The following is a 57,671-nucleotide window of genomic DNA, read 5'->3' as shown; positions in this document are numbered from 1 at the left end:
AGCTGTATTGAAAAACTATGATGCACTCGGAATCAAGAGATTATCTCAAAAGAAATCTCAGGTACTTATCCAAGCTAAAATGCAACATTTTTCCGATTCAGAGCTCCCTTGCCCTTTAACCTATTAAATCCTACATCTAGGTCGATCTAACACTTGAGGAAATAATTTTCCGGTTCGATCTATTCATATATTTCACATAAGCAGGCATTCACCTGCTTATTTTATTGATCGCAACACCAGTCAGATTTGTTTTCAATACTGACTCAATCAAGCGATGTTGAACAATCGTGTGTATAATTCTTTCATCTTGAAATTAAAGTGCTGCCATGTTGCAAATTCTCCAAAAAAATGCTGATGAAAGTAGTTTCTGTCCACTTTGTCAGGCCAGTATGTACTTTATTGAAGCAGAAGAATTTGATAAAGAAATCCTATTCCATCAATGCTCTCACTGCCACCATCAAGTCTTTCAAGATGAAAACCGCAACTGTCATTGTGAGCGATGCACAGCAAAACGAAAGAAAATGATGCAGGAAACTCGCATTCAAGAACAACGTAAAATTGCATCAAAGAATAAGGACATACAAGAACTCGATTTGCATCAACTGAGCTTTATGCACAAGTTGTTTTTACTCTCAATATTAGATCAACAAGTCCATGAGCATACCCAACATCAAGAATTCATTGATTGGGAAAATATTAAATATCACACCATTACCCCAAGTTATTTATTTCAGAATTATTTGATGAAACAACTTTTGAAAGACAATATTCTTGTCCCGCGTGACTTTTCGAGCGAACTCAATCAATACTATATTAATGTCCGTCTTGACGGCTATTCAGAGCCGAGCTTGTTTAGTATTACTCAAGCGTTACGTCAGCTCTTTTATGAAAATCTGAGCCAAGGTGTACCATTTAAAAATAGTGATGAAGTGAAAAGTACACTCTACACTCTGTTGTACCAAGAAATTATTCAATTTGCGCAATACTACTGTCGTACTTGGGGCGTTCAAATTGCTGGAAATCAGAGTTTTCAAACCTTTTGTTTTAGATTATTAGACTCTCTCGCTGTGGGTCAAATCTATTATTTAGTTCAAACTGCGCTTGAATATTTGCACCATCAGAAAGCACTCCAAGCCCGTAATGAAAATTTTATCAATACCAACCTTTTAAAGAAGACTTTACAGCAATATCGTGAACGTTCTTTAGCTGAAAAATGGGAAACCTCAACACTGCCAAGGCTACCTAACTTGCCTTTAAGTAAAATGAGCGAAATCTTATTTTTTCATTTTCTAGGCTATGATGAATCAATCTTTTTTCAACCTGTTTGGCGATCGTGGAGTAAAATCGAGCCACGTTTAAATTTCTACTCACAAAAACGTTGTATGAATTGTGGCTCGAATGAACTTTCTGTGGATTATGACGCAGATGACTATGTCAGTTTAATTTGTCGTAATTGTAATCACCAAGACCACTATTTTACACGCTAGCGAACGACTATGAATCATCCAGAAAACTTTATAGCAAATGCTCCAAAAGATATTGAGGTTCAAACCCTAGAGATTCTTAAACAGGTCATTGAAGCATGGCATCTGTTAAAAACCACTCAACCTTTAGTGCATTGTATGACCAATCAGGTTGCTGCCAATTATGTCGCAAATGTACTGTTAGCTGCTGGTGCCTCACCTGCCATGATTGATAATCCTTTTGAAGCTGAAAGTTTCGTGAGTATTAGTCAAGCTTTAAGTATCAATTTAGGGACTCCTCATACAGAACAAGTTGCCGCAATGAAAATTGCCACAGAAACTGCTCACAAAAAAAATATACCTTGGGTATTAGATCCTGTTGGCTATAGTGCTGTTTTGCCATGGCGCAGTGAAATTACAAATGATTTATTACGGTTTAAACCCACCATTATCCGAGGTAATGCTTCAGAAATTGGGAGCTTAGCAGGACAACAAAATCAATCTAAGGGTGTAGACAGTACCCTCGATAGCGCTGCCGTAGTAGAACAGGCAAAAACTTTATTAGATTACTCTGAATGTATCGCAATTTCTGGCGAATCTGATTTTATTCTTTCTAAGTCTTATGGATGTATGGTTAAGATTAATGGAGGTTCACATTTACAGCCAAAAGTTACCGCTACAGGATGCGCCTTAGGTGCATTAATTGCTGCTTATGCTGGCGTAACAAACCCAACCATTGCCTGTATTGCTGCCCATGTACACTTTGCCATCGCAGGTAAGCTCGCTTATACGCAGGCTCAAACTGTCGGAAGTTTTAATGTCGCTTTTATCGATGAACTCTATAGCTATTCGGCTGAAAAAATTCAAAATAGTGCAGATATCGAAATACTGACTTTTGCTGCATAACAAAAGGCTGAAGATCACTTCAGCCTTTTTTGTCTTACTTCTGAACTCTACCTTTACGATAATGCTCTTTTGGCATTTCCGCCAACTCAATGATCAATTGAACCGTTAAGCCTTGAGCATGATAACCATTAAAGCTATGAAGATACTCATTTAAGCGATCTGAAATAAGATTCTTTTGCTCTTCATTACGCCCCGTCATGATCCCTAAACGAACATGAATATAGGCTTGAGGCTCTTCGCCAAAACCAATCAGGAAATCACTATTAGCACGAATACGTGATTTGATATCAGAAGGATGCCCCACTAGACCTGTATCAAATAAAGCGTGGTTTAAGCCTAAAAGCAACGCTTTCGCATCTAAATTTTGAATATTATCCGAATACTCAACGATCATCTGTGGCATCTTAATTCCCTTTGCTTGTGTGTTAAAAAATCAATTTCAAACGCGTAACTCATTATTCAATGAATAATAAGGCTAATCTCACTTGGTCATAGCCCATACGCGGATTGGTATTTTCCACGATCGGACGCAACTTGATTGCACCATCTTCACCGAAATGTTCAGGACTCTGTCTTTTAAGTAATTTTTTATAGATTTTACGTACTTGTTCAACGACTTCATCCCCAGGATGAGCAACCGAGATATCTAAGCCCTGCTCACGATGAAGTTTGCCTAAGTGGTTAATAATGGTTGCTGGCGTTAAACCACGCTCAACCGCAATATCCTGAATTTCATAACCATTTTCAAAGAGCTCGCGAGTTTCATCGAGAGTCGCGGTGGCATAATTGGCTTTGCCTGCATTTTTGGCAATTTTTTTCTCATTACGACTAATCTCAAGCTCATTGAGTGTGCCACCACAGTGCCGAATAAATGCCTTATGTTGCGCTTCTAAATCAGCATCACCAAAATGCGCTTCTGCTTCATCAGAGAGTTCTTGAAATCTTCGGTCGGCTTTAATTGCTAAACTGTCTAATTCTAATGCTTGCTCATTGAAGCCGAGCAACCTCAGACCATCAATAGATTTCAAACGAGATAAGGCGACATAGCCCTGACCCTTTTCAAAGGTATTCGCCAAATTGATTTCTGCCGCCGATAAAGTCATCCCTTGAGACTTATGAATAGTAATCGCCCAAGCTAACCGCAAAGGAACTTGGGAAAAACTCGCGATTGTCTTTCCTGCATCATTATCAACAGACCAGGTTTCAGGTTCGACCACCAGAACAGTGCCGTCTGTTAATTTAACTTTAGGTAATACCCCGTGATCATCTACTTCTTCAAAGCCAATGACTTCACCAAGGCTGCCATTGATATAACCCACATCAAAATTGTTTTTTACAAACATAACTTTGGCATGTTTCTTTAAGGTCAATTCTTCTGGTGCACGAACGGAAGATTTTAATGTCTCAATTAATTTTTCATTACCATCCATTTGTGCACAAAATTGATGACCATCCCCATCAATCTCATTTAAATGACGGTAATTAATGGCATCAACATCCATATTATGGGTATACAAACGTGTAAATGTTTCACCAATATCTTGCTCACGCGTTTGTTGTAAAGCTTGAATATGCTCGGCTTGAATATTTTGTGCACGAATTGCATTCAAAATATCATTCAAGGCTGAGTCATCTTGTCGATGTTGTTCAGTTAAATAACAAACACGAAATTTCGCTTCTACCCAAGCCTGGGACATAAAACAGAATTTATCTCGATTTTTTTCGTCATTGCGTCCGACTGGTGGTAACTGGAAGAAATCTCCAGCGGCAATCACCTGTATGCCACCAAATGCTTCATCAGACTCTTTAAAAAACTTGAGCACTTGATTAACTAAATTAAGCTGCTTCGCATGTAGCATCGAAATTTCATCAATGATCAATACCTGCGCATTTTCTAAATGCTCTTTGAGATATTTACGCTCTTTCATGCGTTTTAGATCATCATCTGATAAAAAATCTTTGATCCCGATCCCCGCCCACGTATGAATGGTCATCCCATTCATGTGTGTGGCTGCAATGCCTGTAGATGCGGTAATGGCGACTGAAACTTTTCGTGCCTTAAGATAATTAATATATTGATTAAGCGTATACGTTTTTCCTGCACCCGCAGAACCTGTCAAAAAGACATTTTCTCCTGCTTTCATTAACTTCAGTGCAGTTTCTTGTTTCATATGTGCTTAACCTAATTTAAACGCTCATAGCCTAACGACATTTCATCAAAAAGTTAAGCCAAAAATCAGTCTTATGATCATGGTAACGCGTGAATACGTCAATTTAAGGCGCATCAGTTGTTGATTTGTTCAGGATCTCCAAAATTCCAAATCAACATTTCATTGACTTGATGTACAAACTCTTTGGCTGCCCTCACAACCTTTAGATCAGCAACTTCATTATTGGGCAAACGCAGTTGGTCAAAATGAAGCTGATCGAATTTAAAAAAACAACCGAGTGTCAAATGCTGTGAGGGATCATGCAAATTTGACATATGGAACGCCACATATTCACCATCAATAATTCTTTGGGTATAAGATAAAGCCAAACAATGTTTATAATTTACAGATTCTTGAATAATTTGCTCTAATTCATTCAACTCCTCAAATTTCCAATTCTCTGTATACATAACTGCTTGCGGTGATACTCGTTTCCAATGACTCTCAGCATGTCGCAATTTCAAAGTCGTCAATGTATCAACATAATGTAAATGTTGATGCCAACGTATTGCTTGCTGATACCATGCAGACCAAGTCATGTTTTTCGCAATGGTTCGATCTTGTTGAAAAAAATCAATGAGATAATCTGCGATATAAGAGTCAAAAATACTATTGCTGCGGTTATATTGAGAATTTGGATGCTTAAAGCGCTGCCTAAACTCATCTAGATTGATATGATACTGCTGCATTAAGAAATGAAAATGCGTTTGATGTTGTGTTGAGGGCTCAATAAATTTGATGATTTCATCAGGCAGATCTTTAACTAAGTCATTTAAAAACAACATATAAGACTGCATCACTTGAGAAATACGTTTAAAGACATATTTCACTGAACTCAATCCTTGCTGATCCAATGACCATAACAAGTCCAACCATTCCTTGAGATATAAAATAGAAGCCGTGAGTGGCTGTGATTTTTTAAAATCTTGAGCATTTTGTGCCTCATTCAATGCATATGAATGATGCTCAGCAGATAGTTCAAACCATGCTTGTTGCTGTGAAATACGTAAACACTCAGAAATAAATAAACGACCGATAACCTGTTCAAAATATTGAATCGAGAGTTGTATGACATGCGGATGTACTTTAGAGCAATCCACAAAACTTAAAGCGGTGACGGCCAATCGAATATTCGGATCTTTTAAATTTTCACTTACCCAGTCGATGACAAGATAATCTTGTTTAAATAACCAATTCACTGCTCTTTTGTGTATAAACAGTGGCGACTGTTGCGCTATATCTTCTACCCAATACTGCACATCTTTATTTAAAAAATTTTGTTTATTGAAAATATCTTGATACTGCCAATACCCTCGTTTGATCCAACGTGTAAAACCTAATAAATGCGGTGTTTGCTCGTTATGCTGTTTGAGTAAATTGAAATCAGGCTCTAAGTCTACCAATTGAGATAAGCTAAATTGTTCTTCGAAAGAAATTTGTGCCATACGATATAACCGTTTTGGCAACATTAATTCTGCTGAAGTGCTTAACCGATCGTATACTGGGATCAATTTTTGCACTGCAAGAAAATTATCTCCCATGACTGAATTGACCAAGCACAGATGTTTAAAATTCAGTTCAACTTCCAAAGGTATTTCAGCACCAAATCGACTGAAATTCAGCAAATGAGGTTCATCATAATACTCACTTTGCATCATGATTCGATCTAACTGCATCGCTTGCTGATCGGTCAAATTATAAAGGCATTGTTCAACACGATTTTCTCCATCGACCCATTTAAAGACTTCTTCTACCAACATTTGACGAAATAACTGCACTTTCGTTTTTAAATATAGAGAATGATGTGAGGCCTTATGATTAAAGATAAAACAAAAATCATTGAACATAAAATCCGCAATTTTTTGAATCTCGACATTTGCGTGGGATGTATAAAATTGAATTTTATAATCATAGATACACTCAACTGTGAGCAGTCCATCTGCGATAACTAAGCTATTATTTTCCTGATCAATTACGAATAAATTTTCAGGCGTAATCGTCCATAGATATAACCACTGATCCTGAAATACGGCTTTGAGTGTATCGCAATGATCAATTAATGCCTGTGCAGTATATTGATGACGTTGCTTTGGATTTTGCGGAGGACACGCCAGCATACAGTTTGCCTAAATATGAAAGACTGGAAGATTTTTAAAAATAACAACGATATAACCACATTATTCTATCTTAAAATGAGTTGTGCTATTCAGATTCTGTAACTTTTGTATGAGTCACATTAGCAGTTCGTATCATGCAGCAATTATATGAAAATTTCTTGAAAGTAGGTTTGACTCACTGCTCTGACTGTATTAAAACAATCTCATACTAAGAACTTTAGAGACAATAATGAAAACAGTGGTGATTACAGGTGCAAATACAGGAATTGGATTAGCGACAGCAAAAAAATTTGTTGAAGATGGTCATCACGTCGTGCTTGCTTGTCGTAATTTGGATAAAGCTCAGAAAGCTAAAGCAGAAATCAGCACCAAAGGTCATGGTCAAATTGATATTGTAGAATTAGATTTAAATGATTTAAATCAAGTCAAATCTGCAGCACAAACTTTAAAAGAAAAATATTCACAGATTGATATTTTGGTCAACAATGCAGGTCTGATGACGCCTAAACTAGAAGAAACGGCTAATGGTTTTGAAAAACAAATAGGTGTCAATTATCTAGGACATTTTGTGTGGACAATACAATTGTTACCTTTACTTCAAAACGCGCCTTCAGGCCGTATCATTCATCTTGCATCCATGATGCATGTTCTGGGTAAAATTAACACACATCAATTTAAATTTCATTCTGTTAAAAAGTATAACGGTGTACTCAGCTATGGAAATAGTAAATTAGCAAATTTACTATTTAGTCATGCCTTAGCTGAAAAGCTCAGAGGCACATCTATCACCAGTAATGCAATTCATCCAGGTGGTGTGGATTCCGAAATTTATCGCGAGCTTCCTAACTATCAATATCGCGCTTTAAAATTGTTCTTAATCTCACCCAACAAACCAGCAAATCTTATTCATCAAATTGCGTTATCACCTGAATGGTCTAAGAAAACAGGTCAATACAAAAGTTTGCAAACACCAGCTTTTCAATCTGCACATGCGAAAAATCGTAGTTTAGCTCAGCGATTGTTTGACGAGACAGAACAACTTTTAAAAGAATATTTATAATCAACCTAAACAGTTTTGAATCAGGGAATGAATCAATAGATGATCGAAAAAAAGAGTGCTGAGACCACGCTACACTACCAACCCGACATTTTAGGTGAAAAATTTGAGCAACATATTTTCAAATTTTCGCCTGATTATGATGGTGAGGTTATTGCAACATTAGTACGTCGTCCATCAGATATTCCATCAACTAAAGCTGTGCTGTATATCCATGGCTTTATTGATTATTTCTTCCAACAAGAAATGGCGAAAAAATTTAATGCCCAAGGTTTTCATTTTTACGCCATTGACCTTAGAAAATACGGTAGATCACTACTTCCGCATCAAAAACCTTATTTTGTGAAAGACCTAACCGAATATGATGAAGATATTCATGCCGCATTGAATGCAATTCAAAGTGAGGGGAATGAATCGGTATTATTATGCGGTCATTCTACAGGCGGTTTAACTGCCACTTATTTTTCAATTCGACACCCTGATCATCCATTGATTAAAGCAATCTGGGCCAACAGTCCATTTTATGATTTCAATATGAATGTCTTGAAAAAGAAATATGCGCTTCCAATGATTGCAAAATTAGCTCAGCAATTTCCGTTGATGCAATTACCAAGTGAATTAAATAAATTTTACGTGAAGAGTTTGCACGAAAATTTAAATGGCGAATGGAGTTTTGATCTCAAGCTTAAACCTAAAACCTACACCAAAGTGTATTTGAGTTTTATCGGTGCTGTTGTGAAAGCACAACAGAAAATCCAATCTGGTCCTAAAATTTCAGTTCCGCTTCTTGTTATGCACTCAAGTCGCACGACCAATCCCAAGAAATATAACATTGATGCTCAGACCTCTGATGTGATTTTAGATGTAAAAACGATCGAAAAATATGCAAAAGCATTTCAAGGTGATGTCACTGTAATGACAATTAAAGATGGTCTGCATGATTTGGTTCTTTCAAAAAAACTGGTTCGTCAGCAAGTATATGACCAACTCTTCGCTTGGCTTGCTTCAAAAAATCTCTAAATTCTGTTCATCTAAGACCTCATTTTACTGGTCTTGATTGTTAATGTGTATTGATCAAGCTGAATGGACTTTCTCTTGGTCATACAATATTTCTATTCTTCGACCTTCCCATCTCTTCACAGACCTTTGCGACCAATCTCCTTTTCACCCATTTGAAATATTATTTCTTGCTTGCTGTTTCTTGTTTTGAGCCATGGAGAAATTGGGTTGGTATTTGGTAGGTACACATCATCGCAAGAGTGTCCAATACTGCAAACACGGTAAATATCACCGAACACAACAATAAATGGTAAAAGGAATCTCACCATGGCTTTTAAAAATATTGCAGACCAAACAAACGGTTTTTATATCCCTTGTGTTTCACTTTTCGGACCAGGTAGTGCTAAAGAAGTTGGAAACAAAGCTCAAAATTTAGGGGCTAAAAAAGCACTGATTGTGACTGATGCAGGTTTATACAAATTTGGTGTCGCAGATATCATCGCTGGCTATTTAAAAGAAGCGCAAGTGGAGAGCTACATATTTGCTGGTGCTGAGCCTAATCCGACTGATATTAATGTCCATGATGGTGTGGAAGCCTACAATAATAATGCTTGTGATTTTATTATTTCTTTAGGTGGTGGCTCTTCACACGATTGTGCTAAAGGTATTGGTTTAGTGACTGCAGGTGGTGGGCACATTCGCGACTATGAAGGAATCGATAAAAGTACCGTTCCGATGACACCTCTTATTGCAATCAACACAACTGCAGGAACTGCTTCGGAAATGACGCGTTTCTGTATTATTACCAATACAGAAACTCATGTAAAAATGGCAATCGTAGATTGGCGTTGCACTCCACTCATTGCCATAGATGATCCTAAACTAATGATCGCAAAACCTGCAGCGTTGACAGCTGCAACAGGTATGGATGCGCTTACTCATGCCGTCGAAGCCTATGTTTCAACAGCAGCGAATCCAATTACAGATGCCTGTGCTGAAAAAGCCATCAGCATGATCAGTCAATGGCTGAGTCCTGCGGTTGCTAATGGTGAGAATATTGAAGCACGTGATGCAATGAGTTATGCACAATATTTGGCAGGCATGGCATTTAATAACGCCTCTTTAGGTTATGTACATGCCATGGCTCACCAATTAGGCGGTTTTTATAATCTTCCGCATGGTGTATGTAACGCGATTTTGCTCCCTCATGTCTGTGAGTTCAACTTAATTGCCTGCCCTGATCGTTATGCCAAAATAGCTGAATTAATGGGTGTAAATATTGAAGGATTAACCATTAATGAAGCTGCATATGCAGCAATTGATGCGATCAAAATCCTCTCTCAATCCATTGGCATTCCAACAGGATTAAAAGAGCTTTCGGTTAAAGAGGAAGATTTAGAAGTGATGGCTCAAAATGCACAAAAAGATGCCTGCATGCTCACTAACCCACGTAAAGCAGATCTCCAACAAGTCATCAATATTTTTAAAGCTGCAATGTAAATTTTTGAGTTGCTAGATCTAAAAGAGAATCTGGATACACTTCAGATTCTCTTTTTTTTTTTATTCTTTGGTTCACAATCGAATTCGGTAGTACATTACATCAGGAACAGCGGCTTTAAAATTTTGTAGGTATAAAAAAATGAGAATAAAATACGTTAACAATACGAAGAATATGCTTTAGGTCGTTGTGTTTTACTTTAATTCGGCTCAATTATGATAGTGCTGTAAAAGTTGTTGCGTTGAATGATCTTGCGGTGATAACTCCATTAAACGCTCCATTGCATCAACTGCATCAGGATTTCGTGCAATGTATTTTAAAAGCACTTCAACATCAGAATAGTTAAAAATTGCTTCGCTTAGACGCGAATCTAGACAATTTCGCCAAGAACATAAGAATGGGCTTTCAGTTTTGGAGAGCATTACACCATTGACCTGCTGTAAAGCTTTATCAATAAATCCAACGTCTAAAGCATTTTCGATTTGGAGGAAATCAGCCTCAATATGCGCCAGTAATTTATAGGGTCTTGAGCCTAACATTCCACCCAATAAATCTCGAAGCTGCGACATTTCAGCTTTTAAAGTTCCCATGCTTACCTTGCGTTCCCCATACAAAGCTTGATGAAGCGAATCTAAGCTAAGCCCTTGAGGACATAATGCCAATATTGTCAAAATTTCAATCTGTCTAGGGGTAACCACCAAGGTACGTCCGTTAAATATGACTTGAGGAATTCCAAAGGTACGAATAAATAAATGTTGGCGTTGATAATTCAGTAATGCTGATTGTATTAAAGATGCACAACGTTCTGCTGCGAGTAGTCCAAAACTATTGTGATGATCCCATGTCGTTGATAAATCTAATACACCAATGAGTTGCTTCGAAAATGGATCAACAATTGGCGCTGCATAGCACACCCAATCATGAATAGACTCCATATAGTGTTCATTTGAAAACACACAACTTGATTTTTCAGTTTTCAAGGTTAATGCTAAAGCATTGGTTCCAACCACTTCCTCCCGCCATTGACCTCCTTCAATAAAGTGAACACGTTCTGCAGCCTTACGCATTTGTTGACTAGCTTCCGTCCAAATAATGGTGCTGTTGATATCGCCTACCGCAAGTACCATAGATGATTGTTGTGCAACATGTTTTAACTCTTGTTCACATATTTTCAATGCTTGATTTAGGCTGTTACTTTCAACAGTACTCGTTGTGATCAACGGCGCTACCATTCGCTCTTTCGGAATTTCTGCCAACTTCGATCTTTGCCAAGACTTTAAAATATGCTGACCAAGTTGTTTCGCCTGTACAGTTGAAAGACTGATTTTCTCTCTAAGTGTTTCTATTTGTTGTCTTTGCTTGATAAGAGTCTGCATTGAGTTCATTCCTTATTATCTCAACATTTCCCAATATGCATATGTTGTACTTATTATAGTTATAGTATTTGTTGATCAGTTGTAAACCTTCATCATTCCAACCTTTTTCCAACCTTATAGTGGTTATGTTAACTCATCAATAATAGAAGATATCTAATACCAAAGACGAAGATATTTTCCATAACTTTATAGCACAACCAAAGGATGGACACTATGCGCTACGCTGATCCCAATCAACCAGATTCTAAAGTTCAATTTAAAGCACAATACGAAAATTTCATTGGTGGGAAATGGGTTCCTCCAGTAAAAGGTGAGTATTTTGATAATCTTTCTCCCGTAGATGGGAAAGTCTTTACTCGAGTTCCCCGTTCTTCAGTCGAGGATATTGAGCTCGCTTTAGACGCAGCTCATGCCGCTAAAACTGAATGGAACAAAACGTCTGCAACAACTCGCTCTAACATTTTATTAAAAATAGCAGATCGCTTAGAAGAGAATCTAGAATTACTTGCTGTGGCAGAAACATGGGACAATGGTAAACCTATCCGAGAAACCTTAGCTGCAGATATTCCACTATGTATTGACCATTTCCGCTATTTTGCTGGCTGTATCCGCGCACAAGAAGGTGGTATTTCAGAAATTGATGAAGATACTATCGCTTACCATTTTCATGAGCCGTTGGGTGTCGTTGGACAGATTATTCCTTGGAACTTTCCGATTTTAATGGCGGCCTGGAAACTTGCTCCTGCATTAGCAGCGGGGAACTGTATTGTCTTAAAACCAGCTGAGCAAACTCCTGTCAGTATTCTAGTTTTAGTTGAACTGATACAAGATATTTTACCACCAGGTGTGCTGAATATCGTCAATGGTTATGGTGTTGAAGTAGGACGCCCTCTTGCCACAAATCCACGTATTTCAAAAATTGCATTTACTGGCTCAACTGCGGTTGGTCAATTAATTATGCAATATGCCACCGAAAATATTATTCCAGTGACATTAGAACTGGGTGGCAAATCTCCAAATATTTTCTTCGAAGACATCATGGATAAGGATGATGAATATCTAGATAAAGCGCTTGAAGGTTTTGCCATGTTTGCCCTGAATCAGGGAGAAATTTGTACTTGTCCATCACGCGCTTTAGTCCAGGAAAGTATTGCTGATAAATTCTTAGAGATGGCTGTAGAGCGCGTGAAGCGAATTAAAACGGGACATCCACTTGATACAGAAACCATGATTGGTGCTCAAGCCTCGCAAGAGCAACAAGATAAAATTTTAGGTTGTATTGCGACAGGTCGTGAAGAAGGTGCTCAAATTCTTACAGGTGGTCAAGCACGTGAAGAAATTGGACAAGGTTTTTATATTGAGCCGACAATTTTCAAAGGCAATAACAGCATGAAAACATTCCAAGAAGAAATTTTTGGACCAGTTTTGGCTGTGACAACATTTAAAGATTTCAACGATGCTATCAACATTGCCAATGACACCATTTATGGATTAGGTGCTGGTGTTTGGTCACGATCAGCGCATACTTCATATCGTGCAGGACGTGCAATTCAATCAGGTCGAGTCTGGACAAATTGCTACCATATCTACCCTGCTCATGCTGCTTTTGGTGGTTATAAAAAATCAGGGATTGGTCGTGAAAATCATAAAATGATGCTGGATCATTACCAACAAACTAAAAATTTATTGGTGAGTTACTCAACTAAACCAATGGGTTTCTTCTAAAACAATAGCTAAAGAAGCGGCTGATTGCCGCTTCTTTTCTGCTACAGGAGCTTAATGGATTAGCTGGCTTGTAGACTTTTCATATCAATCACAAAACGATATTTCACATCACTTTGAAGCATTCGCTCAAATGCCTCATTAATATTTTGCATATCAATGACTTCAACATCTGACACGATATTGTGCTGACCACAAAAATCAAGTAGTTCTTGAGTTTCTTGAATCCCACCGATCACCGATCCAGCGATTGATTTTCTTCCCATAATCATGGGTACGGAATTGCTGCTAAATTCTCCGAGATAGCCTACCAATACTAGTGTCCCACTCAATGCAAGTGTCGGAATATAAGGCTTTAGATCATGATCATAAGGCACAGTATCAATAATTAAATCAAACTGATTTTTCACTGATTTCATTTGTGTTGGATCTGTTGATAACACGACATGATCTGCACCTAAATCACGTGCATCCTGTTCTTTATTTGCTGATCGTGTAAATAAAGTCACTTCTGCACCAAGCGCATGAGCAAGTTTAATCGCCATATGACCTAAACCACCGAGTCCAACAACAGCCACTTTAGAGCCTTTACCGACATTCCAATGTTTTAACGGCGACCATGTCGTGATCCCTGCACATAAGATGGGTGCAATGGATTGAGTATCTAAATTTTCAGGTACTTTCAATACAAAATCTTGGCTCGCAATGATCGTTTGTGCGTAGCCTCCATAAGTAGGTGTTTGATCATGGCGATCTAAACTACCATACGTTTGTGTATTGCCAGCTTCACAATATTGCTCCAAACCTTGGTGACAAGCTGAACAAGTACGACATGAATCTACCATACACCCGATTCCGACCAGATCTCCAACCTTAAACTTCGTTACCGATGCTCCGATGCTTTTTACACGACCAATTACTTCATGACCCGGTACAATTGGGTAACGACTAAAACCCCAATCATTACGCGCTTGATGTAAGTCAGAATGACATACACCGCAGTATTCAATATCAATAATGACATCATCTGGGCGAGCTTGACGTTGCTGAAACGTATATGGAACCAATGGACTTTTAGAATCAAGCGCTGCGTAAGCTAAAACATTATGGGTCATCGTGACTCCCTCAAGCTGTTAATTTCGTACTCTCTTATTCGTTATATCACATCAATATTTTTAATAAATTTAGCTGAGTCTCAATTTAATTTCTTTTTCACTTATTTTTGTAATTCGCGCTCTACAAAATGCAAGCGATCTTGCCCCCAGTACATATTTTCCCGCAAAAAAAATGTAGGTGCTCCGAATACCCCTCGTTGTACGGCATTGTTTGTTTCATCAATCAATTTTTGTTTTACCACCGGATCTTGGCTTAAATCCAAAAGTTGCTGACCGTCGATTGCATCACCTTGAAATAAATTTATCAGAACTTCTGGATCGGCTAAATTCAAGGGCTTTCTAAACATCGCATCAAAAAGCTTGGTCAAAATCACTTCAAAATATTCATCATGATAGATTTTCACTGCCGTTAATATACGCATTAAAGTCAATGTATTCATTGGAAAATATGGATTCATCTGCATCGGGATCTGATAATAATCTGACCAACGACTTAAGTCTTGCATTGAATAGATCCCTTTAACAGGCACCTCAATTGGACTCTTGTTACCAGTCGACTTAAAAATTCCACCCAATAAAATTGGTGTGTAATCAATCACTGCATTATATTTTTGGGTGATTTCTTGTAGCTTATAAAAAGCCAAATAACTAAATGGACTGCCAAGATCGAAATAAAATTCAACTTTTTGTTGTTGTGTAGTCATGTCTTATCCTTATTAAATATGATTACCACTGTTCAGACCATGGTCGCAAATCCAATTCATGTGTCCAAGCATCTCGTGGTTGATGAGCAATATGCCAATAGTTATCAGCTATATGTTGAGGATTCAAAATACCGTCATGCTGTTTTTTTTCATACAAATGAGGGAAAGTATCTTTAATAAAATCAGTATCAATCGCCCCATCAATAATGATGTGCGCAACATGAATATGATGAGGCCCTAACTCTTTTGCCATACTTTGGGCTAAGGCTCTTAACGCATGTTTAGCGCCAGCAAAAGCGCTGAAATATGATGAACCACGGATGCTTGCTGTTGCACCAGTGAAAATGATAGTGCCGCGCTGCCTTGCGACCATCCGTTTAGCGACTTCACGACCATTTAAAAAAGCACTAAAACAAGCCATTTCCCAGATTTTAAAATATTTACGTGCTGTTTCTTCTAGAATGCTACACGGCACATTTGCTCCAATATTAAAAACCAATACTTCAATCTGACCAATGTCACGTTCAATTGTGTCAATCAGTTGAATCACTTGATCTTCTTTTCTTGCATCTGAAGCAAATCCATAAGCTTGACCACCGTGTGCTTCAATCTCTCGGATGACAAGTGCAAGCTTGTCTGCATTGCGTCGAGTCATACAAGCAGTATATCCACCTCGCGCAAAGCGTTTTGCGATCTCACTGCCTGTGGCATCTCCTGCACCAATGATCAGTGCGACCTTGTTATATGTTGATTTTTCTTCTGAATGATTAATTTCTGACTGCTGATCGTTCATCATCTCTCCATTAAATAACGATCGTTATTATAACGATCACTATGTTATAGTTTTGAGGCACAGTCAATGGTTATTGAATATTCAATATGAGATATAAAGCAGGATACAAAGAAGAAAAACGTCGCGAAATTTTAAAAACCAGTGGTGAACTCGCAAAAAAACAAGGTTTTAACAATACTGGGGTTGATGGTTTTATGCACGCTGCAAATATGACCAGCGGTGCTTTCTATTCTCACTTTTCTTCAAAAAACGACTTATTTAAAGCCTTAATCGAATCTGAAATCGGAGCAAGTATTCAACAGTGGGAAATGAATCCTCATCAAGATCCAGAATCTTGGTTAGATTTTGAAATGAACCGATATCTTTCTCTATTACACGTTCAACACCCAGAAAAAGGCTGTGTTTTACCCTCACTTGCTGCTGAAGTTTCACGCGCTGATGTTGACATTAAACAATGTTTTGAAAAAGAACTTCAGCGTGGTTACAAACTATTTGCGCAGCATGCTCCAGAACCTGATTTCGCTTGGGCAATACTCTGTCAAATGGTGGGCTCCGTACTATTAGCACGTGGAGTTCAAGATGAACGCTTAAAAAAAGATATTCTCAATTCTAGTCTAGCTATGCTCAAGACATTATTAAAAAATGGGATTGCGAAATAAATCGTTTTATATTGTTTTATGGACGAAACCTTAGTTCCAAAAGCTCTATAATTTCCTCATCATTCTTTTAAGAACGTCACATCATGAGAAAGCTTCCTGAAACAGTATATGCAATACAGCATTTAGCCTTTGAAGATCTAGGTTCTTTTGAGGAGACACTATATCAACTGGGTTATCGGGTCAGATATTTTGATGCAGGTGTGGATGATCTTTCAGTAGCATTAAACTACGAAGGTCTGACCATTATTTTGGGTGGACCGATTGGTGTTTATGAAACAGAAGATTACCCTTTCCTACAAACAGAAATAGACTTACTTAAAGAAAGATTAAAACTTCAACGCCCTACGCTTGGCATCTGTCTAGGTGCTCAACTCATTTCAAAAGCCTTGGGTAGTGCAGTATATGCCGGCCACACCAAAGAAATTGGCTGGAGTACGGTAGATATTATAAATGAGCAAGACAACGTTCTAAATTCTTTAAATGGTGTGCCAGTTTTGCATTGGCATGGTGATACCTTTGATCTTCCCGCGCAATCGAAACTTCTGGCGAGCACTCAAATTTATAAAAATCAGGCTTTTCAAGTTGGATCTAATATTTTAGCACTCCAGTTCCATCCTGAAGTGACCTCAGATAGTTTAGAGAAATGGTTGATTGGTCATACTTGCGAATTGCGTAAAGCGGGTATAGATATTACTCAATTACGTGCAGATAACCATCGTTATGCTGAAAAACTTGAATCTGTGGCAGGTTCAATCTTAAGCCGTTTTATTGAACAGATTAAATGATTTTGATTTGATTGCCTTCAACCCAACTGTAGATCAGGATATTGGATTGTGCTATACCTAAATTCAATATCCAAAAATTATAATGAAGATATAAATGTCACCACTGTTCAGTTTAGCCATCATTCATTTCTTTGCACTTATTAGTCCTGGACCAGATTTTTTATTTGTCACGCAAAGTGCGGTTCGACAGTCTCGCATACATGCACTTTTTGCAGCATTAGGAATTTCTCTTAGTATTTTAGTTTGGGCAATTTGTGCTATGAGTGGATTACACTATCTATTCCAAAAAATGGCTTGGCTCCAAACAATTATGATGATTTTAGGAGGGGTTTATCTCATTTATTTAGGCATTCAACTCTTTAAATCAGGGCTAACGAAATTAGAGCCTGCTTCAGCTTACGTTACAAAAGGCATAGTCAAGAAAAAATACAGTTCTTTACTGATTCAAGGCTTTCTCACCAATATGGCAAATCCTAAAGCATTAGTTTACTTCAGTAGTGTTTTCGCGCTTGCGATGAATAGTGATGCAACTCTGATACAGCAGAGTTCCCTGTTAATGTTAATTTTTGTTGAAAGCTTGATTTGGTTTGCGATAGTTGCTTTTATTTTTTCTGCTAAACAAGTAAACACAATATATCAAAAAATCAGCAAGAAGATTGATCTTATAACAGGTAGTATTTTTATCAGTTTTGGATGTTTCTTAATTTTTAATCGTGATTAAAAAAGCACCCGTAGGTGCTTTCTAAAATGTACTGTTTTTGAAGAATATTATTTCTTATCAGTTGCAACTGAAGCTTCAGTCGTAATATTCACCGTGATTTTGTCGCCTACATTAGGCACATATGCGCCTACACCGAATGCAGAACGGTCAAATGAAGTCGTTGCATTGAAACCAATAGACTGCGCTTTCGTCATAGGATGTTCAGCTTGTTTATTCAAAACAGCATCTAGTACGACAGGCTTAGTAACATTTTTAATCGTTAGATCACCTGTGATCTTATACTTGTTCTTACCATTTGGTTGAACTTTAGTACTTTTAAAAGTGATATTCGGATATTTTTCAGCATCAAAGAAATCTGGTTTCAATAAATGTTCATCTAAAGCTTTGACATTTGTATTGATACTTGAAAGTGGAATTGTGACATTCACCGCTGAATTTGCAGGCTTTTCATTGTCTACTTTGATCGTCCCTTGGATATCGCTAAAATTACCTGATGGTGTAGAAAAGCCAAAATGATCCCAAGTAAATACTGTCGCTGTATGAGTTGGATCAATTTTATACTCAACTGGTTTAGCAACTGAAACTGTTGCTACAGAAAGCACTACGGCACTTAACGCTATTGTTTTAAAGTTCATCAATTTTTCCTCAAATTTTTTAAAAACATTTATGAAATGGATAGTGAATAATGTATAGCATTCTGAAATTCTTGCATCAGTACAGATAGAACAGTTTGTTGCAAGATTAGAACGCACCTTAAGAAGGTGTCACTTTTATCAAATCAATTTGATCAGATTATGACTATCACTTGTGTATAGATCATGTTTTTCATCTTTCAGCTTTCTACTAATAAGCAGTTAACATCAACACATATCTTAAATATGAGATTAAATTAAACATTTATACAATATACTAATATTTTGTCTCATTTATAATACTAAAATTACCACTTTGAACTGGAGAATAATGATGAGTGAACAACAACAAGCGATTGATAAAGCGCTTAAAACTAAAGCACCTAAAGATGTCGTATTGGCTTTTTTATATAATACTGATAAATCAAGAGTAGCGATTGCTTCAGAAAAGTTAGTGGCTGAAGATGCCATTTATACTTCGCTAAATTTCAACAATCCTGAACTTAAACAAATTGAACCTTGGGCTGGTACTTCTACAGGTCGTGATGCCTATATATATACTTTTTCTAATGTCGGAACTTATTGGACGATCGATGATTTTCAAATCACAGATATTTTAGCTGAAAATGAAACAGTGGCTGTATTCGGTCAATTTACTTATACATCTGTTCACGCTAAGCGCACTTTTACTTCACCTTTTTCAATTAAAGCAATAGTTAAAGATTGCTTAATCACGTATTTCCAGTTTATGGAAGATACTTACGCTTCAGCTGCATCTTTCAGAGTAAGTGGTGAATGGACAATTCAACAAAATGCTGATCCAAAATTAAATTTTACCGTGTCAGAAACTACGGCTAATTAACTGTAAAATAATAAAAATAGGATAATAAAAAAGCCTCATAAGAGGCTTTTTTTATGACTGTTAAAGCTTTTCAATCAGAATACGATCAATCTGTTTTAATCCTGAAGTTTTTTCACGATTTTTTCGACGTACTTTAATGATTTTCTCTTCAGCCATATCTTGTAGCAATAATTCTACTGCTACCATCGCTTCAAGTGGTAAGTCTTCACCAATCCACTTTTGCTCACCCGCATCCATTAAAGTAATTTCATCACTAATTTGCTCATACAAACTCATTGCGCTACTCACTTCCAATCTGAAATCTAGGGAATGAATGTATCTATATAGATACATAAAAATAAAAAGACGCCCCACAGTTGGGACGCCTTTTAAAACACTTAATTCTAAGAATTAAGCAGTAATTTCTTTCACTGCTGCGACAACTGCTTCAGTCGTAATACCGAAGTGTTGGAACAAATCTTTCGCTGGTGCAGATTCACCATACGTAGTCATACCGATTACACGACCATCTAGACCTACAAATTTCCACCAGTAATCTACATGTGCCGCTTCTACAGCAACACGTGCACGAATGTTAGATGGAAGAACTGCCTCACGGTAAGCAGCATCTTGCTTCACAAATTCTTCAGCACATGGCATAGACACAACACGCACACCTTCAAGCTGTGCATAAGCTTCCATTGCCAATGCAACTTCTGAACCTGTTGCAATGATGATCGCTTTCAATTCGCCTTTTTCTTCAGCCAATACATAACCACCTTTCGCAACATCAGCAATTTGTGCCTCTGTGCGTGTTTGGAATGCTAAGTTTTGACGAGAGAAGATCAACGCAGTTGGACCTTCAGAACGTGTTAACGCAGATTTCCAAGAAATTGCTGCTTCAACTGTGTCACATGGGCGCCATGTGTTGAGGTTTGGTGTACCACGTAAAGATGCGATTTGTTCAATTGGTTGGTGTGTTGGACCATCTTCACCCAAACCAATAGAATCGTGTGTGTAAACATGAATCACACGTTGTTTCATCAATGCAGACATACGTACTGCGTTACGTGCATATTCCATAAACATGAGGAATGTTGCTACGTAAGGAATGAAACCACCGTGAAGTGCAACACCGTTTGCGATTGCAGTCATACCGAACTCACGTACACCATAGTGTACGTAGTTACCTGCAGCATTGTCTTGAACGCCTTGTGCGCCTTTCCAAAGTGTTAAGTTAGAACCTGCTAAGTCAGCAGAACCACCTAAGATTTCAGACAGCATTGGGGCAAATGCTTGGATTGCATTTTGGCTTGCTTTACGTGTTGCGATGGTTTCAGCTTTTGCGTTTACTTCAGCAATATACGCATCCGCTTTTGCAACGAAGTCAGCAGGTAATTCACCGCTTAAACGACGTTTAAGATCAGCCGCTTCAGTAGGATATTTTGCTTCATATTGTGCAAATACTTCGTTCCAAGCTGCTTCTGCTTGTTGACCTTTTTCTTTCGCGTCCCATGCAGCATAAACGTCAGCGGGAATTTCGAATGGACCTTCAGTCCAACCCAACGCTTCACGCGTTAATGCGATTTCGTCGTTACCCAGTGGTGCACCATGGCAATCTTCTTTACCTTGTTTGTTTGGTGAACCTAAACCAATAATCGTTTTACAGATAATGATTGTTGGTTTCTTCGTTTCAGCTTTAGCTTCTAAAGTTGCCGCACGTAATGCATCTGCATCGTGACCATCAACTTTCAATACTTGCCAGCCATAAGCTAAGAAGCGTTGTTCTGTATCGTCAGAGAACCAACCTTCTACTTCACCATCAATTGAAATACCATTGTCGTCATAGTAAGCAATTAATTTACCTAGACCCAAAGTACCTGCCAATGAACATGCTTCATGAGAAACACCTTCCATTAAACAGCCGTCACCTAAGAAACAGTAAGTGAAATGATCAACGACTTTAATGTCTTCTTTGTTGAATTGCGCTGCTAAGGTTTTTTCAGCCAAAGCAAAACCAACAGCATTCGCGATACCCTGACCCAATGGACCAGTGGTTGTTTCGATACCAGGTGCATAACCTAATTCTGGGTGCCCCGGTGTTTTTGAGTGCAATTGACGGAATGCTTTTAAATCTTCAATTGAAAGATCATAGCCAGTCAAATGTAATAATGCATATTGAAGCATTGAGCCATGACCATTTGATAATACAAAACGGTCACGGTTAGCCCACTGAGGGTTTGTCGGATTGTGATTTAAGAATTCACGCCATACAACATCAGCAATATCAGCCATCCCCATTGGTGCACCTGGATGTCCAGAATTTGCTTTTTGCACAGCATCCATTGCAAGTACACGAATTGCGTTAGCAATGCGACGTTCATTCAGCGGGGTTGTCATAGATCAGTGTCCGATAAATTAAAGATGGGAAATGAATAAAATTCAAAAACTGGGTGTATTGTCTTAAAAAAATCAAACAGCGTAAAGCCCAGAAACGTATATTTCAGCCCTAAAGCGAAAAAATTCATACAATGCGAGTCGGTTTTATCAATATTCAATTCAATATTTTTTAGTCGCTTGGCCTTTTTTTAAAGTACTGATGTTGAATCATGTATTCACATTCTTTCGTACCCACTTAAGCTGTTTTTTATTTCAGCTCAGTCTTAAAAAGAATAAGTCTTATACAAAAGTTTTCACTTATCAATTTAACAGATGATGATATCAATTAAAAAAACACAAAAATGACATAAATTCATGCTTTTTAGTCAGGTTAAGCTAGTCCTTAACGTTAAGTCGATGTACCATATTGCGTCTTTAGAAATAACTGTGATAGGACTTATGCGCGAGTACGCTGTATTTACTTCAGAATCTGTAAGCGAAGGCCATCCAGATAAAATGGCTGACCAAATCAGTGATGCTATTTTGGATGCAATCTTAAAAGAAGACCCATATGCACGGGTTGCTTGTGAAACGCTTGTAAAAACAGGTGCTGTTGTTCTTGCAGGTGAAATCACAACAACTGCAAATGTAGACTTTGAAGCAATTGTACGCCAAACCGTAAATGGCATTGGATACCATCATTCTGATTTAGGTTTCGATGGTTCGACTTGTGCTGTCATCAACATGATTGGAAAACAATCTCCTGAAATTGCTCAAGGTGTAGATCGTCAAAAACCTGAAGATCAAGGTGCTGGCGATCAGGGTTTAATGTTTGGCTACGCAAGTCGCGAAACAGATGTTTTAATGCCTGCTCCTATTTCGTATGCGCACCGTCTTATGGAAAAACAAGCAGAACTTCGTCGTAACGGAAGTCTGCCATGGTTACGTCCAGATGCGAAAAGCCAAGTGACTTTTGCATATGAAAATGGCGTACCTGTTCGTTTAGATGCGGTCGTATTATCGACTCAACACGATCCTGAGATTTCACAGACTGATTTAAAAGAAGCTGTCATTGAAGAAATCGTGAAAAAAGTGATTCCAGCAGATATGTTCCATGCGGATACCAAATTCCATATCAACCCTACTGGTATGTTTGTGATTGGTGGTCCAGTCGGTGACTGTGGTTTAACAGGTCGTAAAATCATTGTAGATACATATGGTGGTATGGCTCGTCACGGTGGTGGTGCTTTCTCTGGTAAAGATCCATCTAAAGTAGACCGCTCTGCTGCTTATGCTGGTCGATATGTTGCAAAAAATATTGTTGCCGCTGGTTTAGCCGATAAATGTGAAATTCAAGTGTCTTATGCGATTGGTGTTGCTGAACCAACATCTATCTCAATCAATACATTCAATACTGCTAAGGTTTCTGAAGAATTGATTATTGCATTGGTACGAGAGCATTTCGATTTACGTCCGTATGGTATTACACGTATGTTGAATCTCATTCAACCGATGTATAAGCAAACTGCTGCATATGGTCACTTTGGTCGTGAAGGTTCTGATACTGCATTCACTTGGGAAAAGACAGACAAGGTTGAAGCGCTTAAAGCATCAGCTGGTTTGTAATTTCCAAATAAAAAAGCCCACATTGATGTGGGCTTTTTTATAGATTCAATTTGCTTTATCACTTTGATGAAGCGTGTCCAAAAACGACTGCTTCACAGGGACATTTTGGTTATCTTGTAAATATAAATGGGCCACTTTAAACACAATGGCTGCGGCTAAACACGCAATGATACAAAATATCCAAAAACCATAAGGTGTTCTGATATTTTGTGATCCGCATTCAGAACACACTTTGTCTGTCGAAGCAACCACCTTGTCGCAACACGCACAATGATACTGATACAGCATACTCATCCTCCCGATTTGACTGTCTTTTTATTTTTATCTACATCACCTTAGAGGCTAATATTTATACTATATAAGCCTTCACCAATAATCAACCTCATGATGTAGCTATAAAACAGCAACCATCTATGTCTTCATTCAATATCTTGTATTATCAGATATCTATATGAATTTTTTTTGACAACCTGCTCTATCATTCTTTTTTCTTCTAGAGATTATCCATATTTTATTCACGCACTCGCCCATCATATCCGCATGGAAATCATAAATTGAAGTAAAATAAACGTAGTGAAAAAATGATGATATGACGATGGTTCAATTAATTAAGAAAGGCGGCTTGAGAGAAAGAGCAAACAGAAGTCGCTCTTATCAAGGTTCTGAAAATACTGAAGCAACTTTGCGACCAAGACGTTATCAGCAAGACACGCTCGTTCTGACTCAAACAGAAGAGTTAGATCAGGATTCAGTTAAGCAAAATAAGCGCATCTATCCACAACCAGACTGCAAAGATCAAAAATAGACCACCCGATGCCATATCTATGTAATGCCCTGAACGCTGGTAGAGCTGTTTAATTTTAGGTCGTGCTAAAACGACCATCAAAAACGTAAAGGTTAAAAACGTTTGAATCGGAATAATGACTGCCAGTTGTATTTTCAACATCTCTGGTGCTGAAGCAGTTAAGGCAAGTGAAAATACACTACTAAAATAAATCAGTGTTTTAGGATTGGATAGGTTTGTAAACAACCCCATCAGAAAGTATTTTTCAGCTTTTAAAGGTAACTGATTTTCATCAATTGCATCAAGTTTGAAAGACTTATAGGTTTGCCAACCACCCTTTAGCATCGCCCAGCCCATTTTTGCCAAAAATAAACCACCGACTAACATTAAGACTTGTTGAATCCATGGGAATTGGGCAATCAAAAGTGCAAAACCTGATAAAGTTAAAATCACCCAAAATAAAATTCCAATAGAAATACCTAAAATAACTTTCAACGTGTTTGCGATTGTGGTTGACGCTGCGCATTTGGCAATCAACAAAATATCAGGTCCAGGACTCAATTGAGCAACAAGATGTAGGACACAGATGGTAAGTAATAGAGACATAAATCAAAAATGAATAAAAATTGTTTGAATTATACTGTTTTTTAGGAAAATCGAGATACAAAAATAAAAAAACCAGACATTACATCTGGTTTTGAACATGCGCAATTTACTTTTGATTAACGTCTTTCATTTCAATTTTCTTTGCTTCAGGTGTAATTTCTCTTGCTTCACCATCAATGATAGTAGAGTCATTTGAACCACGACCGTGCTGCTGGCTTTGCATTTCTTGCATTTGGCGCATTAAATCTGCAAATGGATTCTGACCATTTGCTTGACCACCCATGCCACCCATATCTCCCATCATACCACCCATCATTTTTTCCATCATGGCTTGCTGACGCTTCATCATGGTTTTCATCATCACCGCTTTAAATGCTGTTTGAACAGGTGGAATTAGAATAAGTAAGGCGAATAGATCGGAAATTAACCCCGGAATCAAAAGGAAAATACCCGCAATAATTTTAGGTAAGTTATTGGTCAAATTCGGATCAGCACTCATATGACCTTGTTGCATTTGCTGCATCTGTGGCATTAAACCTGATGCATGAGAACGAACCATATTTAAACCAATAAAGAATGCAGCAATAAACCAGAAGAATACATACCACATACTTCCGACTAGATCACCCACACCGACCCATACGAAGATTTCAAGGACTATACCGATTAAAACAATAAGAGCTAATTTCATGAAATGTAATCTAATCTCAAAAATTTAAATATAGGGTCGTAATCATCTGCTCAATCTGTATCAAGCTTTTTTCATACGCTTATGTAACAATATGGGCATTATTTTATTTTTAAAGTCATGGAATGTCATTAATTATCGGAATTGATCCTGGTTCACGTCTAACAGGTTACGGTATTATTCAAAAAGAGGGGCAAAAACTCACTTTTGTTGATGCTGGAACAATTCGCACTGAAACACCTGACATGCCTGAGCGTCTAAAACGAATTTTTTCAGGCATTGAAAGAATCGTTAAATTTCATGGTCCTACCGAAGCTGCTGTGGAACAGGTATTTATGGCGGTCAATCCTGACTCTGCCTTAAAACTTGGTCAAGCACGCGGTGCAGCTATAGCGGCATTGGTCAATTTAGATCTACAAGTGGCTGAATATACTGCGCGTCAAATTAAACAATCTGTTGTTGGCTATGGCGCTGCTGATAAAGAACAGGTTCAAATGATGGTTATGCGCATACTTAATTTAAGTATTAAACCACAAGCCGATGCTGCAGATGCACTTGCCGCAGCAATTTGCCATGCACATGCCTCTGGCAGTATGAGTAAATTGGCTGTCTTAAATGCTTTAGGTGGAATGGCACGTGGACGAAGCCGCAGCAGTAGTCGTCGACGTTAAAAGTCTCTCGACACTCAATGCACTTATTGGCGAATTTGAAAGTTATCGAAATCACGCTCTTTGATGTCAATTAAGTCTTCATAGAAGATTTGCTTAACTTTACTATTATGAGGCCCTGCCATGGCCAGTTTGATCATGTCATTTACATCTTGATATGTGCCAACAATGATAGCTTCCACATCCCCATTATCCATATTTTTAACGTAACCAGTTAAATGCAACTTTAAGGCTTGTTCCATAAACCAGCGACGAAATCCGCCCCCTTGAACAAGACCTTGTATCGTTAATTTTAAATATCGCATATCTATCCCTGAATTTTATTTTAGATTTACTATTTGATAAATCGCTTGAGCCATATTCTGAGCTAACAAACCACGTTCACCCTGTTGAGCCAATACATCACCTGCCATGGCATGTAAGTTAACAATTTCATGAAGTTGAATGGAATTAGACAATTGTCCTTTAAGACTAGCAATCATTCCTGCAAGGATATCCCCCATTCCACCTGTACCCATTCCTGGATTACCTTGGGTGCAAATCCAAATGGTTTGCTGCGCGTCAATCGTTAAACTTCCTGCACCTTTTAATACCCATTCACCAGCATAAAGTGTTTGTAATCGTTTAATTGCTTTGATGCGGTCATGCTCAACTTCCGCCACGCTAGAGTGTAAAAGTTTTGCAGCCTCACCAGGATGTGGCGTTGCGTAAGTTCTCTCATTGAGTCGAATGGGCTTTTCAGATAAGAACCACAATGCATCAGCATCGAGTACAGTCGGTTTGTTCGTAGAGGACAGAATACTCATCCATTGATCATATTGCTCAGCTGCCCAATCATCACGTCCCAACCCCATTCCAAAACAAATCGAATCGACTTGCTGTAGCAAATTTTTGCGTTGTGATGGATCGAAACGATTAATATCCTGCACCATTACATTGGGAGATCGTGACAAAATTGCTGAATGATGTTTAGCATCACACACGATCGTGACTTTACCCGCCCCAGCGGCAAATGCAGCTTCAGCCGCCATAATCACCGCACCTCCCATTTGTGCATGACCGCCAATCACGAGCACATGCCCATACGTTCCTTTATGTCCTGTAGAGTGTCGTCGCGGCAAAATTGTTTTGACTGGGCTTAATCGGGCCACAGGTTTTAAATCTGAGTCACATGGTAAAATGGGAATGAGTTTTAGATGTCCTATAAAATCCTGTGCACGCCCTACAAATTGCCCTACCTTATATGCGAGTGCGGTAAGCGTATGCTGAGCATGAATAGCCATTGGTAATGGTTGACCTGTATTTGCATCTAAACCGCTCGGCATATCAATCGCAATTTTGACGCCGTCTTGCTCATTAATATGATGGATAATTCTCTGCCAGTCTTCACTTAAAGTACGATTAATTCCAATTCCAAACAATGCATCAATATAGACATCATAACCCTTACAATGGTTCAGATCGGTGAACTGCTTAAGTCGTATGGATTGACTCATTTTATAAGCACTCTGCAAGGAGTCAGCCGAGTGATGATCGACTTGTGAAAAAGAAAAAATATCGATTTCTAGATTTTGGTTGAATGAACAATGTCGTGATAAAGAGTGCTGTGCTAAATAGTACGTAACAAGATAACCATCCCCTGCATTATTTCCTTTGCCGCAGCAGACTGCGATACGGATTTTCTTTTTTTCAATACCTTGAAGAATTGTGATGATTTCTTGTGCCATCATCCAAGCAACTTGCTGCATAAGACCAAAAGCACTATTTTGATCGTCAAACCAGCGCTGTTCCCAAGCTTGTATCTCACTGCTGTGATAAACTTGTTGATGCATTATCGTTCCTTTTTTTTATTTATGACTCAATCTCTCTCATCTATACCAGCTCGTATTCCAACACAGCAATTTGATCCTCATGCGCTTAAAGCTTGGATTAAATCTCAAGCATTGGAACTGGGCTTCGCTGATTGTGTCATTGCACGACCTGATGCTCAAGATGAATTACCTCGATTAAAAGCATATTTAGATCAAGGATTTCATGGTGACATGAAGTTCCTCGAAGAAAATTTGGAAAAACGTGCTAATCCAACACTGTTGGTTCCCCATACAAAAAGTATTATCTGCGTCAGAATGAATTATTTGGTTGAACGACCTCAACCTCGAACAGTACCTGATTTCCCTAATTCTGCCGTTATTGCGCGATATGCACGCGGACGGGATTACCATAAAACCATGCGCGGTAAATTAAAAACACTTTCAAACCTTATTCGTGAAAAAGTCGGTCCGTTTGAATCAAGACCTTTCGCCGATTCAGCCCCTATTTTTGAAAAATCACTCGCTGAATCTGCAGGTATGGGTTGGACAGGTAAACATACCCTGCTCATCCACAAAAAATCGGGTTCCTTTTTTGTACTCGGTGAACTGTTTAGTTCTCTTGAATTACCCTTTGACGAGCCTGCCAGTGCACATTGCGGCTCATGTACAGCATGTATTGATATTTGTCCAACGCAGGCGATTGTAGCGCCATATCAATTAGATGCCCGAAAATGTATTGCCTATCTGACCATTGAATACCAAGGGGTGATTCCTGAAGAACTACGCCGTGGCATAGGTAATCGCGTATTTGGATGTGATGATTGCCAGCTGATTTGTCCTTGGAATAGTTTCGCACAAACCACAACGGTTGCTGATTTCCATCCCCGTCATGGGCTGGATCGTCTTTCTTTAATAGAATTATGGCAATGGGACGAAGCAACATTCTTAGCCAACACAGAAGGCAGTCCACTGCGTAGAACAGGCTATGAAAGCTTTATGCGGAATATTGCGATTGGAATCGGGAATGCACCGTATCATCCAAACAATATTGAGCAATTGATACTAAAAAGAAATCAGTCTAGTGAGATTGTGCAAATCCATATTGACTGGGCAGTACAAGAACAACAATCAAAAAGAAATAATTAACTGTACTTTTACAAGATGCCTTGACAGCGCAAAAACACCGTTTTGAGCATGATCTGAAATTTTAAGCACACGTTAGCAACAAGTTCTCAGCATCAAGTTCCCAAAAAATAATTTTGTGGCGAAAAATACATAAAAATAGTTAAGTTTGTAACTAAATCAACAATGATTAATTTCTATTGAGTTGGCGAATTTGATAATTTTTTTGAGTCATTATTGTCATATTTTACGATTTTGCTTTATTAAAATTACAGTATGATCAAATAAGTAGCTTTTTAATTGATGGATAAATTATGCAAGTACGCAATGATTGGACGCGTGAAGAAATACAAAAACTCTATGAACAACCCTTCATGGACTTAGTTTTCGAAGCACAACGCGTGCATCGTCAATACTTTGATGCAAATACCATTCAGGTCAGCACATTACTATCGATCAAAACGGGGAAATGCCCTGAAGATTGTAAATACTGTTCTCAATCTGCACGTTATGATTCCAAACTTGAAGCCGAAAAAAGAATTGCTGTTGAAAAAGTAATTCATGAAGCCAAAGAAGCTCTCGCTTCTGGATCATCTCGTTTTTGTATGGGTGCTGCATGGCGAAATCCTCATGAACGCGATATGCCTTATGTACTTGAAATGGTACGTGAGGTAAAGGCCCTAGGACTTGAAACTTGTATGACCTTAGGGATGCTCAATCAATCACAAGCGGAACGTTTAAAAGAAGCAGGTTTAGATTATTACAATCACAATTTAGATACCTCTCGTGAGTACTATCCAAATGTGATTACCACACGCACTTATGATGATCGTTTAAATACTTTAGACTTTGTACGCCAAGCAGGCATGAAAGTGTGTAGCGGTGGAATTGTTGGCTTAGGTGAAGATACTCAAGATCGTATTGGTCTATTACATGAACTTGCGACCTTAGCTATTCATCCAGAATCGGTACCAATCAACATGCTTGTACCGATCGAAGGCACACCCTTAGCAGATGTTGAAAAACTCGATGTGACTGAATGGATTCGCACTATTGCCGTAGCGCGCATTATCATGCCAAAAAGTTATATAAGACTTTCAGCGGGTCGTGAATCTCTTTCTGATTCTGATCAAGCTTTAGCGTTTATGGCAGGTGCTAACTCTTTGTTCTCAGGTGAAAAGCTTTTAACGACACCTAATGCTGGTGAAGGCAAAGATAAGCAGTTATTCGATAAGTTAGGTCTAAAAGCAGAAAAAGCGAAGCCGACTGTATCAGAGCTGACTATAGATGCAATGGCAAGTTAATTTCAAAGCTTCGCTTAATTAAAAACCGAAGCTTTGCTTCGGTTTTTTATGATGTGATCAATATGCCATAACTGGCATTAAGATACTGTCCCGGCTTAATTTCATCTGTTCCATTGGCATGGTGTACCGTTATTTTTTGACTAAATGCATCAAACTCAAACCGATCATAACTATCTTGGTGGTGCATCAACCAATAAATCGTATCTATGACATGATCATCACAAATATAAGTATTCGATTTAAAATCTTTAATCATTTAATTTAAATCCTTTTTTCAATCACAATATTATTATATCTCAATTCGTTTTATTGAATATCATTTTCTTTATTTAAGATAATATCTAAATTTCCTTTAATCCAATATATTATATTTACATATCACAATAAATCGATTTCCACACATTTTATAAGCGCTATTACTTTATTTTAATTTTGAATAAAGACTGATTATTATGAGTATTATTGATTTAAAACCTCAAACTGCATTGCAACACCGCCCCAGCGCACTGACCACACAAATTAATGCTGTATGGGGACAAGGACCTTCTTCACGTTATGAAAGCCTCGCCTCGTTATTCAGACCTACATTTGAAAAAATCAAAGCTTCGCGATCAGAACGCGAAAAAAAACGAATTTTAGCTTTTGAACAGATTCAATGGTTAAAAGACATCGGTTTTACGAAACTTCGCTTACCCAGTTCGCAAGGGGGATTTGATGCAACTATTCCAGAATTATTTAATCTATTAATCGAACTTGCCGAAGCTGATGCAAATTTACCTCAGGCACTTCGCGTACATTTTGGCTTTGTGGAAGATTTACTGCTCAGCCGCGACCCACAGTTTAAATCTATAGGGCTTCCTAGAGTAGCTCAAGGTCAAATTATTGGAAGCGCATGGTCTGAAGGTGGAAATGAGTCCATTCATGAATTTAAAACGAGACTTTCCAAAGATGCTGAGGGACGCACGATATTGAATGGACAAAAATTTTATACCACAGGAAGCTTGTATGCAGACTGGATTGATGTGGGTATTACTGATTTGTATGGAGAATCAGCCAGCATTCTAATCCCTCGACATGCCGAAGGTGTTGAGATTGTGGATGACTGGAATGGTTTTGGTCAAATTCTTACAGCAAGTGGTACTACTAAGTTCAATCATGTTGTTGTGAATCAACAAGATGTCATCGGAGACCAACAGCGCTTTAAATATTCAGCAGCATTCTATCAACTGATTCAATTGGCAATTATTTCAGGGCTTACAAGAGCAGCAAGCTATGAAGTATCAGCTGAAGTTTATAAACGTGAAAGAAATTATACACATGCCAATGCTTCCTACGTCCGTAATGATGCTCAAATCCTACAAGTGGTGGGTCAAATTCGTGGTGTCGCGTACACCACTGCAGCAATTATTGGAAAAAATGCACAGGCGATACAACGTGCTTTTGAAGCTGGGTTGAATGATAATGAACAACTCGAAGCAGATCAAAATGCCATAGCAGAATTAGAGGTTGCTCAATCTCAAACCATTATCACCACACTTGCATTAAATGCTTCGACCATCATTTTTGATGCTCTAGGAGCATCAGCCACTGATAAAAACTTAGCTTTAGATCGTTTCTGGCGAAATATTCGTACGCTCGCATCACACAACCCAAGAATTTATAAAGATCGAATTGTCGGAGACTTTAGCGTAAATGGTGCATTGCCCCCTTATCAATGGCGTATCTGTAAAGTTGATGAATCAGGGCTTCTGCAAACAGATAAGGCTTCTTGAGCCCGCTTTAAATCGTTAAGACACTATTCTTTAGTGTCTTTTTTTAGTGTTTTTTAAAGTGATCTATCTAAATCGCTTAGGCTATTAGAGCTCTTATTTACGAACCTAGTAAAAAGGTCCTTAACAGGACCTTCTTAGCAGCATCATCGAAATTACATCAATTAGGCAGCTTGAGTTTTCAAATGTTTCGCCAAAGGACTATTACCAATTTGCCATACAAATGGCAATTCAGTTTGATTCACAACAAAAGCCCCCACCACTTTCTCCTTATAAATAATCGGATTATGTGAGGATACAACTCTTGCATTACGCCAGAAACGATCTAACTGTTTTGATGAAGCGCTGGCTGAAGCACCCAAACTATTGAATAGATTAGTTGTTAAATCAAGTACAAGATCAGAAATGACGACCTGCCCTTGAGCAGATTCTAGTTCCGCAATTTGATTAATCTCATGATCTTTTTCAGATGACGCATTAAAGTGACTTAAATATGCATCATCCAGTGCTGCAGCTGTTTTTAAAGTAATGGCTTGACTGGCAAATGCTTGGGCAGATGCCTTACCAATCACTTGTAGAATCTGAGCATCATCACGGACCAGATCAGCATTCCCGTGGCTAAAGATTCGAGTACGCTTACGCACTTCCTCACTAAAGGTTTCCACCGCAGAAAATGCGATGCCGGTCAGTGTTGCTAGATGTACAACTTGATAAAAAGCTGTTTGATATTTAAAACGCTGATCAAACGGGTAAATATGATCTCGTTCAATCGACACTTGGTTGATTTTTAGAGTCCCACTTCCCGTTGTTTTTTGACCAAATCCATCCCAATCATCATGTACTTTAATTCCATTAGCTTTAGTTGAGACCGCTGCAATCACATGCTGATCAGTGGTTTCATCATAGGCAAAAAGATCAATCCAATCGGCAAAAATAGTACCTGTAGAATAGAACTTTTCTCCTGAAACTTCATATTCGCCTTGTTGATTTTGTTTCACTCGGGTAATGACGTCGCCTATCTCAACATTACCGACCTCTGTCCAAGCGTTTCCTGCGATTTCACCATTTACAAATCGCTTAAACCAAAACGCTTGTGATTGATCTTTATGGGCCACTAAACGGTCTTCGACAAATGCAAAATGTCCACGTAAAGCTTGCACAATATTTGAATCCGCTGTCGCCAACTCGATTAAGATTTGGAAAAGTTGCTGTTGGGTAAAACCTGCACCGCCATATTTTTTTGGTACACGTAATGCACCAAAACCTACATCGTTTAACCATTTAATTTGTTCATGAGGCAAATCACGATCGGTTTCTCGTTGAACGGCCCCTTCTGCAATCCGCTTAAAAATCGGTCGAAACTTTGCTGCAACCTCTTCATAGTTGGCACCAAGTGAAAGTTCTTCATTCTGATTTAATATAGTCATAATAAATTTCTCCTTAGCTCCATGGATGACGTGGTGGTGGGACATCATTTAGAAAATAATTTCCTACAATGTTGTATTTCCAACGCACGGGATCATGCAAAGTGTGTGTTCTGGCATTGCGCCAATAACGATCTAAATTTAATTCTGATAAGGTCGAACGCGTGCCAGAAAGCTCAAATAATTTATTCGCTGCTAAAATCGCAATGTCAGTCGTTAAGACTTTTGCTTCAGCCACGAGCAATGTTGCTTCATTAATATGATCTTCGGTCGGTTCAGCAAGTGCTAAATCAATCGCTAATCCTGCCAAATCCAGAACGGCTTCAGCAGCACGCAGCTTAATTTTCAATTCACCAATATTAGCAATGGTATATGGATCTGAACTTGCTTTATCTAAACCTGAATCAATCCATGGACGTGCAAAGTTACGAACGTAATGAATCGTTTCTTGAATCGCACCACGTGCAATCCCAGCATCTACAGCAGCTTGAATAAATTGAGAAATTGCTCCAGCTGCTGTCGGTCTTACAAAAGCTTGATAAATTGGAACGATATATTTTGCATCTACTTTAACGTTGTTTAATTCGACTGATCCACTGACCGTTGTACGCTGACCAAACCCACTCCAATCATTGGTAATTTTTACACCTTCTGTCCCTTGTGGCACGATTGCAGCAAATGGTTTTCCTTCAGCATCAATCGCAACAACTGGAATGCGGTGTGCCAGTAAAGCTCCAGTCGCAAAGAATTTTTGTCCATTCACAATCCCATTGCCAGAAGCATCAAATTCTATTTTTGTGGTGAGATCGGCAACCGTCTTAGAACCTTTTTCTGAGAAAGCATTCCCCAAACGCTCTCCACCCAGTACTGCTTTAAAAAAGAATTGTTTTTGTTCTTCGGTGGCATCTAAACGGATATGCTCTAGAAACACCCAATGATTTTGTGCGATTTGACCTAGTGATGGATCAGCGCTAGAAATGGTTTTAACAACTTCAGCGAGAGTCTTGTAGCTCGCTCCTGCACCGCCATATTGCTTTGGAATGTTAATTGCCCAAAGCCCTGATTGAGAGTACTTGTTAATTTCACTCAAAGGTAAACGGCGTTCATGATCACGAATGGAGGCTTCCTTTGCAAAATCTTCAGCGAGCTGTTGTGCGATTTGAATCGCTTCTTGATCTGTCTTAATCACATGCGCTGGCTGATGAATTTGGTAGAATTCTTTTGAAATTTCAGCTTCATGCAATTTTATATCTATTTGTGCGGTCATTTTATTCTCTTCAAAAAAATTGAATAAAATTAAATTAGCACTAATTATTTTAATTTTTTATACGATTATTTTATTTACTAATCTGATTTCAAACATAATCAATTCATTTATTTTTTTATTATGTATATTGCAATTTTTCTCATTAAATAATAAGTATGATATTTCATATAATGAGAATATAAACATTTAATTATTTTATATTTTCATTATGACTAAACATATACGATTTAATGCTTTTGAAATGAATTGCATTGCACATCAGTCCCCAGGCTTATGGCGTCATCCGCTCGATCGCTCTACAGAATATAAAGATTTGGAATATTGGACTGATTTAGCAAAAATATTAGAAAAAGGTATTTTTGACGGTATTTTTCTTGCAGATGTTTTGGGTATTTATGATGTGTATCATCAATCGGCTCAACATGCTTTAAATGGTGCTGTTCAAGTTCCTGTGAATGATCCAATTCAGATTGTTCCAGCAATGGCAGCAGTCACCCAACATTTAGGCTTTGGTGTAACCACCTCTATTTCATTCGAACATCCTTATCCCTTCGCACGACGTATGAGCACATTGGATCATCTCACTAAAGGTCGTGCGGGTTGGAATATTGTGACTTCATATTTAGAAAGCGGATCTAAAAACTTAGGTTTAAAAACCCAAGTGAGTCACGACAATCGTTATGATATTGCAGATGAGTATCTGGAAGTTTTATATAAACTTTGGGAAGGTTCTTGGGAAAATGATGCGGTACGACGTGACAAAGCCGCTGGTATTTTTGCGGATCACACCAAAGTTCATCCAATCCAACATGAAGGTAAATATTTTAGCGTGCCAGGTATTCATATCTGTGAACCTTCTCCGCAACGCACACCTGTTTTATACCAAGCAGGTGCATCAAAGCGTGGACAAAAATTTGCCAGTCAAAATGCAGAATGCGTATTTATATCTGCACCAACGAAAGTTGCTGTAAAAAAGTTAGCACAAGGAATTCGCCATAATCTTATTGAAGAAGGTAAAGATCCAAACGCTGTTTTAATCTATACGATGCTTGCGATTGTGGTCGATGAAACTGATGAAAAAGCACAGGCTAAATTTGCAGAGTATCAATCTTACGGTAGTTATGATGGTGGATTAACACTCGCTTCAGGGTGGTCTGGTGTAGATTTTTCACAATTCAAAGCTACAGACCAGGTTGAATATATTCATACCAATGCCATTCAGTCTATGTTGCAATCTTACGTAGAAGCAGATCCAGATAAAGTTTGGACCATTGAAGAAATTGCAAAATGGACCAGTGTAGGTGGAAACGGCCCCGTGATTGTCGGCTCACCAAGCACAGTAGCCGATCGTCTTCAAGAATGGGTGGATGAAACTGGCATTGATGGATTCAATTTGGCTTATATTTTGGCACATCAATCTTTTGAAGACGTGGTCGAATACGTCGTTCCTGAGTTACAACGTCGCGGTGTTTACCCTACAGAATATACCAAGGGGACACTGAGAGAAAAGTTGTTTGGTCATGGACCATTACTTCCAGATGATCATCGTGGTGCTCAATACCGTAAGTCATCAACGAATGGGTTGCACACTTCAACCCAAACCGCAACACTTGAATCTGTGTAGATCAATTTAAATTCTCTATATGTAAAAAAGCGCTTTTCGGGGCTTTTTTTAATGCTGATGTTCTAGTTCATGGTGATATGCATCATCTTCTATCTGCAAGGTCATTTCAGTAATATGGTGATCATGACTTAACATTTCAAAAGCTTGTTGATGTAAACGTTTAGGATCGACATTCGGTGCAACCAAATGAACTGTGAGCATGACTTTTTTTGATGTGATCGCCCAAACTTTTAATTGGTGAATGTCCTTAACTCCTTCAAGCGATAATAAATCTGTACGGAGCTTTTCAATATCAATCTCATCAGGCACACCTTCAAGTAGGATATTTACACTTTGCTTGGCGAGAATCCAAGCACGTGGTAAGACCCAAAATCCGATCAGGACTGCGATAATCGTGTCAATAAGTACCCAGCCTGTAAAATAAATAATCACAGCACCGATGATCACACCTACAGAACCAAGTGCATCACTTAATACTTCTAGATATGCCCCTTTGACATTGAGGCTATCTTTACTACTCGAAAAAAGAATCTTCATCGAAATTAAATTAATGATTAAGCCAATGACGGCGACTATCATCATTCCAACACTCTGAATTTCAGGAGGATTACTTAATCGATGAATCGCTTCTATCAAAATATAAATTGCAACGATAAATAACATCACCGCATTAAATAGAGCTGCCAAAATTTCAAATCGCTGGTAACCAAAAGTTCGCTTATTGTCTGCAGGCTTTTGACCAATCTTAATTGCAACCAACGCGATGGCTAGAGCAGCAGCATCAGTAAACATATGTGCAGCATCTGACAGCAAAGCTAAACTTTGAGTAATAAATGCAGCAACAACTTCAATAATTAAAAATGTCGTGGTTAAGGCTAAAGCAAAAGTTAGTTTCTTTGCGTTGTCTTTACTGACTTCCACATGACTGTGATCATGATTATGCGAACTACCCATTTTATACTCCTCATCAGAAGCCTCACTTAAAATAAAGTGAGGCTTCTGATTCATATACATAATGTTATTGTTTAATTTATTGTTCTGCTTTTGCTTGATTCATCCACCTATACAATACAGGTAAAAGTAGTAGCGTCAGTATGGTGGATGAAATAATTCCACCGATAACCACTGTCGCAAGCGGTCGCTGTACTTCAGCACCCGTACCCGTAGCAAGCGCCATTGGAACAAATCCTAAAGACGCCACAAAAGCAGTCATCAGCACAGGACGTAATCGCAACATTGCACCTTGCCAAATGGCATCTTTTAAACTGTATTCACTTCTTAGCTCCTTAATAAAGGTCAACATAACCAGTCCATTCAGAACAGCGACACCTGATAAAGCGATAAAACCAATACCCGCAGACATTGAGATGGGAATATCACGTAACCATAAAAATAAGACTCCCCCCGTGAGAGCAAAGGGTACGCCCGTGAAGACCAATAAACTTTCTCTTATATTTTTGAATACAGCCATCAGCAGGATAAAAATCGTAATCAAAGCCAATGGAATCACGATAGTCATTCTAGCTTTGGCAGATGCCAAATTCTCAAACTGTCCACCATACTCAATCCAATAGCCACTCGGTAATGCATATGTCGTGAGGCTAGATTGCAACTCTTGGACAAATGAACCCAGATCTCGCCCTTCAACATTTGCCGTCACAATAATCCTACGCTTGCCATTTTCACGACTCACCTGATTCATACCATCAATATTTGAAACTGTAGCCACATCTGCCAGTCTTACTGTCCCACCATTGGGGAGTTGTATGGGTAATTGTGCAATCCCCATGACTGTCCGATCTTGATCAGTAAGTCGAATAACAAAATCAAAACGGCGGTCGCCTTGTAGAATTTCACCGACTTGTTGACCACCGATACTTGAAGCGACTAAATTTTGTATTTCACGAACCGAAAGACCATATTGCGCTGCTAAAGAACGATTTACGTCTATATTTAATAAGGGTAAACCTGAAGTCTGTTCTACTTTGACTGCGGTACTGCCACTGATTTTTTGCACAATCTTGGCAATTTTGGCAGCTTCATCATTTAACACCTGCATATCATCGCCAAAAATTTTTATACCTATGTCACTGCGCACCCCGGAAATGAGCTCATTAAAACGCAGTTCAATGGGTTGAGAAAATTCACTATTATTGCCAGGCAAAGTCTCCAAAAAAGTTTCAATACGTGACCTTAAATCATCTAAGCTTTCTTTGGGATTCGGCCACTCTTGGCGAGGTTTCAACATGATGAATCCATCTGAAATATTGGGTGGCATCACATCTGTAGCCACTTCAGCAGTACCCGTTCGTGCGAAAACATTTTTAATTTCTGGAAAATTTTGAAGCAAAAGTTTCTCAGTCATTTCCTGCATTCTTAATGATTCTTCTAAGCTGGTACTGGGTGAACGCATTTGTTGAATAGCAAAATCACCTTCGCTTAATTGCGGTGCGAATTCACTTCCTAGACGTGTAGCCAACAACCCTGTTAAAACCAAAATACTAACTGCGAGCGTTAACATGACCGTTCGATATAAATAAGTCATATCCAATGCTTTTAGATATTTTTTCTTTAACCATAACATCCATCTACTTTCAGTTTCTTTTACTTCACCTGTTACAAATAAAGCAACTGCAGCAGGAACAAAAGTGATGGATAAAATGATCGCAGCAATAAGAGCTAATACTACGGTAAGTGCCATAGGGTGAAACATTTTTGCTTCAACACCACTTAAAGCAAATATGGGCAAGTACACCACTAAAATAATCGTTTGACCAAAAATTAAAGGACGGCGCGCTTGACGAGCAGCAAGGAATACTTCTTTAAATCTCTCTGAACGTGTTAAAGGTCGTCTTAACTGTTCTTGGGCATGAGCTAATCGGCGAATACAGTTTTCGACAATTACCACCGCCCCATCTACAATAATTCCGAAATCTAGCGCACCTAAACTCATAAGGTTGGCACTAATTTTCTGCTGTGCCATACCTGATAATGTAAATAACATCGAAAGTGGAATCACGCATGCTGTAATTAAAGCTGCTCGAATATTTCCCAAGAAAATGAATAAAATCACAATCACCAAAATCGCCCCTTCGACTAAGTTCTTTTGAACTGTCTTAATGGCTTTCTCGACTAAGGTGGTACGATCGTAAACAGTTTCAATTTTTACGCCTTCGGGCAGTGTGGTTTGAATTTCTTGAATTTTTTGATCAACAGCTTGTGCAACACTACGGCTGTTTTCACCCATCATCATCATGGCGATGCCGAGTACGGTTTCTTCTCCGTTATAGGTCGCTCCACCTGTTCTAAGGTCATGCCCGATCGACACTGAAGCAATATCTGAAACACGGACAGGATTTCCATTTAAGGTAACCACCGTTGTATTTTCAATATCCTGTATCGTGTTCAGTGTTCCAGGAACTCGTACTGTCAGTTGTTGACCTCCATCTTCAATAAATCCTGCTCCACGATTTTCATTGTTCTCAGTGAGAACCTGTTGAAGTTGCGTCAAACTGACTTGTAGTTGTTGCATACGATTCAAGTCTGGCGAAACAACATATGTTTTATTGAATCCTCCAATACTATTCACCTCAGCAACGCCTTTTACGCGTTGCAATTGTGGACGCACGATCCAATCTTGAATTTCGCGTAAATCCATTGCTGTGTATGAAGAACCATCAGGTTTTTTAGCCTTTGGCTCAGCTTTTAGTACCCATTGATAAATTTCACCCAGCCCCGTAGATACTGGAGACATGGTAGGTGCGATATCATCAGGTAATTCGGATTGAACCTCTTGAACACGCTGATTGATTTGTTGACGTGCCCAGTAAATATCAATGCCATCTTTGAAGACAATAGTCACCTGAGATAAACCATACCTAGAGATCGAACGTGTTAATTCAAGATCTGGTATCCCCGCCATGGCATTTTCAATTGGATACGTAATGCGTTGCTCAACTTCGAGCGCAGTAAATCCATTAGCTTGAGTATTAATTTGAACCTGTGTATTGGTAATGTCTGGAACTGCATCAATTGGCAATTTTTGATAACTATAAACTCCAACAGCAATCCAAGCACAGGCAAACAGCATGATCCAAATCGCATGTTGAATTGAAAACTGAATAATTCGCTCAAATAGCCCTTCAGCCTTCGGCATGTCATGATTAGTGCCCATGGTCAGCTTCTCCTTTTTCTAACTCCGATTTCAGTAAGAAGCTGCCTTGATTGACATATTTTTGCCCCGTTTGAAGACCAGACTTAATTTCTGCCCATTGACCATCTGAAGACATTTCACCTACTTCAATGGGTTGTGCTTTAAAGTGGAGTTTTCCATTTTTTTGTTCTGTAACAATAAATATTGCTGATTTACCTTCGATTTGTTGCACTGCATTTTTTGCAACGCGTAATACATTCGATGCATCTGGACTTTCAAGTTCAACATTTACCATCAAATTTGGTCTTAACTCACTTGCCTTTCCTTGAACTTTAGCGCGAACAATCAAGCGACCAGTCTGCGCATCTGCTTGCGGCGTTAACGATTGCACAAGTGCTGTATAGGTCTGACCTGACTGTAAAGATTTAAATTGAATATTTTGTTGTGCACGAATTTGATTATTCGCATCGGCAGGTAACACAAATTCGAGCCATAAATCTTTTAATTGTTCGATGATGAAAATCTGATCTGCAAGTTGCACATTTTCACCTACCACGATGTCTTTTTGGCTGATCACGCCCGAGATTGGCGAACGAATGGTAAAACGACCATTCGAACCTGCTGAAGCTCCTAAAGCTTGTAAACGCGCATTGGCACTTTGCACTGCGATTTGTGCTTGACGATATGCATTTTCAGCACGTTGCAAATCCTGTTTTGCGGAGATCCCCTGCGACCACATCCGTTGTTCACGTTGCATATCTTGGCGTGCCAAATCTAAATTGGATTGCGCCATTCTCAAATTCGCTTGTTGGTCAATAAGTTCTGGGACACTTAATACTGCAAGTACTTGACCTTTAGTCACTTCTTGTCCCAGTGCTACATTCACTTGCTCAACATGACCAGCAAAATTAGGGGAAATATGCGCTTGTTGATCTGTATTTACCATCAATTTTGCAGGCAAGTTTGTGTATCGCGGAATTGCACCTAATTGAGCTGATTCTATCTTGATACCATGTTCTACTAACTGTTTAGATGTGAGTTCAATCTCACCTTCTTCTGCATGATCAGCTTCTGCGCCATTCGACGTTTCAGCTTGCTCTTCACTCTCAACAATTGCTGTTTTGTTATTATCTTTAAAATAAATCCAAATCCCGATAACTACCGTCACCCCAATAATCAGGGCGATGAGGAATGCTTGGTTTATTTTTCCTTGTTGTATAGATCTCATTTTATTCTGCCCCTATATTGATGAAATTTTCTGACTGTGACACAGCCTCTTTGAGTAATTGGATATAGGCATCCGAACGACTAATTTGTTCATAACTGGTACCAATACTTAATGCCTCAGCAGCTAGTGCGGTTTGCCATGCCTCTCTTAAGAGCTGAATTTGACTGAGCCGAATATTTTGTAATTGTGTCGTTGCTTGTTGCACCTCAGTGATTGAAAGTTTTCCATTTTTAAAACCGAGCAAAGAGCGCGTCTGTACTTTTTCAGACAAGTCTTTTTGTCTCAGTACAGCGTCATACTGCTGTTTTAAGCCACGCACCTGATGAAATAAGTTTGCAATCTCTAAAATTTGTTGTTTGAGTTCTCTTTGTTGTTGACGCTCAAGTAGAGATTGCTGGCGTTGAGCAAGCGGAATTTCGTATTGCTGACGATTAAAAATATTGAACGGAATATCGACACCCACAGATAAACTAGTATCGTTTGTCTCATTGGGCGCTTTTGTTCGCGTCATCCCTACATTCAAGTTTGGATTTGGTTTTGCTTTTACTTTAAGCTGCTCAATTCGTTGATTAGCCTGCACAACATTGAGTGCATAAAGCTTTTCTAAATAACCTGCAGAAATATAATTTTGAACATTCTGTTCAACTTGGTCAGGCCAATAAATCCGATTTGAATCAACCTTCACCTCTGCTTCAGTTTCTCCCCAGAGATTAGAAAGATTACGTTTCGCAATTTCTTTATTTAGAATGGCTTGCTGATAATTGCGTTCATTTTCTGCCGCTTCAATCTGCGCTCGTTCATACTCAACCAAGGCTATGCTTCCTGCCTGATATCGTTTTTTAGCGCTGTCTAAAGTTTCACGACTGACTTGCAGTTGAGACTTTTGAATTTGCGCTTCAGATTGCGAAATTAAAAACTGTGACCAAGCATACTTCACGATTAATTGGCTTTGTGCTTCCCACAACTTTTCTCGCAATTCATTTTGTTGCCCAGCCAAACGCGCTATATTTTTTTGAATCCGTCTTTGACCAAAAATGTCGATCGGCTGACTAATACCAAGGCTCAATTCTTGATCTTGACTCGACCCAAAACCATCTCGAGAGAGATTGATGGACGGGTTTTGCCAAAGTCCACTTTGCTTGACTGCAAGTTCTGACATTTGTTGTCGTTGCTGCCAAATCTGTTCTGATTGTTGATATTGAGACACTTGAACGAGTGCTTGTTCAAGCGAATTGACTGTCATTGCTTGAGCATTTGCACCCAAACTAAGCGAACCTAAAACCAGCCATAATCGAATGGAATGTTTTAATTTAAAAGACATGTAAATTTCCCACTAATTTAAAAATAAGTGGTGGGAAATTTTTAGGCTACCCCACCAATAGCGGGGTTAATTCAGGAGGCGGAGGGATTTTACCTAAATGAGGCGATTGATAAGCATTAATCCAAAGAAAGTGATTTTGGTAAATCTTTTCGATGTGTTGTGATGAAGGCAAATTCTCGTTTACAGCAAGAATAAACTGAGACATCGACGGCAGATGATCTTGATGATCCAAAACATCGATTTGCGCTTTTTCTTCTAGCGTCACGCTTTGATCATCGCCAAGCACGAAGTCTTTTTCAGTTTGGGACTTCGGACTTTGATTTGAAAGATCGGCTTGGCAAAGTACAGGTTGATGATGACCAAAGTGAAAACTTTGTGTCGATGTTGAGTCGCTTTCATGAACACAAAAAGCCGCCGCCACATTCCAAAGGCTTTGGAACATGAACATACATGCTAAGAATGTCACAAATTTAGCCGATCTCATTTAAGCAGGCTCTCATCTTTTCTATCTGCATTTAAAACGTGATAGTGATCACCATCAAGTGAAGAGTTGTAATTCTCCATCATATTTTGATGATCGAAACATTGATATTGAAAGAATGTACATAAGAAAAATGAATGAAAACTTAAAAATGTAGCGCTTTTAAAGCACGCTTCGAAAATGGCATCGATTTTGCAACCTAATCATACGAATTTTATTTTTTGTATTACTGAGGTGGCAACGATGAGCTATGTTGCACGAGAATTGAGTCAAAAGCATAAATTTTTGCTTGGTTTTGGATCGTTTTTAATTCCAATTTTAATCTGGTGTGCAGTAAGTTATTTGCCTTTTATTTGGCATCCCCAAGTTCAAATCACAGATTCTGGTAGCACATCGTTTTTACAAGTCGATAGCCGTGTCAGTAGAGAAGTTTATTATGCTGAAGCACAATTGGCAGTCGATCAAGGACTGCCACCACCTCGGGGAATTTTGGTCAATCCCATTTACCTACCCGCACCAGATGAAGTCGCTACAGCCTTAGTGACCGCATTTACAACACCACCCGCTCAAGCGAATGCACCATGGTTTCATGAAAGTTTATGGCACAGCATTAAACTGGTGTTTACCGCATTTTTTATTTCTTCTTTGATCGGGATTCCTTTGGGTATTCTTTGCGGTTTTTCTCATAAAATTTCTCAATTAACTGAACCTTTTGTAGAGTTCTTTCGCTATCTGCCTGCACCAGCCTTTGGCGCTCTTGCTGTTGCAATTTTGGGCATTAATGACACACCTAAAATTGCCATTATTGTGATTGGGACCTTATTCCAACAAATTCTGATTATTGCCAATACCACCCGTCTGGTCGACCGCAGTCTTATTGAAGCTGGATTCACCTTAGGAACCAACAAAATCAAAAGTTTATTTTATGTGGTCATCCCTGCTGCACTCCCAGAAATTTATCGAAACCTTCGTGTACTTTTAGGTTGGGCTTGGACCTATTTAATCGTTGCAGAACTCATAGGAAGTACATCCGGTATCACGTGGTTCATCACTCAACAAGCTCGCTATCAAAACTTTGACAATGTTTTCGCCGCAATTTTGATTATCGGTTTGATTGGTCTGATTTGCGACGTGATTTTAATGAAACTTGGACAGCACTTATTTAAATGGAAAACGGGAGCTCGCTAATGTCTTCACTAATTCAACCCTCAGATTTTGATGCCCGCGCTTACTTTGACAAAATTTACGCTCGTCCCGTCATTTTAGAAGCGAAAAATCTCACCCAGAAATTTAGCCACGGAATAACTGAGCGCACCATTTTAAATGCTTTAAATTTAAAAATTCATAAACGTGAATTTATCTGTGTTATTGGTCCTTCAGGATGCGGTAAGTCTACCTTTAGCCGTATTGTGGCAGGTCTTGATCCATATACCAGTGGTGAATTACTGGTAGACGGTGAAACCATCACAGGACCGAGTCCAGAGCGTGGCATGGTTTTCCAAGGCTACACACTGTTTCCATGGAAAACGGTAAAAGAAAATGTCATGTTTGGTCCACTCATGCGAGGTGCCAGCAATGCTACAGCTGAGGCGCAAGCCCGCGAATGGATCAACATTATCGGACTTGAAAAATTTGAGCAGCAATACCCTCATGAACTTTCAGGAGGGATGAAACAACGCGTTGCCATCGCTCGCGCGCTCGTGAATCAGCCAAAAATTCTCTTAATGGATGAACCCTTTGGAGCTTTAGATCCTCATACGCGTCAAAAAATGCAAAAGCATCTGATCGATCTTTGGGCCAATATCGATATCACGATTATTTTTGTGACACACGATATGGACGAGGCGATTTTACTGGCCGATCGGATTGTGGCATTGAAGGCCAATCCTGGCGAAATTAAGGAAATCATTGAGGTTGATCTACCAAGACCACGTCAGCATGAATTGATGCTCACTGAAAAATTTAAATATTTAAGACAACGTGTAGATGCTTTGGTACATGCTGAAGAAGATGAACTTGATCCAGCACTCGCCTACTTACCTAAAATTCCAAGAATGACCAAGGTCAGTCATTCTAAATAAGGCGCTATATCCTGATCACACAAACGGTCAGGATAAAGCATACAACATCAATCCTTTTGACCACACCATTTTAAATGCAGCCTTGGTTTAATCACGACATCATTTCATCACGTTCAATTCGCCCATCTACCAGTTGAATGGTTCGATCACATGTAGCGGATAATCGTGGATCATGGGTCACTAACAATACCGCACAATTTTGTTGCTCATTTACTTCACGAAACAGCTCAAAGACTTCGCTCGCTGTTTGACTGTCTAGATTACCTGTAGGTTCATCAGCGAGGAGTAAAGCAGGCTGAGTGATTAAAGCTCTGGCGATTGCGACACGTTGTTGCTGCCCACCAGAAAGTTGACTGGCTTTTCGTTGTGCAAATTGACTCAATCCTACCGCTTTTAACAAATCATGTGCTCGATCTAAAGCTTGCTGATTGGGTTTACCATGCACCAACATTAGAGGCATCAAAACATTCTCAATAACGGTGAACGCTTGAATCAAATGATGAAACTGAAACACAAACCCTATGCTCTTCCCACGCAATTCCGTTCTTTGTTGATCTTCCATTTGACTGGTTGGTTGACCAACTAAATAAATTTCACCACTGGTGGGTTGATCGAGTAAACCTAAAATATTTAATAACGTACTTTTACCTGAACCTGAAGGTCCAATTAACGCAGCAAAATCTTGACGATGTATCGCAAAATCAATCCCATGCAGCACTTCAATTTCATTGGGTTGTCCAATGTTATAAGACTTTTTCAAAGCCTCTAAACGTAGTACTTCATCATGATTAGACATGACGGATTGCCTCCACAGGATCTAAACGCGCTGCACGACGGGCAGGAATCGCCGCTGCAATTAAACCGCTCAATGTTGCAAGTAATAAAGCGGATCCAATCAAATAAGGTGAAATTGGAATGTAGAATAACCCTGGGCCAAATTCATTAAATGACCAAACCAATGCATAACTGGTCAGGATTCCGACAATAGAACCAAGTAAGCCGAAAATCGCACCTTGAATGAGAAAGATTATCAAAATCTGTTCTCGGCTCGCACCTGTCGCACGCAAGATTCCGATCTCACGTGTACGCTGTACCACTGTAATGGAGAGTACGCTGGCGATCGCAAATGCAACAGATATTCCAACAAATATAATAATCATATTGGTTGAAAGACTTTGCGCTGAAATCGCATTCATCAATTGCGCATTACTTTCAATCCAACTTTCAGCTTTTAATCCAGTGAGACGATGAATTTGCGTTGCGACCTGATCTGCGGAGAAAATATCAGAAATACGAAGATCAATAATGGTAACCCCACCCGGCAAACCCAATAAAGACTGTGCCCGCTTTAGATCGATATACATATAGCGTGAGTCTAGTTCTTTGACCCCGAGTTCAAAAATACCCGTTACATTCATGACGGCGTTAATATCTTGACCGGTATCAACGCGAATTTTACTGCCTACGCGCACACCAAGGTCTTTGGCCAACTCACTTCCGATGAGTACATCATCTGCTTTTAAACGAAGCTGACCAGTTTTTAGATACTCTTGCAAAGGTACAATACGTTGATACCGTGGTAAATCAATCCCCATAATCGCAACTGACTGAATCGCTTCCCCCCGTTTTACCAGTGCAGGTCCTGAAACCATGGGAGAAACGGCATTGAGCGTCTTGATATTGTCTAGATTTTCAAGAACTTCTTGCCAGTTATTGATCGACTTGAGTCTTTGAGCCCTTTGATCTTCATGGATGATGTGTGCTACGCCCTCAGGCACTTTAACGACGCGATTGACCTCATCTGGTGCATGTAAACTAATATGTGCCTGAGTACCCAACGTACGCTCAATCAAATTGGACTGAAGCCCCTGAATTAATGCACTAATAAAGACAATAACGGCAACACCAATAGCAACACCACCAATAATCATCAGTGTTTGACTGCGACCCTCGCGTAAAAACCCAACAGCAATGAGCCAATTGGTCCATAAACGCTTCATCTTCAAAGTGCTTGTACCTGCTTAGTTCTGACACGCTGATCCGCTTTTACTTGATCAGGTTTTATAACGACCTGATCATTGTGATCCAACCCTGATAAGATTTCAGACATGGCAGTCCCACGCAACCCTAATTTTACAGATTGACGTTGGACCTTACCCTGTCTTATCACCATAACTTCAGCTTGCGTGGTTGAAGGGTCAATAAGCGCGTCATTGGCTATTACTTTGGTTTTATTTCGACGTGCTGTTTCGACATTCACTGAGACCGTCATATCTTGCTTCAAAAAATTGGGTACAGAGTTCACCGCCAATTTGACTTCAACCGTACCACGTTGAGGATCAATATTAGGTGCAATAAAGTTAACTTCAGCTGGAAATGCTTGCTCTGGATAAGCATCTGCAATCACTTCCGCTTTTTGACCTAATTTCAGATAAGGTAAATTTTGCTCATCCACCGCCACTTTAATTTGCGTTGGACTATCAACTGCGACTGTAAAGAGCACCTTTCCAGGTTGAATCGCATCCCCTTTTTCGACTTCACGCGTCAAGATCGTACCCGATACTTGTGCCCGAATTTCACTTTTTGCCAATTGGGCACGTAGCGCATTTAATCTTTCGCTTAAGGTTTTTTCTTCCACTTGACCTGGAGCAAGGCTTTGCGCCTTCAGTTTTGCCGCAGATAATTGATTTCTCGCTAAGCGTTCAGCTTCTAAGGCTTGTTCTTTTTCTTCGACAGAAAGCACTCCCGGTTCCGTTTGCTGACGACGTCTTGCTTCGCGACTGGCTTGTTGTAATTGGAATTCTGCCGTTTTCAATTCAACCTGCGCTTGTGGATAGCGAATTTTCCGCAATTCCTCTAGCGCAACTTCTGCTTCACGGACTTGTGCTTTTAAATCATCAGATTGAATAATTAACAGTACATCTCCTGCTGCTATTCGTTGACCTTCTTGCACGCGTCGCTCAATGACCACACCCGAAATTTCACTCCCAATTTCACTACGTGCTACATTTTCAGCACGACCTGAAGCAACCACTGTTTGAATCAGTGGTTTTTCTTCGATTAGGTAAGTTTCGACTACAGGACCTTGCCACCAACGGAAAATGAAATATATCCCACCCATCGAAATGAGCAGAATGAGAATCCACCATTTTCGTTGTTTTAAAATACGCAAAGCTTTATCTCCCAATAGGCCTACTTCGGTTTATATTGTCGAGTACAGTAAGCTCTTAAAATATCTGGTGAGCGCTTGTGAAGATGCTTGGTATTCCGCCCCGCAACACGTTTACGCCACATTTCAAAACTACTTTTTTTTAATTGTTGTCGCATCAATCGAATGACTGCACTTTCGTTTAATCCGTATTCCAGCAGAATGGCTTCGAAGGGTGTCCGATCTTCCCACGCCATTTCAATAATTCTGGAAATATCAGCTGTTGTATACAACGCACATGATCCTTTTTCATTCGCATCAAACGTTGATGTTAAGCGTTCATTCGTGAAAAATATGTGATTTTTTGTTGATTTATAGACACTTCATACACGCTAACGCATTCATTGTATAAAACGATTGATTTTATGATTTTAATCCGTTTCCTAGTTTTTCCATTTTTATCTATTCTTAATCCATACAAGGTAGGCAACTCTGTTGCTCTACCGACCAATCATTCAGTCCAACTTTGTGCCCAGTGCAAGCCCCTCTGCACTGGGCTTTTTTTTATTTAAATGATTCAACCAATTTTGGATAAATCAGCCCATCAATATCTAGTTTTACCGTATAAACTCCATTTTCAAGATTAAACTTATTGACATGATAAGTTGATCCATAAATAGAATCTAAAGTTGAAGAGCGTTTAAATACCTTTTGATTTGCCTCAAGATCCAACAAATGTGTGCCTTGAATAAATTGTTCATATTGCTCAGGTTCAACACCAACACGCTTAGACATAATCATCAAAGCATCGTTTCTCGTCTCAGGGTCTTGAATAAATTTGACGGTTCGATCCCATACTTGAAGCACTTTTTTCCACTCTGCTTGATGCCTAGATAAATGCGTCATATTTACCGTCAACGTATCATAGATCAATCCTGGTTTATCTTGAGAACTATAGATGATTTTGGACCCAGCTACGCTTTTTAAAGCTTGATTTGCTACAGGTTGCCATACAGCGATGGCATCCACATCAGGGCTGCTAAACACTTGGGGTAATTCGTTGGTTGCTGCATTAATCAGTTTGATTTCATTGGCTGATATATTTTGATCTGAAAGTGCGGTATTCAATAAATTATGATCGACCAGCCCTTTTTCGACTGCAATCGTTTTACCCTTAAGATCTGCCACACTATGAATGCCCTGTTTTGCAAGAATGACATCATTCCCTGATGAATAATCAGTTGCTAAAATCATAATGCCACGCGTTCCACCTGAGGCGATGACCAAATTATCCCCATGAGAAACAGAAACCGCATCCAATTGGTTTGCTGCAAAAGCATTCATAGAGGCTGAATAATCAAACCATTTAAACTCTACGTTTAATCCAGCTTCTTTAAACCACCCTTTCTCAATAGCAACTTGCCATGCCACCCATCCTGGCCAATCACTGTAACCAATACGAATCGGTTGCATTGATTTTTCGGCTTGAGCATGTTGACTTGGTTCTGGAATTTTTGCGGTTTTATCACAACCCACGAATAACAGTGCAGTTCCAATGACTCCCCAGACCATCGTTTTCATTGCACCACCTCACCAATGCTCGTGCACTTAAATTTAGTATTGGTAAAATTTGAGGCTTGAATATAATCACGCCATCCACCAAAGTGACTGATATCAAGTGCATCTGCTAAAGCATGTTTTTCACATATAAAGCCTTTCACCCATGTTCCATCAATGAGTTGTACATTGCCAATACCAAGTGGTGCTGGGACTTCAGCAACAATGTCACCGAAGAATGCTCTTGGTACATCCCACACTTCCACTTCAATAGAATAACCTGATGTATCTCGTTGTAGCCCCGGCTTAGGTGGCTGAGTATTTTTTAAAGCAAATAGTTTGTAATACGGCGCAGTACGCGTTTTTTTAACCAAGGTGGCTTGTCTGCTCGTTAACTGAAAATTCAGCGGCATGCCTGTAAGATGTGCTCCCACCACTGCTAATTTAACGGTGTGCTCAGATCCTATTGATTTATGAATTTGATAGCCTTGCTTTGACGTTGCTAAATTTAATCCTGAAGTCGCTTGCCATTGCTGACCGAAGTGTGCCAAAGCTTGATCCATCCAAGCGCCAGCAACTAAAGTGATACCACTTGGCAAACCATCATCCCGGATGACATTCGGAAGTGCCAATGCTGATAAATCAGCAAAATTAACAAAATTGGTATAAGCCCCCATATGCGAATTCTTTTGGATCGGATCTGCTTCAACATCTGCAATGCGATAAATCGTAGGAGCTGTTGGCACCATCAACGCATCATAATTTTTTAATTGAAGATTGATCTGCCTAGCCCATTCTGCACGCTGATACTCATCTTGCATCACGTCTACAGCATTGAATTGATCAGCTTGATCAATAATTTGCTTAATTACCGGATGACATTGCTCACGTCGAACTTTGTGTTCGACGGCATGCGTACGCTCCGCAACCCATGAGCGGTTATACAATGCAGCAGCCAATTGATTAAATACTGTGAAATCAATCTCTTCAACTTGAAATCCGAGCGATTTCATTCGAGCAATGGCTGTTTGAAATGCTTGCTCACTTTGAGTATCACCATAAAATTCTAAGTGATCTGGGATTGCAATCTTGCCCTTCGAAAATTGTGTCGGGACTGTTCTCGGATGCTGTCTTGAATAAGCATCGGTCGCATCATAACCTTGGATCAATTGCGCTACCGTCCAAGCATCATCCACTTGAGTTGCAAAAATTGAGATCACATCAATACTTCGACATGCAGGGATTAAACCTGTGGCTGAAAACCAGCCTTTGGTTGGTTTGAGTCCGACAATATTATTGAAACCCGCGGGAACTCTGCCAGAACCTGCTGTATCAGTACCGAGGGCGAATGGTACATACCCATTTGCTACTGCAACCGCTGAGCCAGAGCTTGATCCACCGCTGATATAATCCGGATTGAAACTGTTTTTTACTGCCCCATAGGGTGAACGTACGCCAACCAATCCCGTGGCAAATTGATCTAGATTGGTCTTGCCCACCACGATTGCACCAGCAGATTTAAGCTTAGCCACGACGGTTGCATCTTGCGTTGCTAAATAAGCCGCATCTGGGCACGCCGCAGTGGTATAAAATCCAGCAACATCAATATTGTCTTTGACAGCAAATGGCACGCCATATAACGGAAGATCAGCGATATCCTGATGGACCAATGCATCAATCTGCGCCTGTATTTGCTCTGCACTGGCTATTGAAATCCAAGCGTGATCATCATTGCAGAGTTCAGCAACATAACGCTTTAAGTCATTCAACTGAATAGTTTGATTTGTATAAGCCTGTTGCCAATCTTGTATAGTCCATAATGTCTGCACGGCGGTGCTCCTTATACGTGTTCCGAATTTTGAGGAATAGGTGGCATGACTGCATCCATCAGCTCTAAATGCCCCTTAATTACCCCTTTTAATGCTTTAAATTGCTCACTGATGGCTTTTAGGTCACTGCTGACCCCTTGCATCAACATCACCTGCATGACTTTGTCATCATCTAATTGGATATGTAGTGAACTAATCACCTGAGTCAAAAACTGTTGCTGTAAATCAATAAGTTGTGTTCTTAATGGCTTTAAACTGACGTCATACAATAAGGTTAAAGTACCGACCATGACTTCATTGCGGCTAACAAGGTCATTGATCAAATGGTGGTTAATCATGTCAACAATGGCTTGAGATCGGCTTTCATAATGTTGATCTACAATTTTTTGATCCATAGCCTGCAATGTATTTTCAGGTAAAGTGATGCTGATCCGCGCCAGCTTCTGTTTAGGCACGTTTGAGCTCCTTAGGTTTTTGAGATTGTTGTAAGTGTAAACCGGCACGGACACTCATCAGTTCAATGAAGAATTGAAGGATGGGATGCTTCGATTGTTTGGTTTGATTTGTCGTCATCTGCAGCACCTCTAGGTATTACAAAAAAAAGAATTGGTAATACTTAGTAAATGCAGAAAACGTGCCAAAACTTTTCTTGAGATATATAAAAGAGAGCTAGAAAAAAAGTCGTCGGAAAGATTCAAAAATGTGCATGAATCAAAATTGTGCACTTGATTTGTTCAATGTTCAGAAATGCAAAAAGACCGCCTTTCTGGAGATAGACGGTCAACTCGAATGGTTATTATTTTGTCTTCTTGTTCTAATGAAATACTTTACTGGATATCAGTGACGAACTCCTCACGTGGAATACGGAATTTCTTCAATCCAATTAACCAATCTTTTTCTGGGTTACGGCGACCTAGTGCCAATAGCACCACAGACTTTAAGCCTTTTGCTTTTAAACCTAATAATTCATCCAGAGCGTCTTTATCAAAACCTTCCATTGGCGTTGCATCTACACCTAACTCAGCTGCTGCCGCAATTGCCATACCAAAGCCAATATGTGCTTGTTTTGCAGTATGGTGGTATTGCTGCTCTTCAGTAAACGTCGAGAACAGGTTCTTTAAGTTTTGCACCACATCCATGGTCGTATCTAAAGGTAAATGACGCTCACGATTCATTGCGTTATAGCGTTCATCGATACGCTCGTCTGGAATCGTATCCCAAGCCGTAAATACCAAAAGATGCGATGACTGGGTAATTTGTGGTTGATTCAATGCAACTGGTGAAATTTTCTCCTTAAGTTCTTGGTTGCTGATCGAGATAATATGGAACGGTTGTAAGCCCGCTGAGGTCGGTGCTAAACGCGCAGCTTCAAGAATTTGATCGACTAATTCTTGCGATAGTTTTTCACCAGTCATTTGTTTGGTTGCATAACGCCACTGTAAAGCTTCTAATAATTTCATGTATTTACCTATAATGTTTAAATGTGAATATTTTTAATTCTTTAAGCGTATAAACTCGCCAACATTGATTTGAGTGATTGGCTTGGACGACCTAAAAGTTGTTCTAAATCTTGGCTTTGAACTTCATACTGTCGATGTTTAATATCTACAACTGTGCCATGTGTGAGATAGATCAGAAATTCGGGCAAACCGATTCTTTTTAAGAACTGTTGATAGGCTTCTTCAGTGAGATCGTGATATTCCACTGGTATTGTTTTGAGTTGACTTAGCCCATCAGCAATATCTTGATAACTATAAGCTTGGCTGCCGACTAACTCATAGACCTTGTTCTCATGATCATTTTGAATTAAGGCATTTGCTATTGCTTCTCCTAACTCTGCTCTTTGCACATAAGGCACTTTTCCCGCACCTCCAGAGAGCTGGATGCCTGTATCGATTACTCCCTCACCGATAATTTGTGGAATCGCTTCTGCATACATGGTGTTGCGTAGGAGTGTATATTTCAGTCCGCTTGCTTTGAGGTAATCTTCAGTTTGAAAATGACTGATCATCAAATCCTTCACCGCTGAATTTTCAATATTTTGAATGGACAAACCTGTGTAATACACATGTTGAATACCTGCTTCACGCGCAGCATCGATGACATTCTTATGTTGTTCAAAGCGATTCATTTCCATCGTTGAAATGAGAAGTAGCTTGTCGACACCCTGAAAGGCTTTGATCAAACTTTCAGGCTGATTGAAATCTCCTTCACGGACTTCAATATGTTCATTGACATAAGGTTTGGCTTTTTCTAAGTTTCTCGCCAATACAGCAAACTCATTGTTTTGTAGCTGTTGCTTTAATTGTTGCACTACACTTCGCCCTAAATGGCCAGTAGCACCAGTAACTAAAATCATTCAATAACCTTGGATTATTTTTGCAATGATGTAATTTATAGGCGAGTTAAAAAACGAGATCACTATACTGTTGTATAGTGAATTTAGGATTTCATTTGACTAAATTTTATGACGAGATGAGAGGATAGATGGCTGATTTTATGAAAGAGAATGCTGAAACATTAAGCGAAGATGACCATTGTAATTTGATGTTTATTGTAGCGCTTAAAAATGCCATGAACGTCATTAATGGCAAATGGAAACTTGCGATTGTTGCAACCATGATTAAACAGCCACGCCGTTTTAATGAGATTGAACGTCTGCTGCAAGGCATTACACCCAGAATGATTTCTAAAGAGCTCAAAGAACTTGAATTAAATAATGTTGTTGAAAAAATTGAGTCTCTTGATGAAACCACGGGTAAAATGACCTCAATGTATGATCTGACGCCATCAGGTCGTGGCCTAGAAAAGTTAATGGTGCAAATGGCGGTTTGGGGACAAGAGCATAAAGAGAGTTTGAAATAATTATAATTTTTTTATAAATCGTATCACGGCTGTCCATATCTAAAACCAATACCACAATTTTTGAATCAATGACTTGATATACCAAGAAATCGCCTGCCGATCTCAATTTCACTTTGTATAAATCGACTGAGCTACTAAGTTTATTGCTCGTGATTTTTGGGATTTTCTAAAATGATTTCGAGCTTACAAATAAATTGTTCTGCAATTTGCAGATTGACTTTATCGAAATTTTTAAGCGAGGTTTTTGTGAACGCAAGCTCTTAGCTCGTCTAAAGTGAGTTTAATCGTTTTTTGCCCTTTAGCTTTTTCTGCTAGTTTTGTTAAATCCGCATCTTCCGAAAGACAATCGTTCAAAATTATTTTTGCATTTTCCATAATTCGCTTTTGACTTTCAGGACTACGCTCCCTGATGAGGTCTTCAAGTTTTTTACCCATCATCGAATTCTATTTTGTTGAGAGATATCGGTAAAAATAGTGACAAAGCGTTAATGAATAATATTGTTCATCTTGGTAATGTCCTAGATATGCAAATAACAGACAAATAATGACCACTTTAGAGACCTTTTAAAAGACCAGTTATTTGGTCTTTTAAAAATATTCATTAAGGTACTTAACTCACTAAATTATTGAATTTTTCACGAAGTAATGGATATTCATGCCGCTCCAAATTAAATGGAGATGCTGTTCTATAATCTGTGATTAGCCTAATAATATCTTGATCAGTTAGAGAAATCATAAATCCTCTATCATCTTGTGCTGTATCTCTACATCTGTTATCAAGTAATTCTTGATTTTCACAATCCCGAATAACAAGTAAACCTACTTTTCCCCTTCTTGGCGAAAATCTTCCTGCTAATTGATCTACTTCTGGATTTGCTACCTCATTTGTATAATTTTTACATTCGACAAAAATATAACTACATGGTTGATGAATACTAATCCATGAAAAGAAACCATCTTTAGCTTCATTAGAATATTGAATATCAACTCTTTTTCTACCTTCATGTAATCTAGCTTGTTTAATGGGATACGTTAGATTTGGATAAAAAAGTGCTGAAAATATCTTTTCAATAACTTTTTCATATTTATCAGCATCTTTTGTACCTTTTGGCACATTCATTAACTCAGTGATTAAAGCATCCCAATCAGTTGATGGTTGCTGCTGCAATTCTAGAAAAGAATCATTTGAAATTGGCGGTATTGGGTTTAGTTCTTTATCAGTTTTATACTTTTCCCAAATATGCTCACGCCCAATAGTTAGTTCAATTCCTGATTGTTTTGAGTCACCATATAAATTTATCAAATCAGTTTTATAAACTTTTGGAGCACCTGTCTTTTTTACATAATGTACTAAAGGCGAACCTTGTCGAATATGTTCTATTTGCAATTCAGGCAATATGTAATGTCTATAATACTCCTGATAATCATAGGAAATTTTCCTTCTGACAATATTTTTTGGTATTAATAAAAAAACGTCACCATCTGATAATGGCAGAGCAACGGGATATTCACTCCATAGCTTAGTTACTGGATTCCAAATCGGACCTGAATTAACATTTTGAGTTAAAGGAATACCGTAGTACTCACACATATCGTGAGTGTATTCTATGAGCATGGGTCTGATGATGTTACAGATAGCATCTGAAATCATGTCAGAGCCTATTCCTTCAATTGATAAACACGTATCTTCTATGTCATTAACTAATCCAGTCGATGCCGCTTTACTTTGACAAAGTGCATTCCACACTAAATCAGCAGATATATTTCCAAAAGCAGACCCTCTAGACTTTCCTGAAGAAAATCCAATGTGAAATTCGTTTCTTTCTTTAAGATTACATAAAAGTGCCTTAGCATCTTCGTGTCTATTATTGTGTATGTGATCTAGGACTGTCTGAAAAAATTGTTGAACTTGGCTTGCACATTTATGTCCCCACGGAGACTCTAATGATTTTAATGCTGTCGGATCAATAAAAACTAATAAATCTGTATCTAAATCTATATCTACAAAATCGAGAGATGCTTGATCTAAATTTATGTTAAATTTTTCAGATATCTTCATTGCCAAGTTCTATGAGTATAATTTAGACAAATTAGTATATAAACATTTAATTTTCAAATAAAAAACCGCCCTTACGAACGGTCGTTTTATTGCTATTTCATCAAGCCACTGGCACCAACGTAAACAACACCTGCCCTGTTTTCACAGTTTGCCCTTTTTCAATGGTAATCGCTTCAACTTTCATACGCTCAGGCGCAATAATCGGAATCTCGATCTTCATTGCTTCAATCACTGCAAGCGTCGCTCCCTCTTCCACAATATCGCCTGATTGACATTCAA

At 38.9% G+C, this 57,671-nt stretch carries 57 protein-coding genes (2 of these 57 only partly in view); 21 read left to right on the top strand and 36 right to left on the bottom strand.

Features of this window, described 5'->3' with window-relative positions:
• The 3 genes from AC1M83_RS02525 to thiM all read left to right on the top strand — a co-directional run.
• A protein-coding gene (locus tag AC1M83_RS02525; RefSeq protein WP_035263756.1) for a hypothetical protein crosses the window boundary here: on the top strand, nt 1-127 show its end. 137 nt of this gene lie to the left of the window's left edge; the window shows 127 of its 264 coding nt (coding positions 138-264); its start codon lies off the left edge, out of view; the stop codon is at nt 125-127.
• Nucleotides 128-326: 199 nt separating this feature from the next.
• On the top strand, nt 327-1,487 hold the full coding sequence (locus tag AC1M83_RS02520) for a hypothetical protein (protein WP_481589922.1): 1,161 nt from the start codon (nt 327-329) through the stop codon (nt 1,485-1,487).
• Between the two features lie 9 nt (nt 1,488-1,496).
• Nucleotides 1,497-2,369 (top strand): hydroxyethylthiazole kinase, encoded by an 873-nt coding sequence (gene thiM / locus AC1M83_RS02515; RefSeq protein WP_481589921.1) that lies wholly within the window; start codon nt 1,497-1,499, stop codon nt 2,367-2,369.
• Between the two features lie 34 nt (nt 2,370-2,403).
• Here thiM and AC1M83_RS02510 read toward each other — a convergent pair whose 3' ends face one another.
• From AC1M83_RS02510 to AC1M83_RS02500, 3 genes are all read right to left on the bottom strand, one after another.
• Nucleotides 2,404-2,772, bottom strand: coding sequence for a 5-carboxymethyl-2-hydroxymuconate Delta-isomerase (locus AC1M83_RS02510; RefSeq protein WP_180027772.1), 369 nt, complete (start codon nt 2,770-2,772; stop codon nt 2,404-2,406).
• A gap of 52 nt (nt 2,773-2,824) precedes the next feature.
• A complete protein-coding gene (locus tag AC1M83_RS02505) occupies nt 2,825-4,540 on the bottom strand; it encodes an AAA family ATPase (protein ID WP_481589920.1) in 1,716 nt (571 codons plus the stop codon).
• A 113-nt stretch (nt 4,541-4,653) separates the two neighbouring features.
• Nucleotides 4,654-6,696 carry a hypothetical protein gene (locus tag AC1M83_RS02500; RefSeq protein ID WP_481589919.1) on the bottom strand — a complete coding sequence of 681 codons (2,043 nt, stop codon included), beginning with the start codon at nt 6,694-6,696 and terminating at the stop codon, nt 4,654-4,656.
• Nucleotides 6,697-6,925: 229 nt separating this feature from the next.
• On the opposite strand from AC1M83_RS02500, the gene AC1M83_RS02495 reads away from it, so the two are divergent.
• The 3 genes from AC1M83_RS02495 (at nt 6,926) to mdh (ending at nt 10,252) form a co-directional block, all read left to right on the top strand.
• Nucleotides 6,926-7,756: an SDR family oxidoreductase gene (locus tag AC1M83_RS02495; protein WP_481589918.1), complete on the top strand. Its 831-nt coding sequence runs from the start codon at nt 6,926-6,928 to the stop codon at nt 7,754-7,756.
• Nucleotides 7,757-7,795: 39 nt separating this feature from the next.
• Nucleotides 7,796-8,773: an alpha/beta hydrolase gene (locus AC1M83_RS02490; RefSeq protein WP_035263768.1), complete on the top strand. Its 978-nt coding sequence runs from the start codon at nt 7,796-7,798 to the stop codon at nt 8,771-8,773.
• A gap of 306 nt (nt 8,774-9,079) precedes the next feature.
• Entirely contained in the window at nt 9,080-10,252 is a 1,173-nt protein-coding gene (gene mdh, locus AC1M83_RS02485) for an iron-dependent methanol dehydrogenase (protein ID WP_481589917.1), read from the top strand.
• A 207-nt stretch (nt 10,253-10,459) separates the two neighbouring features.
• On the opposite strand, the gene AC1M83_RS02480 is transcribed toward mdh, so the two are convergent.
• Nucleotides 10,460-11,635 carry a sigma-54-dependent transcriptional regulator family protein gene (locus AC1M83_RS02480; RefSeq protein WP_481587118.1) on the bottom strand — a complete coding sequence of 392 codons (1,176 nt, stop codon included), beginning with the start codon at nt 11,633-11,635 and terminating at the stop codon, nt 10,460-10,462.
• A gap of 204 nt (nt 11,636-11,839) precedes the next feature.
• Between AC1M83_RS02480 and exaC the strand changes: the two genes are divergently transcribed.
• Nucleotides 11,840-13,351, top strand: coding sequence for an acetaldehyde dehydrogenase ExaC (exaC, locus tag AC1M83_RS02475; RefSeq protein ID WP_481589916.1), 1,512 nt, complete (start codon nt 11,840-11,842; stop codon nt 13,349-13,351).
• 59 nt (nt 13,352-13,410) lie between these two features.
• On the opposite strand, the gene AC1M83_RS02470 is transcribed toward exaC, so the two are convergent.
• The 3 genes from AC1M83_RS02470 to AC1M83_RS02460 form a co-directional block, all read right to left on the bottom strand.
• Nucleotides 13,411-14,463 (bottom strand): NAD(P)-dependent alcohol dehydrogenase, encoded by a 1,053-nt coding sequence (locus tag AC1M83_RS02470; protein ID WP_092766392.1) that lies wholly within the window; start codon nt 14,461-14,463, stop codon nt 13,411-13,413.
• A 101-nt stretch (nt 14,464-14,564) separates the two neighbouring features.
• Complete coding sequence (locus AC1M83_RS02465; RefSeq protein ID WP_481589915.1) at nt 14,565-15,167, bottom strand: 2-hydroxychromene-2-carboxylate isomerase; 603 nt, start codon at nt 15,165-15,167, stop codon at nt 14,565-14,567.
• A 22-nt stretch (nt 15,168-15,189) separates the two neighbouring features.
• Nucleotides 15,190-15,960, bottom strand: a complete 771-nt coding sequence (locus tag AC1M83_RS02460; protein ID WP_481589914.1) for an SDR family oxidoreductase — start codon at nt 15,958-15,960, stop codon at nt 15,190-15,192.
• An 86-nt stretch (nt 15,961-16,046) separates the two neighbouring features.
• On the opposite strand from AC1M83_RS02460, the gene AC1M83_RS02455 reads away from it, so the two are divergent.
• From AC1M83_RS02455 to AC1M83_RS02445, 3 genes are all read left to right on the top strand, one after another.
• Complete coding sequence (locus AC1M83_RS02455) at nt 16,047-16,619, top strand: TetR/AcrR family transcriptional regulator (protein WP_035263783.1); 573 nt, start codon at nt 16,047-16,049, stop codon at nt 16,617-16,619.
• 83 nt (nt 16,620-16,702) lie between these two features.
• Nucleotides 16,703-17,404, top strand: a complete 702-nt coding sequence (locus AC1M83_RS02450; protein ID WP_481588231.1) for a glutamine amidotransferase — start codon at nt 16,703-16,705, stop codon at nt 17,402-17,404.
• Between the two features lie 94 nt (nt 17,405-17,498).
• Nucleotides 17,499-18,125 (top strand): LysE family transporter, encoded by a 627-nt coding sequence (locus tag AC1M83_RS02445; protein ID WP_035263786.1) that lies wholly within the window; start codon nt 17,499-17,501, stop codon nt 18,123-18,125.
• A 47-nt stretch (nt 18,126-18,172) separates the two neighbouring features.
• Here the strand turns inward: AC1M83_RS02445 and AC1M83_RS02440 are convergent, their stop codons facing one another.
• Nucleotides 18,173-18,760, bottom strand: coding sequence for a YceI family protein (locus AC1M83_RS02440; protein ID WP_092766398.1), 588 nt, complete (start codon nt 18,758-18,760; stop codon nt 18,173-18,175).
• Nucleotides 18,761-19,091: 331 nt separating this feature from the next.
• Here AC1M83_RS02440 and AC1M83_RS02435 point away from each other — a divergent pair, with 331 nt between their 5' ends.
• Nucleotides 19,092-19,619: a nuclear transport factor 2 family protein gene (locus AC1M83_RS02435; RefSeq protein WP_481589913.1), complete on the top strand. Its 528-nt coding sequence runs from the start codon at nt 19,092-19,094 to the stop codon at nt 19,617-19,619.
• A gap of 60 nt (nt 19,620-19,679) precedes the next feature.
• Here AC1M83_RS02435 and AC1M83_RS02430 read toward each other — a convergent pair whose 3' ends face one another.
• Both AC1M83_RS02430 and tkt read right to left on the bottom strand, forming a co-directional pair.
• Nucleotides 19,680-19,895, bottom strand: coding sequence for a hypothetical protein (locus AC1M83_RS02430; RefSeq protein WP_035263790.1), 216 nt, complete (start codon nt 19,893-19,895; stop codon nt 19,680-19,682).
• Between the two features lie 114 nt (nt 19,896-20,009).
• A complete protein-coding gene (gene tkt / locus AC1M83_RS02425) occupies nt 20,010-21,998 on the bottom strand; it encodes a transketolase (RefSeq protein WP_481589912.1) in 1,989 nt (662 codons plus the stop codon).
• Nucleotides 21,999-22,436: 438 nt separating this feature from the next.
• On the opposite strand from tkt, the gene metK reads away from it, so the two are divergent.
• Nucleotides 22,437-23,603 carry a methionine adenosyltransferase gene (gene metK / locus AC1M83_RS02420; RefSeq protein WP_035263794.1) on the top strand — a complete coding sequence of 389 codons (1,167 nt, stop codon included), beginning with the start codon at nt 22,437-22,439 and terminating at the stop codon, nt 23,601-23,603.
• 45 nt (nt 23,604-23,648) lie between these two features.
• On the opposite strand, the gene AC1M83_RS02415 is transcribed toward metK, so the two are convergent.
• Nucleotides 23,649-23,891, bottom strand: coding sequence for a hypothetical protein (locus AC1M83_RS02415; RefSeq protein WP_035263796.1), 243 nt, complete (start codon nt 23,889-23,891; stop codon nt 23,649-23,651).
• A 307-nt stretch (nt 23,892-24,198) separates the two neighbouring features.
• Here AC1M83_RS02415 and AC1M83_RS02410 point away from each other — a divergent pair, with 307 nt between their 5' ends.
• Nucleotides 24,199-24,408 carry a hypothetical protein gene (locus tag AC1M83_RS02410; protein ID WP_035263798.1) on the top strand — a complete coding sequence of 70 codons (210 nt, stop codon included), beginning with the start codon at nt 24,199-24,201 and terminating at the stop codon, nt 24,406-24,408.
• On the opposite strand, the gene AC1M83_RS02405 is transcribed toward AC1M83_RS02410, so the two are convergent.
• A complete protein-coding gene (locus tag AC1M83_RS02405; RefSeq protein ID WP_179998148.1) occupies nt 24,352-24,993 on the bottom strand; it encodes a LysE family transporter in 642 nt (213 codons plus the stop codon). The two genes, AC1M83_RS02410 and AC1M83_RS02405, sit on opposite strands and share 57 nt — an antisense overlap.
• Before the next feature lie 106 nt (nt 24,994-25,099).
• Nucleotides 25,100-25,684 carry an FxsA family protein gene (locus AC1M83_RS02400; RefSeq protein ID WP_035263802.1) on the bottom strand — a complete coding sequence of 195 codons (585 nt, stop codon included), beginning with the start codon at nt 25,682-25,684 and terminating at the stop codon, nt 25,100-25,102.
• 122 nt (nt 25,685-25,806) lie between these two features.
• On the opposite strand from AC1M83_RS02400, the gene ruvC reads away from it, so the two are divergent.
• Nucleotides 25,807-26,352, top strand: coding sequence for a crossover junction endodeoxyribonuclease RuvC (gene ruvC / locus AC1M83_RS02395; protein WP_035263804.1), 546 nt, complete (start codon nt 25,807-25,809; stop codon nt 26,350-26,352).
• 23 nt (nt 26,353-26,375) lie between these two features.
• On the opposite strand, the gene AC1M83_RS02390 is transcribed toward ruvC, so the two are convergent.
• Complete coding sequence (locus AC1M83_RS02390; RefSeq protein WP_481589911.1) at nt 26,376-26,654, bottom strand: acylphosphatase; 279 nt, start codon at nt 26,652-26,654, stop codon at nt 26,376-26,378.
• A gap of 15 nt (nt 26,655-26,669) precedes the next feature.
• Nucleotides 26,670-28,181, bottom strand: coding sequence for an NAD(P)H-hydrate dehydratase (locus tag AC1M83_RS02385; protein ID WP_481589910.1), 1,512 nt, complete (start codon nt 28,179-28,181; stop codon nt 26,670-26,672).
• Nucleotides 28,182-28,202: 21 nt separating this feature from the next.
• Between AC1M83_RS02385 and queG the strand changes: the two genes are divergently transcribed.
• Both queG and bioB read left to right on the top strand, forming a co-directional pair.
• The gene (queG, locus tag AC1M83_RS02380) at nt 28,203-29,306 is read left to right on the top strand and encodes a tRNA epoxyqueuosine(34) reductase QueG (RefSeq protein WP_481589909.1); all 1,104 of its coding nucleotides are present in this window, start codon (nt 28,203-28,205) and stop codon (nt 29,304-29,306) included.
• Between the two features lie 290 nt (nt 29,307-29,596).
• A complete protein-coding gene (bioB, locus tag AC1M83_RS02375) occupies nt 29,597-30,586 on the top strand; it encodes a biotin synthase BioB (RefSeq protein WP_180027754.1) in 990 nt (329 codons plus the stop codon).
• 46 nt (nt 30,587-30,632) lie between these two features.
• Here bioB and AC1M83_RS02370 read toward each other — a convergent pair whose 3' ends face one another.
• Nucleotides 30,633-30,842 carry a hypothetical protein gene (locus tag AC1M83_RS02370; protein WP_092766405.1) on the bottom strand — a complete coding sequence of 70 codons (210 nt, stop codon included), beginning with the start codon at nt 30,840-30,842 and terminating at the stop codon, nt 30,633-30,635.
• A 196-nt stretch (nt 30,843-31,038) separates the two neighbouring features.
• On the opposite strand from AC1M83_RS02370, the gene AC1M83_RS02365 reads away from it, so the two are divergent.
• Nucleotides 31,039-32,358 (top strand): acyl-CoA dehydrogenase family protein, encoded by a 1,320-nt coding sequence (locus AC1M83_RS02365; RefSeq protein WP_481589908.1) that lies wholly within the window; start codon nt 31,039-31,041, stop codon nt 32,356-32,358.
• A 161-nt stretch (nt 32,359-32,519) separates the two neighbouring features.
• On the opposite strand, the gene AC1M83_RS02360 is transcribed toward AC1M83_RS02365, so the two are convergent.
• On the bottom strand, nt 32,520-33,782 hold the full coding sequence (locus AC1M83_RS02360) for an acyl-CoA dehydrogenase family protein (protein WP_481589907.1): 1,263 nt from the start codon (nt 33,780-33,782) through the stop codon (nt 32,520-32,522).
• A gap of 13 nt (nt 33,783-33,795) precedes the next feature.
• On the bottom strand, nt 33,796-35,046 hold the full coding sequence (locus AC1M83_RS02355) for an SfnB family sulfur acquisition oxidoreductase (RefSeq protein WP_481588244.1): 1,251 nt from the start codon (nt 35,044-35,046) through the stop codon (nt 33,796-33,798).
• Nucleotides 35,047-35,254: 208 nt separating this feature from the next.
• Between AC1M83_RS02355 and AC1M83_RS02350 the strand changes: the two genes are divergently transcribed.
• Nucleotides 35,255-36,670 (top strand): LLM class flavin-dependent oxidoreductase, encoded by a 1,416-nt coding sequence (locus AC1M83_RS02350; protein ID WP_092766409.1) that lies wholly within the window; start codon nt 35,255-35,257, stop codon nt 36,668-36,670.
• A gap of 48 nt (nt 36,671-36,718) precedes the next feature.
• Here AC1M83_RS02350 and AC1M83_RS02345 read toward each other — a convergent pair whose 3' ends face one another.
• The 5 genes from AC1M83_RS02345 to AC1M83_RS02325 form a co-directional block, all read right to left on the bottom strand.
• A complete protein-coding gene (locus AC1M83_RS02345) occupies nt 36,719-37,624 on the bottom strand; it encodes a cation diffusion facilitator family transporter (protein WP_092766410.1) in 906 nt (301 codons plus the stop codon).
• Between the two features lie 76 nt (nt 37,625-37,700).
• Nucleotides 37,701-40,844 (bottom strand): efflux RND transporter permease subunit, encoded by a 3,144-nt coding sequence (locus AC1M83_RS02340; RefSeq protein WP_481589906.1) that lies wholly within the window; start codon nt 40,842-40,844, stop codon nt 37,701-37,703.
• The gene (locus AC1M83_RS02335) at nt 40,834-42,051 is read right to left on the bottom strand and encodes an efflux RND transporter periplasmic adaptor subunit (protein WP_481589905.1); all 1,218 of its coding nucleotides are present in this window, start codon (nt 42,049-42,051) and stop codon (nt 40,834-40,836) included. The genes AC1M83_RS02340 and AC1M83_RS02335 overlap by 11 nt, the downstream gene beginning before the upstream one ends.
• A gap of 1 nt (nt 42,052) precedes the next feature.
• Nucleotides 42,053-43,372 carry a TolC family protein gene (locus AC1M83_RS02330; protein WP_481589904.1) on the bottom strand — a complete coding sequence of 440 codons (1,320 nt, stop codon included), beginning with the start codon at nt 43,370-43,372 and terminating at the stop codon, nt 42,053-42,055.
• 46 nt (nt 43,373-43,418) lie between these two features.
• Nucleotides 43,419-43,856: a cation efflux protein, CzcI-like gene (locus AC1M83_RS02325; protein WP_179998163.1), complete on the bottom strand. Its 438-nt coding sequence runs from the start codon at nt 43,854-43,856 to the stop codon at nt 43,419-43,421.
• A 240-nt stretch (nt 43,857-44,096) separates the two neighbouring features.
• On the opposite strand from AC1M83_RS02325, the gene AC1M83_RS02320 reads away from it, so the two are divergent.
• Together AC1M83_RS02320 and AC1M83_RS02315 are read left to right on the top strand one after the other, a co-directional pair.
• On the top strand, nt 44,097-45,041 hold the full coding sequence (locus AC1M83_RS02320) for an ABC transporter permease (protein WP_481589903.1): 945 nt from the start codon (nt 44,097-44,099) through the stop codon (nt 45,039-45,041).
• Nucleotides 45,041-45,934, top strand: coding sequence for an ABC transporter ATP-binding protein (locus tag AC1M83_RS02315; protein ID WP_481589902.1), 894 nt, complete (start codon nt 45,041-45,043; stop codon nt 45,932-45,934). The genes AC1M83_RS02320 and AC1M83_RS02315 overlap by 1 nt, the downstream gene beginning before the upstream one ends.
• Nucleotides 45,935-46,025: 91 nt before the next feature.
• Here the strand turns inward: AC1M83_RS02315 and AC1M83_RS02310 are convergent, their stop codons facing one another.
• The 10 genes from AC1M83_RS02310 to AC1M83_RS02265 all read right to left on the bottom strand — a co-directional run bounded on the left by AC1M83_RS02310 (nt 46,026) and on the right by AC1M83_RS02265 (nt 54,827).
• A complete protein-coding gene (locus AC1M83_RS02310; protein WP_481589901.1) occupies nt 46,026-46,730 on the bottom strand; it encodes an ABC transporter ATP-binding protein in 705 nt (234 codons plus the stop codon).
• Complete coding sequence (locus AC1M83_RS02305; protein ID WP_481589900.1) at nt 46,723-47,934, bottom strand: ABC transporter permease; 1,212 nt, start codon at nt 47,932-47,934, stop codon at nt 46,723-46,725. The genes AC1M83_RS02310 and AC1M83_RS02305 overlap by 8 nt, the downstream gene beginning before the upstream one ends.
• 2 nt (nt 47,935-47,936) lie before the next feature.
• Complete coding sequence (locus tag AC1M83_RS02300) at nt 47,937-49,106, bottom strand: efflux RND transporter periplasmic adaptor subunit (protein WP_481589899.1); 1,170 nt, start codon at nt 49,104-49,106, stop codon at nt 47,937-47,939.
• A gap of 20 nt (nt 49,107-49,126) precedes the next feature.
• The gene (locus tag AC1M83_RS02295) at nt 49,127-49,375 is read right to left on the bottom strand and encodes a TIGR03643 family protein (protein WP_035263835.1); all 249 of its coding nucleotides are present in this window, start codon (nt 49,373-49,375) and stop codon (nt 49,127-49,129) included.
• A gap of 271 nt (nt 49,376-49,646) precedes the next feature.
• Complete coding sequence (locus tag AC1M83_RS02290) at nt 49,647-50,663, bottom strand: ABC transporter substrate-binding protein (RefSeq protein ID WP_481589898.1); 1,017 nt, start codon at nt 50,661-50,663, stop codon at nt 49,647-49,649.
• Nucleotides 50,660-52,468, bottom strand: coding sequence for an allophanate hydrolase (gene atzF / locus AC1M83_RS02285; protein ID WP_481589897.1), 1,809 nt, complete (start codon nt 52,466-52,468; stop codon nt 50,660-50,662). Before atzF ends, AC1M83_RS02290 begins: the two co-directional genes overlap by 4 nt.
• 11 nt (nt 52,469-52,479) lie before the next feature.
• Nucleotides 52,480-52,923 (bottom strand): CopG family ribbon-helix-helix protein, encoded by a 444-nt coding sequence (locus tag AC1M83_RS02280; RefSeq protein ID WP_035263841.1) that lies wholly within the window; start codon nt 52,921-52,923, stop codon nt 52,480-52,482.
• Complete coding sequence (locus AC1M83_RS02275; RefSeq protein ID WP_481589896.1) at nt 52,916-53,041, bottom strand: hypothetical protein; 126 nt, start codon at nt 53,039-53,041, stop codon at nt 52,916-52,918. The genes AC1M83_RS02280 and AC1M83_RS02275 overlap by 8 nt, the downstream gene beginning before the upstream one ends.
• 254 nt (nt 53,042-53,295) lie before the next feature.
• Nucleotides 53,296-53,928, bottom strand: coding sequence for an NAD(P)H-dependent oxidoreductase (locus AC1M83_RS02270; RefSeq protein ID WP_481589895.1), 633 nt, complete (start codon nt 53,926-53,928; stop codon nt 53,296-53,298).
• A 41-nt stretch (nt 53,929-53,969) separates the two neighbouring features.
• Nucleotides 53,970-54,827, bottom strand: coding sequence for an SDR family oxidoreductase (locus AC1M83_RS02265; RefSeq protein ID WP_481589894.1), 858 nt, complete (start codon nt 54,825-54,827; stop codon nt 53,970-53,972).
• A 128-nt stretch (nt 54,828-54,955) separates the two neighbouring features.
• Here AC1M83_RS02265 and AC1M83_RS02260 point away from each other — a divergent pair, with 128 nt between their 5' ends.
• A complete protein-coding gene (locus AC1M83_RS02260; protein ID WP_481589893.1) occupies nt 54,956-55,333 on the top strand; it encodes a winged helix-turn-helix transcriptional regulator in 378 nt (125 codons plus the stop codon).
• Nucleotides 55,334-55,564: 231 nt separating this feature from the next.
• Here AC1M83_RS02260 and AC1M83_RS02255 read toward each other — a convergent pair whose 3' ends face one another.
• The 3 genes from AC1M83_RS02255 to uca all read right to left on the bottom strand — a co-directional run.
• A complete protein-coding gene (locus tag AC1M83_RS02255) occupies nt 55,565-55,768 on the bottom strand; it encodes a hypothetical protein (protein ID WP_481589892.1) in 204 nt (67 codons plus the stop codon).
• 175 nt (nt 55,769-55,943) lie between these two features.
• Entirely contained in the window at nt 55,944-57,392 is a 1,449-nt protein-coding gene (locus AC1M83_RS02250) for a hypothetical protein (RefSeq protein WP_481589891.1), read from the bottom strand.
• A 100-nt stretch (nt 57,393-57,492) separates the two neighbouring features.
• Nucleotides 57,493-57,671, bottom strand: the final stretch of a protein-coding gene (gene uca / locus AC1M83_RS02245) for an urea carboxylase (protein WP_481589890.1). 3,442 nt of this gene lie beyond the right edge of the window; the window shows 179 of its 3,621 coding nt (coding positions 3,443-3,621); its start codon lies off the right edge, out of view; it ends in the stop codon at nt 57,493-57,495.

It is taken from the genome of Acinetobacter sp. 25-47-130, from assembly GCF_056779705.1.
The sequence above is the reverse complement of the archived record's forward strand: the minus strand, read 5'-3'. Positions and strand labels throughout refer to the sequence as shown.

Excerpts from the sequence above, each read along its gene's own strand:
- AC1M83_RS02520 (WP_481589922.1), top strand. The coding sequence starts at position 327 with ATGTTGCAAATTCTCCAAAAAAATGCTGATGAAAGTAGTTTCTGTCCA.
- thiM (WP_481589921.1), top strand. The coding sequence starts at position 1,497 with ATGAATCATCCAGAAAACTTTATAGCAAATGCTCCAAAAGATATTGAG.
- AC1M83_RS02510 (WP_180027772.1), bottom strand. The coding sequence starts at position 2,772 with ATGCCACAGATGATCGTTGAGTATTCGGATAATATTCAAAATTTAGAT.
- AC1M83_RS02505 (WP_481589920.1), bottom strand. The coding sequence starts at position 4,540 with ATGAAACAAGAAACTGCACTGAAGTTAATGAAAGCAGGAGAAAATGTC.
- AC1M83_RS02500 (WP_481589919.1), bottom strand. The coding sequence starts at position 6,696 with ATGCTGGCGTGTCCTCCGCAAAATCCAAAGCAACGTCATCAATATACT.
- AC1M83_RS02495 (WP_481589918.1), top strand. The coding sequence starts at position 6,926 with ATGAAAACAGTGGTGATTACAGGTGCAAATACAGGAATTGGATTAGCG.
- AC1M83_RS02490 (WP_035263768.1), top strand. The coding sequence starts at position 7,796 with ATGATCGAAAAAAAGAGTGCTGAGACCACGCTACACTACCAACCCGAC.
- mdh (WP_481589917.1), top strand. The coding sequence starts at position 9,080 with ATGGCTTTTAAAAATATTGCAGACCAAACAAACGGTTTTTATATCCCT.
- AC1M83_RS02480 (WP_481587118.1), bottom strand. The coding sequence starts at position 11,635 with ATGAACTCAATGCAGACTCTTATCAAGCAAAGACAACAAATAGAAACA.
- exaC (WP_481589916.1), top strand. The coding sequence starts at position 11,840 with ATGCGCTACGCTGATCCCAATCAACCAGATTCTAAAGTTCAATTTAAA.
- AC1M83_RS02470 (WP_092766392.1), bottom strand. The coding sequence starts at position 14,463 with ATGACCCATAATGTTTTAGCTTACGCAGCGCTTGATTCTAAAAGTCCA.
- AC1M83_RS02465 (WP_481589915.1), bottom strand. The coding sequence starts at position 15,167 with ATGACTACACAACAACAAAAAGTTGAATTTTATTTCGATCTTGGCAGT.
- AC1M83_RS02460 (WP_481589914.1), bottom strand. The coding sequence starts at position 15,960 with ATGAACGATCAGCAGTCAGAAATTAATCATTCAGAAGAAAAATCAACA.
- AC1M83_RS02455 (WP_035263783.1), top strand. The coding sequence starts at position 16,047 with ATGAGATATAAAGCAGGATACAAAGAAGAAAAACGTCGCGAAATTTTA.
- AC1M83_RS02450 (WP_481588231.1), top strand. The coding sequence starts at position 16,703 with ATGAGAAAGCTTCCTGAAACAGTATATGCAATACAGCATTTAGCCTTT.
- AC1M83_RS02445 (WP_035263786.1), top strand. The coding sequence starts at position 17,499 with ATGTCACCACTGTTCAGTTTAGCCATCATTCATTTCTTTGCACTTATT.
- AC1M83_RS02440 (WP_092766398.1), bottom strand. The coding sequence starts at position 18,760 with ATGAACTTTAAAACAATAGCGTTAAGTGCCGTAGTGCTTTCTGTAGCA.
- AC1M83_RS02435 (WP_481589913.1), top strand. The coding sequence starts at position 19,092 with ATGAGTGAACAACAACAAGCGATTGATAAAGCGCTTAAAACTAAAGCA.
- AC1M83_RS02430 (WP_035263790.1), bottom strand. The coding sequence starts at position 19,895 with ATGAGTTTGTATGAGCAAATTAGTGATGAAATTACTTTAATGGATGCG.
- tkt (WP_481589912.1), bottom strand. The coding sequence starts at position 21,998 with ATGACAACCCCGCTGAATGAACGTCGCATTGCTAACGCAATTCGTGTA.
- metK (WP_035263794.1), top strand. The coding sequence starts at position 22,437 with ATGCGCGAGTACGCTGTATTTACTTCAGAATCTGTAAGCGAAGGCCAT.
- AC1M83_RS02415 (WP_035263796.1), bottom strand. The coding sequence starts at position 23,891 with ATGCTGTATCAGTATCATTGTGCGTGTTGCGACAAGGTGGTTGCTTCG.
- AC1M83_RS02410 (WP_035263798.1), top strand. The coding sequence starts at position 24,199 with ATGGTTCAATTAATTAAGAAAGGCGGCTTGAGAGAAAGAGCAAACAGA.
- AC1M83_RS02405 (WP_179998148.1), bottom strand. The coding sequence starts at position 24,993 with ATGTCTCTATTACTTACCATCTGTGTCCTACATCTTGTTGCTCAATTG.
- AC1M83_RS02400 (WP_035263802.1), bottom strand. The coding sequence starts at position 25,684 with ATGAAATTAGCTCTTATTGTTTTAATCGGTATAGTCCTTGAAATCTTC.
- ruvC (WP_035263804.1), top strand. The coding sequence starts at position 25,807 with ATGTCATTAATTATCGGAATTGATCCTGGTTCACGTCTAACAGGTTAC.
- AC1M83_RS02390 (WP_481589911.1), bottom strand. The coding sequence starts at position 26,654 with ATGCGATATTTAAAATTAACGATACAAGGTCTTGTTCAAGGGGGCGGA.
- AC1M83_RS02385 (WP_481589910.1), bottom strand. The coding sequence starts at position 28,181 with ATGCATCAACAAGTTTATCACAGCAGTGAGATACAAGCTTGGGAACAG.
- queG (WP_481589909.1), top strand. The coding sequence starts at position 28,203 with ATGACTCAATCTCTCTCATCTATACCAGCTCGTATTCCAACACAGCAA.
- bioB (WP_180027754.1), top strand. The coding sequence starts at position 29,597 with ATGCAAGTACGCAATGATTGGACGCGTGAAGAAATACAAAAACTCTAT.
- AC1M83_RS02370 (WP_092766405.1), bottom strand. The coding sequence starts at position 30,842 with ATGATTAAAGATTTTAAATCGAATACTTATATTTGTGATGATCATGTC.
- AC1M83_RS02365 (WP_481589908.1), top strand. The coding sequence starts at position 31,039 with ATGAGTATTATTGATTTAAAACCTCAAACTGCATTGCAACACCGCCCC.
- AC1M83_RS02360 (WP_481589907.1), bottom strand. The coding sequence starts at position 33,782 with ATGACTATATTAAATCAGAATGAAGAACTTTCACTTGGTGCCAACTAT.
- AC1M83_RS02355 (WP_481588244.1), bottom strand. The coding sequence starts at position 35,046 with ATGACCGCACAAATAGATATAAAATTGCATGAAGCTGAAATTTCAAAA.
- AC1M83_RS02350 (WP_092766409.1), top strand. The coding sequence starts at position 35,255 with ATGACTAAACATATACGATTTAATGCTTTTGAAATGAATTGCATTGCA.
- AC1M83_RS02345 (WP_092766410.1), bottom strand. The coding sequence starts at position 37,624 with ATGGGTAGTTCGCATAATCATGATCACAGTCATGTGGAAGTCAGTAAA.
- AC1M83_RS02340 (WP_481589906.1), bottom strand. The coding sequence starts at position 40,844 with ATGGGCACTAATCATGACATGCCGAAGGCTGAAGGGCTATTTGAGCGA.
- AC1M83_RS02335 (WP_481589905.1), bottom strand. The coding sequence starts at position 42,051 with ATGAGATCTATACAACAAGGAAAAATAAACCAAGCATTCCTCATCGCC.
- AC1M83_RS02330 (WP_481589904.1), bottom strand. The coding sequence starts at position 43,372 with ATGTCTTTTAAATTAAAACATTCCATTCGATTATGGCTGGTTTTAGGT.
- AC1M83_RS02325 (WP_179998163.1), bottom strand. The coding sequence starts at position 43,856 with ATGAGATCGGCTAAATTTGTGACATTCTTAGCATGTATGTTCATGTTC.
- AC1M83_RS02320 (WP_481589903.1), top strand. The coding sequence starts at position 44,097 with ATGAGCTATGTTGCACGAGAATTGAGTCAAAAGCATAAATTTTTGCTT.
- AC1M83_RS02315 (WP_481589902.1), top strand. The coding sequence starts at position 45,041 with ATGTCTTCACTAATTCAACCCTCAGATTTTGATGCCCGCGCTTACTTT.
- AC1M83_RS02310 (WP_481589901.1), bottom strand. The coding sequence starts at position 46,730 with ATGTCTAATCATGATGAAGTACTACGTTTAGAGGCTTTGAAAAAGTCT.
- AC1M83_RS02305 (WP_481589900.1), bottom strand. The coding sequence starts at position 47,934 with ATGAAGCGTTTATGGACCAATTGGCTCATTGCTGTTGGGTTTTTACGC.
- AC1M83_RS02290 (WP_481589898.1), bottom strand. The coding sequence starts at position 50,663 with ATGAAAACGATGGTCTGGGGAGTCATTGGAACTGCACTGTTATTCGTG.
- AC1M83_RS02275 (WP_481589896.1), bottom strand. The coding sequence starts at position 53,041 with ATGACGACAAATCAAACCAAACAATCGAAGCATCCCATCCTTCAATTC.
- AC1M83_RS02270 (WP_481589895.1), bottom strand. The coding sequence starts at position 53,928 with ATGAAATTATTAGAAGCTTTACAGTGGCGTTATGCAACCAAACAAATG.
- AC1M83_RS02265 (WP_481589894.1), bottom strand. The coding sequence starts at position 54,827 with ATGATTTTAGTTACTGGTGCTACTGGCCATTTAGGGCGAAGTGTAGTG.
- AC1M83_RS02260 (WP_481589893.1), top strand. The coding sequence starts at position 54,956 with ATGGCTGATTTTATGAAAGAGAATGCTGAAACATTAAGCGAAGATGAC.
- AC1M83_RS02255 (WP_481589892.1), bottom strand. The coding sequence starts at position 55,768 with ATGGGTAAAAAACTTGAAGACCTCATCAGGGAGCGTAGTCCTGAAAGT.
- AC1M83_RS02250 (WP_481589891.1), bottom strand. The coding sequence starts at position 57,392 with ATGAAGATATCTGAAAAATTTAACATAAATTTAGATCAAGCATCTCTC.